Origin of the sequence: Nocardioides eburneus (assembly GCF_040838215.1) — a bacterium.
Taxonomy (GTDB): Bacteria; Actinomycetota; Actinomycetes; order Propionibacteriales; family Nocardioidaceae; genus Nocardioides; species Nocardioides eburneus.
This window is the reverse complement of the sequence record NZ_JBFPJR010000014.1, coordinates 1-55789: the sequence shown is the minus strand read 5'-3', so window position 1 is coordinate 55789 and position 55789 is coordinate 1. Positions and strand designations below refer to the sequence as shown.

Genomic DNA, 55789 nt, shown 5'->3' with positions numbered 1-55789 from the left:
TGGGTCGTGGCGGGCGTCGCCGTCTTCGTGGTCACCTGCGCCTGCGCGCTGCTGGGCGCCGCGCCCGAGGTGCCGTGGGGGCTCCTCCTCGTGGGCTCCGTGCTTGCGGCGCGGTTGGTGCCGTCGTACGCCGTCGACGTCCCGGACGCGACGCTGATCGACCTCGAGCGACTGGCCGTGACCGCCTGGTCGGCGCGGGCGCGCCCGGCGGGGCGTCGCGGGCGCACGATCGTGCCCGTGGCGCTGGTCGCCGAGGTCGCGGCGCGCGGTGCGCGCACGCTGACGGCGGCGGCATGGGCGGTGCTCGCGCTCGCGGGTCTGTCCGCACCGATGCTGCTCGCGACGGCGACCGACCCGGTCGACCGGGTCGGGGCGCGGATCGTCGTGATCGCCGGGGCGTGCGCCCTGCTGCTCGCGGCGCGCAGCCATCGCCACGCCGCGCCGCGAGCGCTCCTGCGGACCGCGGGCGTCCTGACCGGAGCGGTCGGCCTCGCCCAGGTGATCGCCCATGCCGGCGACGGCGTCGTGGTCACGCTCGGGATCGTCGCGGTCGTCATCGGCGTGCTGGTCGTGGTCGCCGCGGTCGCGACCGGGCGTGGCTGGCGTTCGGTCTGGTGGGCTGCCCGCGCCGACCTGGTCGAGGGGCTCGCCGGTGCGGTGACCATCGGCACGCTCGTCGTCGCCGTCGGCCTCTTCCGACACCTGTGGGAATCAGGATTCGGTGTTTAGACGCCGGAACGACGGGCATACGGACCGTCGTCCGGACCTCGCCGAAGCCGATCGGGAGCCGGGCGACGAAGACTGACGCAACCCATCGAATCATCACCGGCCCGAAGCGGTGGCCGGAGGAAAGGCGACGGACATGAGTGGTGCTTACGGACTCTCCCCGGAGAGCGTGAAGAAGGCCCAGGGCATCGTCGAGGACTACAAGGGGCGCTTCAACAACGAGGCCGCCGCGCTCGGCAGCGAGATCGACGCGCTGAAGTCGGGCTGGCAGGGCCAGGGCGCTGACGCGTTCCAGGCGCTCCACACCTACTGGAACGACCAGCAGCGAACGATCGTGCAGATCCTGGACAACTTCAAGGATGGCCTCGGCGAGACGAACACCCGGGCCGCCAACGCCGAGATCAGCGCCGTCGACGGCGTGAAGCGTGCGGAGAAGGCGCTCTCCAACGCCCACCTCAACGGCCGCCTCGGCGGCTGATCCCGACCTCGACGACTCCGACCTGAAAGGCCATCACCATGAACGACTACATCCTCGTCAAGCACAGCTCGATGGACAGCGCGCGCGACGCGATCAAGACCGCTGTCAACAACCTCGAGAACCACCTCAACAACATGGAGAGCGACCTCAAGGTCCTCTCCGACTGGCAGGGCGACGCCCAGCAGGCCTTCGAGACCGTGAAGAAGCAGTGGCACGAGGTCTTCCAGACCATGCGCCTCGCGCTCGCTCAGCACGGCCAGCTCGTCCAGGACGCCCAGGACGGCTACAACGACGCCGACAAGAAGGCGCAGAGCTACTTCGAGGGCATCTGATCCTCCTCCGGGAGGACCTGGGCCGCCGCGCGGCCCAGCCCCAGGGGCCGGTGTGGCACATCGGCCCCTTCAGGCACGGCAGCGGGCTCTGGCATGCTCGCGCCCTGGATGCGGTTCGGGACGGCAATCAAGGAGTGACGCATGACGCAGACGTCCGTCGGGGCTTCGGGTCTGGTTCGGGTGACGGTCGCCTCGGGCAGCCGGCGCGTCGACCTCGTGCTCCCCGGCGCCGTCCCCGTCGCCGAGCTGCTGCCGGAGCTCGCCCGCAGCGTCGGGCTGCTCGACGCGGCCACGGTCTACGGCGGCTACCGCGTCGTGCTCGCCGACGGACGCTCGCTCGCCGGTGACGCGGGGCTGATCCCGCAGGGCGTTGAGGACGGCGGTGTCCTCACCGTCTCGGCGGGCGTGGACGACGAGCCCCCACGGGTCTACGACGACGTCGTCGAGGCGATGACCGACGTCGTCGAGCGCGACCTCACCCCCTGGGAGCCCGAGGCGGGGCGTCGTACGGCGCTCGCCGCCGCCTGCCTGCTGCTGCTCCTCGGTGCCGCGGCGCTCCTGGCCGAGGGCGCCAGCCCCCTCGCCGGCGCGGCGGCCGGGGTCGTCGCGCTCGTCCTCGTCGGCGGCGCGGTCGTCCTGTCCCGGGCCGAGGCCGAGCCCGCCGCCGCGGTGGCGGTCTCCTGGATGGCCGAGGTCTATGCCGCGGTCGCCGGTCTGCTCCTCGGGCTCCAGAGCAGCCACCATCCGTTCGAGATCCCGGTCGCCTGCGCCGGTGGCGGCGCGCTGGTCGCCGCGCTGCTCTGCCTGCTCGGCATCGGACAGGGCCGGATGCTCGTGCTCCCCGGTGCCGTCGTCGGCGCGCTCTATGTCGCCGCCGGGCTCGTGCTGACCGGCGTCGACTGGGACCCCGCCGTCCTGCTCACCATCGTCCTCGTCGTGGTCGTGCTGCTCGGCAGCGTGTTCCCCTGGCTGGCGCTGTCGGTGACCGCGACCGATGTCCAGCGGCTCTACTCTCCGCAGGACATCACGGCCGAGCCGGGCGAGATCGACGCGGGCCGCGTGGCCGCGGACGCGCGCGTCGCCCACGAGATCCTGGTCGCGATCTCGGCCACGGTCGGGCTGCTCCTCATCCTGGTCGCGCCCATGGCGGTCAGTCTCGGCGTCGCCGGCACGCTCCTCGCCGTCGTCGCCTGCCTCGTGGTCATGCTCCGCACCCGGCAGTACCGCACCGGCTCGGAGGTCCTCGTCGGGCTGGTCTCCGGCGTCCTCGGTCTCGCGGCGACCGCCGTCGCCCTGCTCTGGCTCCATCCCGACTGGCGGCCCACGACCGCCGTCGTGCTGGCCGCGGCCGGCGGCGTACTCCTGGCGATGACGCTCGTGCCGGGCTCGGCGTCGGTCCGGCGCGGCCGTCTCGCCGACGTCGCGGAGACGACCGGACTGGTCGTGCTGCTGCCTCTGCTCGTGCTCGCCTGCGGCGTCCTCTCCTCGATCAACGTCTGAGCCACGCTGATGACGACGAAGAAGGACCTGGTCGAGGCCCACGCGTTCAGCCGCCGTCGGCTCGTCACGGCGTTCGTCTCGGGTGCGCCCGGTGGCCGGGAGGTGGAGCCGACGCGTCCGGGCCGCACCATCGTCGGCGGCGTCGCGATCGCGGTGCTCCTCGTGGCCGGCGCGGCCGTCGCCTCCGTCCTCTCCCCGCGGGCCTCCTCGACCTGGGAGGAGCGCGGCCTCGTGGTGACGAAGGCCGGTGAGCGCTACGTCGTGACCAAGGACAAGGAGCCGCTGCGGCCGGTCATCAACCTCACCTCCGCCCAGCTCGTCCTCGGGCTGGACCCGAAGCCATCGGTCGTGTCGGCCGACACGGTGAGGCACCAGACGCCGGGGGCCACCATCGGCATCGCCGGCGCGCCCGAGTCGCTGCCGACCGCCGACGACTTCATCGAGAGCGGCTGGACGGCGTGCACCCAGGCCGGTCTGGGCGGCAACGCCGGCGTCGCGGTGGCGGTCCAGAGCGATCCCGCCGTCCGCAGTGGGGCGCACGCCGCCTTCGTGGTGACGACCGGCGGTGACGAGGAGTGGCTCATCGCCGAGGGCTCGGGCGCCGACGGTCGGCCCCAGGCCCGCAGCTATCGGCTGCCGAACCCCGCGGGGCCCGTCCTGCAGGCGCTCTTCGGGCGCCAGGTCTCGCCGGCGCGGGTGCCGGCGTCGTGGCTCGCGCTCTTCCCGCAGGGCACGCCGATCGGCACGGCCGGGTTCCGCTACGAGACGCCGGCGCCGTCCGCGATCAGCGAGCAGGCCGGTATGCCGGACAACGCCAAGTCCGGCGACCTCGGCGTCTTCGCGGGGCAGGTCTACCTCGTCCTCTCCGACGGTGTCGTACCGCTCAGCCCGTTCCAGGCCGCGGTCTACCAGAACACCACCAACCCGAGGACCCACCAGACGCCGAGCGCGCCGGTGCAGTTCGGACGCACGCCGACCTACTCCCATCAGCAGCTGCCGACGACCGATTGGCCGACCAGCCTGCCCAAGGCCGGTGACGGGGCCGCCTGCGCCGAGCTGGTCACCTCCGGTGACGCCGAGGCCACGGTCAGGCTCGCCGTCCACCCCGGCGCGAGCGCGTGGCCCACGAGCGATCCGCCGTCGCCCGGCGCGGTCGTCCAGCACGTCGAGCCCGGCAAGGGCGCCTTCGTCTACTCCGGCCGTGGCAGCCAGACGAAGGGGCTCCTCGCCTGGATCATCGACTCGCGCGGTGTCGCCAGCCAGCTGGGGACGAACCTGACGATCTCGACGCTCGGCCTCGCCGACTACGACGCCCCGGTCGTCCCCGACACCTGGGTCAAGCTCTTCGGCCAGGGCGTTGCGCTCTCGACCGAGCAGGCGCTCTGCCCGCCCGCCTACACCTCCGTCAAGGACACCGGCTCGTGCGCGCCCCGGTCGTCCTGACGGCGCTCGCGGTCCTCAGCGGCGGACTCGGCGGCGCGCTGCCCGTGGTCACCGGGTCGCCGGCGTACGCCGCCTCGACGCCGGTCGCCTGCCGTGCGGTCGCGACCCCTGACGACATCGGCCGCGAAGCGGAGGAGAGCACGGTCCGCTACCCCGACCCGTTCGCGGAGATGGGCATCGCCGAGGCCGCCACCGCCGTGCGCGGACGACGCCCGGGCGCGGGGGTGACCGTCGCGGTCGTCGACTCCGGGATCGATCCCCGCGGCTTCGTCGTCGCGCCCCGGCGGATCACCTTCGGCGGCAGCCAGGCGGCGGGGAAGTACTTCCACGGCACCACCGTCGCCGGTCTCATCGCCGGGCGGAAGGGCGGCGGCTCGCCGGGCGGGATCGCTCCCGGCGTCACGCTCCTGGACATGCCGGTCTACCGCGCGCCCAGTGAGGAGGACGGTGACGGCGAGGTCGTGCCGTCGGCGGTCGTCGGGGCGCTCACCTACCTGAACGACCATCTCCACGACTACCCCCTGCTGATCGTCAACCTCTCCCTCGAGCTCGACCGCGGCAGTCCCGAGCTGCGCCGGCAGGTCGAGCGACTGGTCAAGCGTGGCGCCGTCGTCGTCGCCGCCAGCGGCAACCGGCCGAGCGACGACGGCAGCCCGGCGCCCTACGTCGGCGACGAGGATGCCCGGGCCCGCGTCTATCCGGCGGCCTACCCCGGTGTCGTCGCGGTCGGGGCGGTCGTCACGGAGGGGTCGCCCGGCGACGCCACGGCGTACGTCGTGGCGAACAGCCGCACCGACGTCGTCGCACCGACGTACGGCGCCCGCTCGGTGACCCTCGGCGGCCGCTCCTGCGTCGTCGACGAGGTCGCCACCTCGTGGTCGACCGCCGAGGTCAGCGGAGCCCTGGCGCTGCTCGCGTCCGCCGACCCGCACGCCACCGGCCGTGAGCTCGTCGACCGGCTGGTCCGCACGGCCAGCGGCCGCCCCGACGTCCGGGGCGTGTTCACCGGGGCGGGTGTCGTCCAGGCGTACGACGCCGTCACGCGGCCCCTCGACAAGGCCGGCGTCGCCTCGCCGGGTCCCGTCGCCGAGGCGCACGTCGTGCCGCCGGAGCGCGACGTCCTCCACGGCACCCGCCACGCGACGATCTGGTGGGGCCTGATCGGCGGCGGCGCCCTTCTGCTCGGCCTCGTCCTGCGCCCGTTGCTCAGCCGGCGCCGCTGAGCGCGGCGCGCGCCGACTCGGGAGACAGAGAACCCGGACCCCAACCGGGGTCCGGGTCGTCCGGCATCTCCGCAGAGATCACAGTGGCGGAGGTAGGGGGATTCGAACCCCCGAGGGCGTTAACCCAACCCGCTTTCCAAGCGAGCGCCATAGGCCACTAGGCGATACCTCCGCGGAGGAGATTACTGGTGGCCCTGGGTCGGCGCGAAATCGCCTGCCGAGAGGCGGTCGGCTTTGGCGGTGGCGGGCCGGTCACCTAGACTCCGGGGCAACCCCCCGCGTGGCGGCATCTTGCCGAATCCCCCAGGGCCGGAAGGCAGCAAGGGTAGGTGAGCTCTGTCGGGTGCGCGGGGGGCCTTTTTTCTTGAGGTTCTGAGGGCAGCGAGTGTTGGTGAGGCTGTGCTCGATGTGCGCGGGGGCCCTTTTTCGGTCGGTCAGGCTGCCCGCTACCGGGTGTCGGTGGGGGTGGTTAGGGTTTCTGACGTGGACTCACCGCTCGCCCTCTACCGCCGCTACCGGCCCGAGACGTTCGCCGAGGTCATCGGCCAGGATCACGTCACGACGCCGCTGCGCAACGCGCTGGCGAACAACCGCGTGAACCACGCCTATCTCTTCTCAGGCCCCCGCGGCTGTGGCAAGACGACCAGCGCGCGCATCCTCGCGCGGGCGCTCAACTGTGAGAAGGCGCCGATCGCCGACCCGTGCGGCGAGTGCGAGAGCTGCCGCGACCTGGCGCGCGGCGGGCCGGGGTCGATCGACGTCATCGAGATCGACGCCGCGTCGCACGGCGGCGTCGAGGACGCCCGCGACCTGCGCGAGAAGGCCTACTTCGCGCCGGTGAGGAGCCGCTACAAGGTCTACATCATCGACGAGGCCCACATGGTCTCCCCGCAGGGCTTCAACGCCCTGCTCAAGCTCGTCGAGGAGCCCCCAGAGCATCTTCGCTTCATCTTCGCCACGACCGAACCCGACAAGGTCATCCCGACGATCCGGTCGCGGACCCATCACTACCCGTTCCGACTGATCCCCCCGAAGCTGCTGTCGAGCTATCTCTCCGAGATCTGCGCCCAGGAGCGCGTCGCCATCGAGCCGGCCGCGCTGCCGCTCGTGGTGCGCGCCGGCGGCGGCTCCGCCCGCGACACGCTGTCGGTGATGGACCAGCTGCTCGGCGGCGCCGGTGACGACGGGGTCACCTACGACCTCGCCGCGGGACTGCTCGGCTACACCCCCGACAACCTGCTCGACGAGGTGGTCGACGCGTTCGCCGCCCGCGATGGGTCGGCGGTCTTCGGTGTCGTCGACAAGGTGATCGAGACCGGCCAGGACCCGCGGCGCTTCACCGAGGACCTGCTGCGCCGTCTGCGCGATCTGGTCATCGTCGCGGCCGTCCCGGACGCGCCGGCCAGCGGTCTGGTCGAGGTCTCCGAGGACGCCGGCGAGCGGCTGGTCTCCCAGGCGGCGCGCTTCGGCGCCCACGAGCTCTCGCGCGCCGCCGACATCGTCGCCACCGGTCTCACCGAGATGCGCGGCGCCACCGCGCCTCGGCTGCTGCTCGAGCTCGTCTGCGCGCGCGTCCTGCTGCCGGGCGCCGACCACGGCACGGAGGGCCTCGCCGCTCGCCTCGACCGTCTCGAGCGCCGCGTCGACGTCAGCGGTACGCCGACGGCGGCCCCCGCCGCCCCGCCGGCCGCGCCTGCGCAGGATCGTCCCGTGCTCAAGCCGTCGGTCGGGATGCCGGGCGGCGAGACGACCCCTCCGCCTGCTGCCGCCGAGCGGCCCGCCGCGCCGGTGACGAGCCCGGCGGGGAACCAGGCTCCGGGCCCGGAGCGCGCTCCCGCGGGAGCGCAGGCGTCCGAGCCGTCGACGCCCCCGCCAGCCCAGACGGCGCCAGCCCAGACGGCGCCAGCCCAGACGGCGCCAGCCCAGACCCCGCCGGCCCAGACCCCGTCGGCGCCCGCGGCTCCCGCGGCCGCGAGCGGCCACCTCAACCAGGTCGACCTGCGGCGCCTGTGGCCCGACGTGGTGCAGGCGATGGCTTCGCTCCGCCGGGCCACCTGGACGCTGGTCGGTCAGAACGCCCAGGTCGTCGGGTTCGACGGCGATGTGCTCACCCTCGGCTTCACCTCGCCGGGGCTGCGCGACCAGTTCGCCAACGGTGGTCACCAGCCGGTCCTCACCCAGGCGCTCGTCAACGTGATGGGGATCCAGCCGCGGATCGAGGCGATCGTGGATCCGGGCGCCCAGCCCGGCGGACCCGCGCCCGCGTCGGCCCGTGGGGGAGCGCCCGCGGCTCCCGAGCCGCCCGCTGTCCGCACACCTGAGCTCCCGGCGGAGCCGCCGATGCCCGACGGGCCTCCGCCGGGACACGAGTCCGACCGGGGCGCCGGGGCGCCGCGACCGGAGGCGGGACAGCAGCCGGAGCCGCCGCAGGCCCAGGAGTCGGCCCAGCAGCCCAAGATCTCCGACCCGGCGGCGATCGCGAAGGCGCGCGAGGCGATCCGACCGACCCGCTCGACCGATGGCCCGCCGCCGGAGGACGACCGGGCCGCCCGTCTGGCCGCCGCCGACGCCGCCGTCCACCCGGACGACCTCGACGCCGACTTCGAGGTCCTGGGCGGTGCCGAGTTGCTCCAGCGCGAGCTCGGCGCCCAGATGATCGAAGAGATCCGCCACCAGTAGGAGAGAGCCATGACGCAGAACCCCTTCGAGTCCCTGGGAGCGGGCGGCCTCGACCTCAACGCCCTCATGGAGCAGGCGCAGAAGATGCAGGAGCAGCTCGCCTCCGCTCAGGACCAGCTCGCCGAGACGATCGTCGAGGGCACCGTCGCCGGCGGTGCCGTGACCGTCCGGGTCAACGGCATCGGCGAGCTGGTCGGCGTCGACATCAAGCAGGGCGAGTTCGACGGCAGCGACCCCGACGATCTCGAGGACCTCTCCGCGGTGATCGTCGCGGCCTACCGCGAGGCGAAGGGCCAGGCCGACGCGCTGGCCGCGCAGACGATGGGTCCGCTGGCGGGCGGTCTCGGGGGCGGCGGTCTGCCCGGTCAGGGCGGCGAGACGCCCAAGCTCGGTTTCTGAGGGCGGGACGCGTTGTACGAAGGTGTCGTCCAGGACCTGATCGACGAGCTCGGCAGGCTGCCTGGCGTGGGCCCGAAGAGTGCCCAACGGATCGCGTTCCATCTGCTGCAGGCCGACCCGGCCGACGTGCGCCGCCTCGCGGACGTGCTGATCGAGGTCAAGGCCAAGGTGAAGTTCTGCTCGATCTGTTTCAACGTCTCCGAGGAGGAGACGTGCCGGATCTGCCGCGACCCGCGCCGCGACCCGAGCGTGCTGTGCGTCGTGGAGGAGTACAAAGACGTCGTGGCGATCGAGCGGACCCGAGAGTTCCGCGGGCGCTACCACGTCCTCGGCGGGGCGATCAGTCCGATCGACGGCATCGGCCCCGACCAGCTCCGCATCCGCGAGCTGATGAGCCGGCTCAGCGACGCGACGATCGCGGAGATCATCCTCGCGACCGACCCCAACCTCGAGGGTGAGGCCACCGCGACCTACCTCACCCGGCAGCTCTCGCCGCTCGGCCTGCGTGTGACGAGGCTGGCCAGTGGGCTACCTGTAGGCGGAGACTTGGAATACGCCGACGAGGTCACTCTCGGGCGAGCGTTCGCAGGAAGGCGGGCAGCCGAATGACCACATCCCGATCCATCGAGCCCACGCCGGGGGCGGAGACCGACACGTTCGCGACGCAGATCGCGGACTCCGTCGAGAGCTTCCTGCTCGCCGTCCGGGCGGTCGCGGCCGAGGGCGATCCCGGCAGCGCCGTACCCCTGCTCCTGCTCGAGGTCAGCCAGGTGCTGCTCACCGGTGCGCGGCTCGGCGCCCATCAGGACTTCCTGCCGCGGCAGGAGTACCAGCCCGACGTCGGGCCCGAGGCCGACGTGGACGAGCTCCGGCTCCGGCTGGCGGAGACGCTCGGCCAGGTCGACACCTACAGCTTCGTCTTCGACCCCTACGAGCCCGAGGTCGTCGTCAGCCAGATCTCCGACGATCTCTGCAGCGTCGTGGCCGACCTGGAGAACGGCCTGCGTCACTACAAGCGCGGTGACGTCGCCGAGGCGCTGTGGTGGTGGCAGTTCAGCTATGTCTCCGACTGGGGCAACCTCGCCGGCGCCGTGCTCAACGCGCTGGTGACGGTCGTGTCGCACGACCGTCTCGACGCGGAGTTCAGCGGCGAGGAGGAGGACGTCGCCGCGGCGAATGAGATGCTGGACGAGGACGCCACGGTGCAGCCGTAGAATCAGACGTACCGCACGCACCGAACCCCGAGGATCAGCAGTGGGCATTGTCGTCCAGAAGTACGGCGGCAGCTCCGTCGCCGATGCTGCCGGTATCAAGCGGGTCGCGCAACGCATCGTCAACACCAAGAAGCAGGGCCACGACGTCGTCGTCGTGGTCTCCGCGATGGGTGACACCACCGACGAGCTGCGCGACCTGGCCGAGCAGGTCACCCCGCTACCACCGCCGCGCGAGCTCGACATGCTCCTGACGGCCGGCGAGCGCATCTCCATGGCCCTGGTCGCCATGGCCATCGCCCAGCTCGGCCACGAGGCCCGCTCCTACACCGGCTCGCAGGCCGGCGTGATCACCGACTCGGTGCACGGCAAGGCGAAGATCATCGACATCCGCCCGGGCCGGATCGAGGAGGCCCTCAAGGACGGCGCGATCGCGATCGTCGCGGGCTTCCAGGGCGTCTCGCAGGACACGAAGGAGGTCACCACGCTGGGGCGTGGCGCCTCCGACACGACCGCCGTGGCGCTCGCCGCCGCGCTGGGTGCCGAGGTCTGCGAGATCTACAGCGACGTGGACGGGGTCTTCACCGCCGACCCGCGGATCGTCCACACCGCGCGCAAGCTGGAGAAGGTCTCCACCGAGGAGATGCTCGAGCTGGCCGCCTCGGGGGCGAAGATCCTCCACCTGCGGTGTGTGGAGTACGCCCGCCGCTACGACATGCCGATCCACGTCCGGTCCTCCTTCTCCAGCAAGGAGGGGACCTGGATCATCCCCGACAACTCACCAGGAGCAGCAGAGATGGAGCAGGCGATCATCGCCGGCGTGGCCCACGACCGGTCGGAGGCCAAGATCACCGTCGTCGGCGTGCCCGACAAGGTCGGCGAGGCGGCCCGCATCTTCGAGACCCTGGCCAACAGCGAGGTCAACATCGACATGGTCGTGCAGAACGTCTCGGCCGCCGCGACCGGCCTCACCGACATCTCGTTCACGCTGCCGCGCACCGACGGCCAGCACGCCATGGGCGCCCTCGCCCGGCTGCAGTCGGAGATCGGCTACGACAAGCTCCTCTACGACGACCAGATCGGCAAGGTCTCCCTCATCGGCGCCGGCATGCGCTCCCACCCGGGGATCACCGCCAAGTTCTTCTCCGCGCTGGCCTCGGCGGGCGTCAATATCGAGATGATCTCGACCTCCGAGATCCGGATCTCGGTCATCGTCGACGAGGCACAGGTCGACACCGCCGTCCAGGCGGCCCACTCGGCGTTCGACCTTGACGCCGACGAGGTCGAGGCGGTCGTCTACGGCGGGACCGGTCGATGAGCGAGAAGCGGGTCAACATCGGGATCGTCGGCGCCACCGGCCAGGTGGGCGTCGCCATGCGTCAGATCCTCGAGGAGCGGAAGTTCCCGGTCGGCGACATCCGGTTCTTCTCCTCGGCCCGCTCGGCCGGGAAGGTGCTGGAGTTCCAGGCGCCCGACGGTCGCCGCAGTGTCACCGTCGAGGACGCCGAGACGGCGGACCCGACCGGGCTCGACATCGCGCTCTTCTCCGCGGGTGCGACGGCGTCGCGCGCGCTGGCGCCGAAGTTCGCCGCGGCCGGCGTGATCGTCATCGACAACTCCTCGGCCTTCCGCAAGGACCCGTCGATCCCGCTCGTCGTCGCGGAGGTCAACGCCGACGCCATGACGCCGGTGATCGAGGCCGGCCAGGGCATCATCGCCAACCCCAACTGCACCACGATGGCCGCGATGCCGGTCCTCAAGCCGCTGCACGACGCGGCGAGGCTGACCCGCCTCATCGTGTCGTCCTACCAGGCCGTCTCCGGCTCCGGCATCGCCGGCGTGGACGAGCTCGCCGGTCAGGTCACGGCGGCGGGGGAGAAGGCCCGTGAGCTCGCCTACGACGGCGAGGCGGTCGCCTTCCCGGAGCCGAACAAGTACGTCGCGACCATCGCCTACAACGTGCTGCCGTTCGCCGGCGCGCTCGTCGATGACGGTCTGAACGAGACCGACGAGGAGCAGAAGCTCCGCAACGAGTCGCGCAAGATCCTCGACATCCCCGAGCTCGCGGTCTCCGGCATCTGCGTGCGCGTCCCGGTCTTCACCGGCCACTCGCTCTCGGTGAACGCCGAGTTCGCCGACGAGATGACCCCGGACAGGGCGCGCGAGCTGCTCGCCGACGCGCCCGGGGTCGAGCTCCGCGAGGTGCCGACGCCGCTCGGTGCGGCCGGCAAGGACCCGTCGTACGTCGGGCGCTTCCGGCAGGACCCGGGCGTGCCCGGCAACCGCGGGCTGGCGCTCTTCATCTCCAACGACAACCTGCGCAAGGGGGCGGCGCTCAACACCGTCCAGCTGGCGGAGATCGTCGCCGCGGCCCGCTGAGCCGGTCTCAGGCGTCCAGGTAGCGCACGCTGACCCAGCGGGCGAGCACGTAGGACACGGCTGCGAGCACGACCACGATCGCCGATCCGCCGACGCTGTCGATGTGGTCGGTCAGGAAGAGCAGCGAGAGCACCGCCACCAGGCCGGCGCCGAGGAAGCTGGTGCTGCCCGGGGACGGCGTCCTGAAACGCCGGAGCAGCAGCATCCCGATCACCACCGCGAGGATGAAGATCGCGAGCAGCAGCGGGAAGCCGGCCCGGCCCAGCGACGTCGTGCCTCTGGTGGACTGGCTCACCTGCTCGCAGGCCCACACCGCGAGGACCATGAACAGCCCGACGACGAGGCCCGCCACCGCGCCGGCGGGGTGACCGGTGAGCGCGACCGCCGGGAGACGCGGCGTGCGCGGCTCCCTCGTGGGCGTGGGGTCCGGCTCGGGCTCGATGACCTGGGTCGGCTCGGGCTCGATGTCCTGGGTCGGCTCGGGCTCGGCCGGCGCCGGCGTGGACGCCTTGACCGGCGAGGCCGTCTCGTCGGCCGTCGCCAGCGGCTGCGTGGCCTCGGAGCCGGTCTCCTGAGGCTGACGCTCACGGGTGGCCTTCTTGCGCCGCAGGCCCAGCCGCGGTGGCTCGAGCTTGTTGCCGAGTTCGTTCCCCATGGGGTCAGTGTTCCACGACCGAGGCCGGCGCAGCGGCGTCGTGGACCCGGTCGGACCTCCTCTCCGCCTCGGGTACGACGACGCGCGCGTGCTCCACGAGGGCGCGGGCCACTCGGCTGAGCGGCCGGTTCCGGCGCCAGGCGAGGACCACCACCTCGGGCGGCGCGTCGCCTCTCAGGACGCGCGTCACGACGGGAAGGCCCTCGTAGGTGCGGTTGGGGGCGGGTCGCTGGAGGATGAGCGTCCAGCCCAGCCCGCGCCCGACGAGGGAGCGGACCGTCTCGATGTTGGTGGAGCGGTAGCGCACCTCCGGCTCGACGCCGAGCGTGCCGAGGACCTTCAGCGCATGCTGTTCGGTGACCGGGGTCGCGAGCAGGATGTAGGGCTCCGCGGCCAGCAGGGTGACATCGAGAGGCGTGTCGAGGTCGCACGCGGCCCAGTGGCCGCCGGGGAGCAGGACGGCCGGGTCGCGGGTCCCGAGACGGGCCCGCTCGGACCCGGCGGGCAGCGTGAAGTCATAGCAGACGAGCACGTCGATGGTGCCCTGCTCGAGGGCCTGGCTGAGCTCGTCCTGGCTGCCCTCCACGAAGGAGATCTCGACCGCCGGATGACGCTCGGTGAAGGTCGAGAGGAGGATCGGCAGCACTGTCGGGCCCAGGCTCTGGAAGCAGCCGATCGTGACGGCGCCGGTGAGCCGGTCCGGGCCGACGCGGGTGTCCTGGAGGAACTCGTCGGCGGTGTGGAGGACCGCCCGGGCCCGGTCGAGCACGAACCGGCCGGTGGAGGTGAGCGCGACGCCACGGGAGCGTTGCCGGGTGAAGAGCGTCTCGCCGAGGGCCTTCTCGAGGTGGCCGATCGCGAGCGAGACGGCGGTCGGTGACAGCAGCAGCTGATCCGCGGCGCCGGTCAGGCTCCCGGCCTCGGCGACGGCGACGAAGAGCTGCAGCTGACGCAGCGTGAAGGGCAGCTCGCTGCTGCGGGAGGTGACGGCGCTCACGGGGGCTTCCTCAGTCAAACGGTGGAACTAGCCACGATTTCTGTTCTTGCAGTGAGTATGACGCACGCCACATGCTCGTGTGACTCGCCCGACAGAAAGGACCTACGCCATGGATGCTCCTGTGGCCTTCACCTCCGAGCATGAGGAGTTCGCCTCCTGGGTGCGGGAATTCGCCGCCGAGTTCAGCGACGGCTACAACGACCGGGCCCACAGCGACGAGTTCCCCTGGGAGCTCGCCCGGGCGATGGGCAAGCAGGGCCTGCTCGGGCTCGGGACCTCTGAGGAGCGCGGCGGCCAGGGGCTGCTCGGCGAGGAGCTGACCAAGACCCACCTCGGCATCGCGCACGAAGAGCTGGCGTACGCCGACTTCTACCTCAGCCAGCTCGCCTACACCTGCAACCTGACCGCGCCGCTGCTGGAGCGCTTCCTGCCGGCGCACCGCGCCGACGAGTACGTCCCCGGGATCGTGAACGGTGACCACATCGTCGCGCTCGGACTGACCGAGCCGGGCAGCGGCTCCGACGCCGCGGCGATGCGGATGAAGGCGACGAAGGTCGACGGCGGCTGGCGGCTGAACGGTGAGAAGACCTCGATCACCTTCGCCCCGCACGCGACCGCGATGATCACCTTCGCCAAGGCCGACGACGGCCAGGGCGGTGGCGGGATCACCGCCTTCCTCGTGCCGCTGCAGCAGGAGGGCGTGACGATCCAGCGCTTCGCCGACCCGGGGTGGCGCCCGCTCGGTCGTGCCGCCGTCTTCCTCGACGACGTGGTCGTCCCCGACGACCTGCTCATCGGCGGTGTCGGCAACGGCTTCAAGCTCGTCATGAAGGAGTTCGACTACACCCGGTCCGTCATCGGCCTGATGTCGTCCGGCGTGGCCCGCAAGGCGCTCGACCTGGGCATCGCCTACGCCCGCGACCGGACAGCGTTCGGCCGGCCGATCGGCGCCAACCAGGGCGTCAGCTTCCCGATCGCGGAGCAGGCCACCAAGCTCGAGGCCGCCCGCTGGCTGTGCTATCGCGCGCTCTCGCTCGCCGACCTCGGCCGGCCCTTCACCAAGGAGGCCGCGATGGTGAAGTGGTGGGTCACCGACGTCGCGCTCGAGACGATCCGACAGGTCGTCATCCTGCACGGCCACACCGGCTTCGCCGAGGAGATGCCGCTGCAGGCCATGTTGCGCGACGTCTCCGGCCTCGAGATCGGCGAGGGCACACCGCAGATCCAGAAGCTCGTCATCGCACGCAGCCTGATCGGGCGGGAGACCGTCGGATGAGCACCGGGGCCGTGACCGGGCCGCTGGCCGGCGTACGCGTCATCGACCTCACCCAGGCGCTCTCGGGCCCCTACGCGACCTCGATGCTCGCCGACCTCGGCGCCGACGTCATCAAGATCGAGCCGCCGCGCGGTGACATGCTGCGCAACGTCGGCCCGTTCCACCCGGCCGACGAGCAGCGTCCCTACGGCGGCGTGTTCGGCAACGCGAACCGCAACAAGCGCTCGGTCGTGCTGGATCTCAAGACCGAGGAGGGCGTCCGCACGGTGCGTGACCTGGTCGCCGACGCCGACGCGGTGGTGGAGAACTTCTCCCTCGGCGTCATGGACCGCCTCGGGCTGTCCTACGAGTCGCTCGCCGAGCTCAACCCGCGGCTGGTCTACACCTCGATCCGCGGCTTCGGCGACACGCGTGGCGGCGAGAGCCCCTACGCCGACTGGCCGGCCTTCGACATCGTCGCCCAGGCAATGGGCGGGATCATGTCGATCACCGGTCCCGACCGGGACCAGCGGGTCCGTGTCGGCTCCGGGCTGGGCGACACCGCCGCATCGCTCTTCGCGGTCCAGGGCACCCTCGCGGCGCTCTTCGAGGCGCAGCGCTCCGGCCGGGGCCAGTACGTCGACGTCGCGATGGTCGATGCCGTCCTGGCGCTCTCCGAGGTGGTCGTCAACAACTACGCCTACACCGGGGTCAGCCCCGAGCCGATCGGCAACCAGCTCCACGGCTTCGCGCCCTTCGACGTCGTCCCGACGAAGGACGGCGAGGTCGCGCTCGGCGCCCCCCACCGTGCCCAGTGGGCGAAGCTGTGCGCCGCGATGGAGCGCGAGGACCTGGTCGAGGACCCCCGGTTCGCCACCGACCACGCCCGCTGGCTCCACCGCGAGCAGGTCTACGAGATCGTCCACGAGTGGACCTCGCGCCACTCCACCGAGGAGCTGGTCGACCTGCTCGGCGGCGTCGTGCCGCTCGGCCCGATCAACACCGGCGACGACATCTTCCGTGACCCGCACTTCGCCGTCCGGCAGATGCTGCCGACGGTCGAGGTCCCCGGCACCGAGGACCGCGTCTCGGTCACCGGTGTCGTCCCCAAGCTCTCGCGCACCGCCGGCGCCGTCCGGCACCGCGCGCCCCTGCTCGGCGAGCACACCGACGAGGTGCTGAGCGAGCTCGCTGCACGTCGTACCACCACCGAAGGAGCCCCCCGATGAAGATCACCAAGGTCGACCTGATCCCGGTCTCGACGCCGCTGGTCAAGGCGTTCAAGATGCCGGGCACGAACATCACCCACATCCACAGCCTGGTGCTCCGCATCGAGACCGACGAGGGCGTCGTCGGCGTCGGCGACTCGGGCGACACCTCGAGCTGGTATCGCGGCGAGACCCAGGACTCGATGGCCGCGATGATCCGCGACCACATCGCGCCCCGCTTCCTGCTCGGCCAGGACCCGTTCGCGATCGAGAAGATCGTCGGCCAGATGGACACCTTCGTCCGCGACAACAACCAGGCCAAGGCGCTCGTCGACTTCGCGCTCCACGACCTCAAGGGCAAGGCCTTCGGCCTGCCGGTCTATGAGCTCCTCGGGGGCAGGACAACGGACGGCTCCGTTCAGGGCTGGGTCGCCGGCGCCGGGTCGGCGGAGCAGCTCGCCGCCGAGGCGCGTCGGGCGCTCGACGCCGGCTTCGCCCTGGTGAAGATCAAGAGCGGTGGCGACCAGGCCGCCGACGTACGCAACGTGGCCGCCGTGCGCGCCGAGATCGGCGACGACGTACGCCTGGTGCTCGACGTCAACGGCTTCTGGAACTACGACCAGGCGCTCACCACGATCCGCAAGCTCGACGCCTACGGGCTCTACTGCATCGAGCAGCCGCTGCCGCACCACGACATCGAGGGCCTCGCCCGGCTCCGTGAGCGCGTCGGCACGCCGATCTTCGCCGACGAGTCGGCGCAGGAGCTGCACCACCTCAAGGAGATCATCGACCGCCGTGCGGCCGACGGCCTCTTCATCAAGCTGCAGAAGGCCGGCGGTCTCGTCAAGGCGCAGCGCTGGCTGACGATGGCGCGCCTGGCCGGCCTGCCGGTGATGAGCGGCTGCATGATCGGCTCCGGTCTCGAGGCCAGCCCGTCGGCGCACCTGATGATGTCGAACCAGTGGGCGTCGCAGTTCACGCACGAGAACCTCGGCCCGCTCATCATCAACAACCAGATGGAGAACGCCGAGCAGGTCATCACCGAGGACATCGCCGACAACGTGCCGGTCTTCCGCGACGGCGTGCTCTACCCGAACGAGGGCCCCGGCTTCGGCATCGAGCTGAACCAGGCGTTCATCGACGCCAACCGGACCCCCGGCAAGGAGACGGTCTCGCTCAGCGCCGACAGCAGCTCCACGGTCCTGGCATGACCACGGCGTCGCGTACGACGGCGTCCGGCCGCGGCCCGCTGACGGGTCTGCGCGTGGTGGAGCTGGGCGGGCTCGGTCCCGCGCCGTTCGCCGCGATGTACCTCGCGGACCTGGGCGCCGACGTCGTCCGCATCGACCGCGCCGGTGCGGGCTTCGAGATGCCGATCGACCCGCGGCTCGACACGCTGCAGCGCGGCAAGACCCGGGTGCTGCTCGACCTGAAGCAGGACGCCGACCGGACGGTCGCGCTCGCGCTGGTCGACGCGGCCGACGTGCTGATCGAGTCCTACCGGCCCGGTGCCGCCGACCGCCTGGGGCTGGGCGCCGAGGAGTGTCGGGCCCGCAACCCGCGGCTGGTCTACGCCCACATGACCGGGTGGGGCCAGGACGGGCCGCTCGCGCAGCGGGCCGGCCACGACCCGACGTACCTCGCCCTCACCGGCGCGCTGCATGCGATCGGCCGGGCGGGCGGTCCGCCGCAGCTGCCGCTCAGCCTGGTCGGCGACTTCGGCGGCGGGGCGATGTACCTCGTCGCCGGCATCCTCGCCGCCCTCGTCGAGCGGTCGGTCTCGGGGGAGGGGCAGGTCGTCGACGCCGCGATCGTCGACGGCGTCTCCCACCTCATGGCCAACCCCTACAGCCTGCTCGCCGGCGGCGCCTGGCGCGACGAGCGCGGCACCAACCTGATCGACTCCGGGGCGCCGTTCATCGACGTCTACGAGTGCCGCGACGGCCGCCACGTGGCCGTCGCCGCGCTCGAGCCGCCGTTCTACGCCGCACTGGTCGACGGCCTCGCCGCGAGCGCGGGGCTCGAGGTCGACGCGCTCCCGGACCAATGGGACAGCGCGCGTTGGCCCGAGCTGCGCAAGCACCTCGCCGAGGCGTTCGCCGCCCGCGACCGCGACGAGTGGGCCACCCACTTCGCCGACACGGACGCGTGCGTCAGCCCGGTCCTCGCGATGGGCGAGGCTCCTGCCCACGCGCACCTCCGCGCGCGCGGGACCTTCCTCGATCGGGACGGCCATCCCGAGCCCGCGCCCGCGCCCCGCTTCGACCGTACGCCGGCCGGCGTCCCCGCCGCGCCGCAGTCTCCCGGCTCGGCCGACGCCGCCGCCGTCCTGCGCGCCTGGACCGGCTCCGCCGCCCCGGTCGCCTCCACCCCCACAGCCTGACCGTCGGGACACCCGACAGATCGAAGGTGAGACCCATGACCACCACCATTGCCGCCGTCACCGAGCAGACCGGGGCGACCACCCGCCCCGGCTCGGAGCTCCGGCGTGTGGTGCTGTCGAGCTACCTCGGCAGCACCATCGAGATGTATGACTTCATCCTCTATGCGACGGCGTCGACCGTCGTCTTCGGCCCGGTGTTCTTCGCGGGGCTGCCCGCCCTGTGGGGCACGGTGGCGTCGTACGCGCTCTTCGCCATCGGGTATGTCGCCCGCCCGCTCGGCGGGGTCGTGTTCGGACACTTCGGTGACCGGATCGGCCGGAAGCGGATGCTGCTCCTCGCGATGCTCGTCATGGGGCTGGCCTCGTTCGCGGTCGGCCTGGTGCCGGCGGTGCCGACCTGGGGTGCCCTGATGCTGGTCGTCCTCCGGGCGGTGCAGGGCATCGCGATCGGTGGGGAGTGGGGCGGCGCCGCGCTGATGTCGCTGGAGCACTCCCCGGTCAAGAGCCGCGGGCTCGCCGCGTCCTTCGCCAACGCGGGTGGCCCGGCCGGCGCCTTCCTCGGCACCGTCGCCCTCGCGCTCGTCGCGCTGCTGCCCAAGGACGACTTCCTCTCCTGGGGTTGGCGAGTCCCGTTCCTCGCCTCGATCCTGCTGCTCGCGGTCGGCCTCTACGTGCGTTCCTCGGTCTCGGAGAGCCCGGTGTTCCAGGAGGCGATGGCCCGCGCCGAGCGCGCCAAGGCCGAGAAGCAGAAGCTGGAGCTGCCGATCCTGGAGGTGCTCAAGCGCCCCGGCACGCTCGTCGCCGTCGCGCTCGTCGGCATGGGCGCCTTCGTCATCCAAGCGCTCTTCTCCACGATGGGCATCACGATCGCGGTCAAGAGCGGCGTCTCCGAGTCGCAGGGCCTGTGGGCCTTCGCGATCTCCCAGGCGGTTGCCGCCTTCACGATCCCGCTCTTCGCTGCGATCTCCGACCGGGTCGGCCGGCGGCCGGTGATGCTGACCGGTCTGGTCGCCACCGCCGTCCTCGGCTTCCCCGTCTTCCACCTGATGGCGTCGGGCTCCTGGCCGCAGGTCATCCTCGGCTTCCTCATCGCCTGCCCTGTCCTGCAGTCGCTCACCTACGGGCCGCTCGCCGCCTTCCTCACCGAGAATTTCTCGACCACGTCGCGCTACACCGGCGCCTCGCTGGGCTACCAGCTGGCGAGCCTCCTCGGGGCCGGCTTCACGCCGCTCATCACCTCCTCGATCTTCGCCGCCCAGCACGGGTCGTACGCCGGCGTCGGGCTGTTCCTCGTCGGCGGTGTCCTGGTGAGCGCGGCGGTCGTCGCCTTCGCCCGGGAGACCCGCGGCGCGGACATCGTCTGCTGACTCGTCCGCTAGATCCACTCCGGCGCCGTCCACGTCAACGGCAGCACGGTCGCCGAAGCCTTCGCGCGTGGTTCGATCGCTCAGGTCGCTCCGCGCAGCGGGGACACCGAACAATTCAGGCGTGGAGACCGCGGTCTCCACGCCTGAATCTTTGTGGTCGGGCTGACAGGATTTGAACCTGCGGCCTCTTCGTCCCGAACGAAGCGCGCTACCAAACTGCGCCACAGCCCGATCGTCTCGCCTCCGCACAGCGGGGGCCAACGGCACGTGAGCATAGCCCAGCGGAGCCTGGGACCCGTAATCGCCGATCGGCATCGCCGGATCAGCGCCGGGACGACTCCGCCGGCACGAGCGTCAGCAGCGTGGCCTCGGGGCGGCACGCGATCCGCACGCGGGTGTAGGGCGACGTGCCCAGCCCGGCCGAGACGTGGAGCCATGACTCTCGCCCGCCGGCGCGATGATGGTGCAGCCCGCGGGCGCGGGCAGGGTCGAGGTCGCAGTTCGTCGTGAGCGCACGTCCGCCCGGCAGACAGACCTGGCCGCCGTGGGTGTGGCCGGCCAGGATCGCGTCGTACCCGTCGGCGGTGAACTGGTCGAGCACCCGCAGGTACGGCGCGTGCGCGATCCCCAGGCGTACGTCGGCGGTCGGGTCCGCGGGGCCGGCGACGCTCTCGAGCCGGTCGTATTCGAGGTGGGGGTCGTCGACGCCCGCGAAGGCGATCCGGACACCCTTCACCTCGAGCGAGGCCCGGGTGTTGGTGAGGTCGAGCCAGCCGGCGCTGGTGAAGCCGGCGGTCAGGTCACGCCAGGGGAGCTGCGGCACGTCGGTGCGCCGGCGGCCGTCGTCGGGGAGGAGGTAGCGGAAGGGGTTCCGCAGCCGCGGCTCGAAGTAGTCGTTGGAACCGTGCACGAACACGCCCGGGATCCGCAGCAGCCCACCGAGGGCGCCCAGGACCGTCGGAACGGCCGCGCGATGGGCGAGGTTGTCGCCGGTGTCGACGACGAGGTCGGGGTGGAGGTGGGCGAGGTCGGTGAGCCAGCGGACCTTGCGACGCTGGGACGGCACCATGTGCAGGTCGGAGAGGTGGAGGAGGCGGAGCTCCGGAGCGCCCGCGGGGAGCACCGGCAGCGTGACCCGGCGCAGCGTGTATTGCCGCGCCTCCCAGGCGGCGTACGCCGTCAGCGCGGTGCCGGCGAGGAGGCCACCGCCCACCGTGGTGCCGAGAGCCAGCGTGGGGGCGGCAAAGGGGCGGAGCGGCATGCGGCAAGGCTGCCACAATGGGTCACATGAGCTCATTGAAGGACCGTCTGCGCGCCGACCTGACCACCGCCATGAAGGCGCGGGACGAGGTGCGCTCCTCGACCCTGCGGATGATCCTCACCGCGATCACGAACGCGGAGGTCGCCGGCAAGACGGCGAAGGAGCTGAGCGACGACGACATCATCGGCGTGCTGTCGACCGAGGCCAAGAAGCGCCGCGAGGCGGCGGCCGCGTTCCGCGAGGGCGGCCGCGATGAGATGGCCGCGAAGGAGTCCGCCGAGGCGGCGGTCATCGCCGACTACCTTCCCGCCCAGCTCTCCGAGGGCGAGATCACCGAGCTCGTCACGGCGGCGATCGCCCAGGTCGGTGCCGCCGGCGAGGGGATGCGGGCGATGGGCAAGGTGATGGGCGTCGTCACGCCCCAGACCAAGGGCCGCGCCGACGGGGCGGCCGTCGCTGCGGAGGTACGCCGCCAGCTCGGCGCCTGAGGCAGGCTGCTGTTCCGGAGCTGTTCCGGAGCTGTGCCGGGGCGCTCGAGGACGCGCCGTCGGCTGACGCCCGGCGGCTTCCACAACGCAACGGCGCCCGAACGGATTTCCGTTCGGGCGCCGTTGCGTCTGGGTAGCGCCGTGCGCCGTGGGACGTCAGTGGTGCGGGCCGTGGCCACCACCGGGCAGGTGGTCGTGGCTCCCGCCGTTGCCGCCGTTTCCGCTGTTGTTGCCGCCCTTGCTCTTCTTGGGCTTCGACGGCTTCGTCGGCGCCGGCCCCTTTGAGGTGACGAGGGCGATCGTGCTCCCGCTGCCGGCCTGGCCCGACGGTGAGGTGTAGTCGACCGTGCCGACCGGGCAGCTCGACCAGTCCGTGCCGCCCCGGCTGACCTTGAACCCCGCCTGCTCGAGTTTGGCCGTCGCCGCCGACACCGACTCGCAGCCGACCGACGGGATGTCGATCAGCAGCCCCTTGATGTCGTGCGGGTCGGGCTTCGTGAAGTTGATCGCCTTGAGGTAGTCCTCGACCGGATGCATCGCGTCGGCCCACATGGGTCCGGCGAAGCCGGAGCCGGAGGGCGAGTGGTAGGCGCCGGCGACCTCGACGCCGCCGAGACCGATCGGCGTACCGGCCTCGTTGGCCCCCGCGATCATCGCGGCCGTCGCGACCTGCGGGGTGTAGCCCATGAACCAGACCGACTTGCCGTCCTGGGTCGTGCCGGTCTTGCCGGCCGAGGGGATGACCTGGCCGGTCTTGGTGTCGGTCAGGTTGGTGTGGCCGAGGTCATAGCCGAAACCGCCCGGCTCCTGGACGCCGCGCAGGACGTCGTTCACCGCGTCGGCAGTGGCCTGGGGCATGACCTGGCTGCACTTCTTGGCGTAGGTGCGGACGACGTGGCCGGCCGAGTCCAGGATCTTGCTGACCGGGTGGGGCTCGCAGAACTTCCCGCGGGCGCCGAAGGTGGCGTAGGCACCGGCCATCTCGAGCGGGCTCACGTTGACGACGCCGAGGGTGAAGGACGGGACTCGCTCCGCGCCGTTGCCGTGGGCGTCACCGGTCGGGTTGGTGAGGTAGAGGCCCATCGACTTGGCCAGATTGAACGGCGCGCAGACCCCGGTCTTCTGCTCGAGCTGGGCGTAGAACGTGTTCACCGACTCGCGGGTGCCGCGGTAGACGTTCATGACCCCGCTCGATGTGGAGTTCCCCACCGGCCAGGTGCCGACGAAGTTCCCAGCCCCGGGACAGTTGGCGAAGGAGCTCTGCGGGAAGACCATGTGGGGCTTGGCGTCGAACGTCGTCGTCAGCGGGATGCCCTGGGTGATCGCGGTGGCGAGGACGAACGCCTTGAAGGTCGACCCGGCCTGGAAGCCCGGCGCGTTGCCGATCTCCTTCGGGATCGTGTAGTCGATGTAGGTCTCGCCCTTCTTGGCGTTCGCGCCCATCGGCCGCGACTGGGCGAGCGCGAGGACGTTGCCGGTGCCCGGCTCGACCTCGGCGAGGCCGCCGATCGCCTGGTCGGTCGCCCACACGTGGTTCTTCACCGACGTCGAGGCGGCCTTCTGGAAGGCCGGCTTCATCGTCGTCTGGATGGTGAGGCCGCCGGAGTAGAGCAGCTTCTTGCGGGCCTCGACCGTGTCGCCCAGCGCCTTGTCCTGGAGCAGGTAGTTGACCGTGTAGTCGCAGAACCACGGGGCGCTGGAGTTCACGCAGCCGTTGCGGCTGGACGTCACGTGGAGGCCGAGCTTCTGCTTCTTCAGCTTCTCCGCCTGGGCCTGGGGGATGACGTGGAGCTGGGCCATCCGGTCGAGCACGACGTTGCGTCGGGTGATCGCCGCGTCGGGGTAGTTCGTCGGGTCATAGCCGGTCGGGTTCTTCACCAGGCCCGCGAGGGTCGCCGACTGCTTCCAGTTGAGCTGGTCGGCGTTGACGCCGAAGTAGTGCTTCGCGGCCGACTGGATGCCGTAGGCGCCGTCCCCGAAGTAGGCCGCGTTGAGGTAGTGCTCGAGGATCCAGTCCTTGGTGTGCGCCTGCTCCAGGGCCACGGCGTACCGCAGCTCACGGAGCTTGCGGGCGTAGCTGTCGTCGGTCGCCGCCTCCTGCTGCGCCTTGGTCTTGGCGTTGTAGAGCAGCGTCATCTTCACCAGCTGCTGGGTGATCGAGGAGCCGCCCTGGACGGTGCCGTTGTTGGCCTCGTTGGTGACGAAGGCACGCATCGTGCCCTTCACGTCCAACGCGCCGTGCTGGTAGAACCGGTAGTCCTCGATCGAGACGATCGCGCTCGTCATCTTCCGCGAGATCTGGCTCAGCGGACGGTAGACGCGGTTCTGGTCGTAGAGCGTCGTGATCACGTCGCCCTTGGCGTCCAGGATCTTCGTCGTCTGGGCCAGGTTGCCGACCTCGAAGTCGGCGGGCAGCTTGTTCATCGTCTTCGCCGCGTCCTTGGCGCCCATGCCGAGCAGGCCGGCGAACGGGATCGCGAGACCCGCGACGACGACGCCGAGCACGGCGGCGACAGCGCACATCACGGCGAGGTGCTTGAGCACCTTCGAGGCAGGGACAACCGGCTCTGACATGCACGCCAGAGTACCGGGACCGGTGTGGTAAGGCTCGTTCGCGCGATCCGGTCACCCGGAGCCCCGGCGGTCGGCGGCCGTCGCGGACTAGTCATTTCGGACTATTCAACTTGGGTCGTAAGGGTCTGTCGTGGCCCGGCCTGGAGTCCTTAACTTTGCTACCGCAGGTGGACCCGTCGTCGTGGGGACGGGCGGGACGCCTGGCGCACGAGTGGGGACACACACAATGTGGGTTGAAGACTGGACACCCAAGGCTGCCTGCCGCACCCAGGAGCCTGACAAGCTTTTCGTCCGTGGTGCGGAGCAGAACAAGGCCAAGCAGGTGTGCACCGGCTGCCCGGTCCGCACCGAGTGCCTCGCCGAGGCCCTCGACAACCAGATCGAGTGGGGCGTCTGGGGAGGCATGACGGAGCGGGAGCGTCGCGCCCTGCTCAAGCGCCGGCCGAGCTCGTCGTGGCGCACCGTCCTGGAGACGGCCATGACCAAGGAGACGGCCCAGGCCTGAGCCGGGTCGGAGCAAGGGCGAGTACGCCGGCGGCGTACGCGTCCTTGCGCTGACGTGCTCGTCGGGTCAGTGCCCGGCGAGCAGCGTGCCGATCTCCCGGAGCCCGTCGAGGTCGTGCACGTCGCCCGGCAGCGCCGGGACCACTGCCGTCGCCACCTCGGGGTGGGCGGCGGCGAACCGCGCCCGCAACTGGCCCTGCCGCTCGACCAGGAGCGCCCGGTCGGCGTGGAGGCGCAGCATGCCGGCGGTGAGGGCGCCGTCGTCGTCGAGCCGTTCGGCGGCCGCTTCCGCCGCGGCGGCCGAGAACGACTCGTCCTCGGAGAGCGTCGAGCGGTTGACGATGAGTCCGCGCAACGGCATCCGGTCGCCGCTGAGCCGCTCGACGAAGTAGGCCGCCTCCCGCATCGCGTCCGGCTCGGGCGCGGCGACGACGAGGAAGGCCGTCTCGCGTGCCTGGAGCAGCGCGTAGGTCTGCTGGGCACGCTGCCGGAACCCGCCGAAGACCGTGTCGAGTGCGGCGACGAAGGTCTGCAGGTCCTTGAGGAACGCTCCGCCGAGGATCTTGCTGAGGGCGCTGGTGACGAGCCCGAACCCAGCCGACATCAGCCGCGCCGGGCCGCGCGCGGGCGCGAGCATCAGCCGGATGAACCGTCCGTCGAGGAAGCTCGAGAGCCGCTCGGGGGCGTCGAGGAAGTCCAGCGCCGAGCGGGATGGCGGGGTGTCGACGACGATCAGGTCGTAGGTCCCGTGGCGTCGCGCGTCGCGGTAGAGCTGGCCGAGCTTCTCCATCGCCATGTATTCCTGCGTGCCCGCGAACGAGCTCGACAGTGCGATGTAGAAGGGGTTCTGCAGGATCTGGCGTGCCTTCTCGGGGCTGGCCTGGGACTCCACGACCTCGTCGAAGGTCCGCTTCATGTCGAGCATCATCGCGTCGAGCGAGCCGCCGGCGCCCGCGCCGGTCGCCACCCCACGGACGGGACGCGGGGTGTTGTCGAGCTCCTCGATGCCCATCGACTGGGCGAGCCGGCGCGCCGGGTCGATGGTGAGGACGACGACGCGGCGGCCTCGCTCGGCCGCACGCAGGGCGAGCGCCGCGCTGGTCGTGGTCTTGCCGACCCCACCGGAGCCGCAGCAGACGATGATGTGGGTCGACCGGTCGTCGAGCAGCGCGTCCACGTCCAGCACGGGCGCGCCGGAGGCCTTCGCCGCCAATGGGCCGACTCTCGGATGCGCCCTCATGCCAGTCCCTGTTCCTTGAGATCCGCCGCGAGCTCGTACAGCCCGCCCATGTCGACGCCCGCGGCAAGGCGCTCCAGCTCGTAGGTGGGGACAGCGAGGTGCGCGAGCGCCTCGCGCTGCCGATCCTCGAGGGCGCGCCGCTCGGCGTACTCCTTGGCCTCCTCGAGGAGCGTGTCGACGAAGCCGTTGCCGCCCTCGATGCCGGCGCGCTTGAGGTCGTCGGCGACGGTCGCGGCGTCGAGGCGGCCGGTCCGGGCCGCTTCGAGGGCGTCGTCGGGCAGGTCGCGCGGGCGGACCTGGTTGATGATGACGCCACCGACGGGGAGCCGGGCGGCATGCAGCTCGGCGATGCCGTCCGCGGTCTCCTGGACGGGCATCTCCTCGAGCAGCGTGACGAGGTGGACAGCGGTCCGCGGCGACCGGAAGAGCGTCATCATCGTGTCCGCCTGATGCTTGATCGGGCCGACCTTGGCCAGGCCGGCCACCGACTCGGACACGTTGAGGAAGCTCGTGATGCGGCCTGTCGGGGGCGCGTCGAGCACGACGGCGTCGTACTGGCGCGCGCCGCGGTTCCTGCTGTTGCGCTGGACCGCCTCGAAGACCTTGCCCGTCAGCAGGACGTCGCGGACGCCGGGCGCGACCGTGGTCGCGAACTCGACCACGCCGAACCGGTCGAGCGCACGGCCGGCGGGGCCGAGCTTGTAATACATCCGGAGGTACTCCAACAGCGCCTGCTCGGCGTCGATGTGGAGGGCGTAGACGCTCCCGGGCGGGTGGTGGCCGCCGTCCTCCGACCAGCGCAGGCCGGTCGCGATCCGGGTCTCGGCGTAGGGGAGCGGGTCCACGTCGAACATCCGCGCCACGCCCTGGCGGCCCTCCACCTCGCAGAGCAGGACGTTGTTGCCGTGCGAGGCGAGACCGAGGGCGAGGGCCGCCGCCACCGTCGACTTCCCGGTGCCGCCCTTGCCGGTGACCACATGCAGCTGTACGCGCGGCCAGTCCGAGGTCATGGGGGCGACTCTAGTGCGGAGTGTCGGCGGGCGGGGCTACGGTCGAATCATGGCTACCCGGAGTCCGCTCGCGACCTTCAAGGACCTCTGCATCGACGCCGTCGACGCCGGGCAGCTGGCGGCGTTCTGGGGTGCGGTCCTGGGGCTGCGGGTCGAGGAGCGCCCGGACGGGATGACTCTCCTGGTCGGCCCGACGCCGCAGCACACCGTGTGGATCAACCAGGTGCCGGAGCCGGTGTCGACCAAGCAGCGCGCCCACCTCGACGTCCACGCCGCGTCGGTCGAGGATGTCCTCGACCTGGGCGCGTCGCCGTACGACCTGGAGAGCTTCCGCTGGAAGGTGCTCCGCGACCCGGAGGGCGGTGAGCTCTGTGTCTTCGAGCGGGAGCAGGTGCCGGACTACCGGCTCTATGAGCTGAACGTCGACTGCGCCGACCCGGAGCCGATCGCGACCTGGTGGGCCCGCGTGCTCGGTGGGAAGCTCGGTCACGAGGACGGCGTGCCGTGGTGGTGGGTCGAGGACGTCCCCGGAATGCCGTTCGAGGGGATCGTCTTCGCGCCCGTGCCGGAGCCGAAGATCGTGAAGAATCGCATCCACTGGGACGTCGACACCCCCGATCTGGCGGCTCTCGTGGCCGCGGGGGCGAGCGTCGTGCGCGAGCGCGACGACGAGATCGCCTGGACCGTCCTGGCCGACCCGGACGGCAACGAGTTCTGCGCGTTCGTGGGGGAGTGATGGTGCTCTGATGGTGCTCGCGGGCGAGGAGCTGCTCGTCGCCGACGGCGCGGCGTGGCGGGCCTGGCTCGAGGCGCACCATGCGACTGTGCCGGCGGTCTGGCTCGTGCTCACGAAGAAGGGCGGGACCGTCACCGCGCTCACCTACGCCGACGCCCTCGACGAGGCGCTCTGCTTCGGGTGGATCGACGGGCAGGTCCGCCGGCGCGACGAGGAGTCGACCTTCCAGCGCTGGACCCCGCGCGGGCCTCGCAGCCGGTGGTCGGCGGCCAACGTCGCGCATGTGGCGCGGCTCGAGCAGGAGGGCCGGATGGCCCCTGCCGGGCGGGCCGCCGTGGAGGCGGCCCGCGCCGACGGGCGGTGGGAGGCGGCGTACTCCGGGCCGGCCAACGCGGAGACGCCCGGCGATCTGATGGCGGCGATCGCAGCGGTGCCCGAGGCGCAGGCGATGTATGACGTCCTCACCTCGCAGAACCGCTACGCCCTCTACCACCGGCTCTCGGCGATCAAGGGGGCCGAGACGCGGGCCCGCCGGATCGAGGAGTACGTCGCGATGCTGGCCCGCCACGAGGCGATCCATCCGCAGAAGCGGCGGCCCTGAGCCTCTGATGGCGCGGCCGCACCGACCTGGCCGCACCGACCTGGCCGCACCGACGTAGTGGTTCCGAGGTGGACCTCGGCCGGTTCCCGCGTGGATCGGCGGCTCCGAACAGTCATCGCTCGACAATCGCCCCGACGCATGCGGTACTGACGACGCGCGGAACCTCAGGAGTCGCCCGAGCCGCGACGCAGCCCGAGGCTGTCGCGCACACCCCGAAGGTGGGCGCGTACGCCGGCGCGGGCACGGGCGAGCGCGCCGCGCGCGGCGCGGAAGGGCCGGCCGACCCGGTCGCGCAACAGCGCGAGTCCCGCCCTGGCCGGGTGCCCGACGTGCCGACCGAACCAATGGCGGACCCGCCGACCCAGCCCGGTGAACAACCGCCACAGCGTGGTCAGCGGGGAGACGGCGATCCGGACCACCGCGACCACACGGCGCCAGAAGCGCCGGAGCAGCCGCTCCGCCGTCCGCCACGAGGCCACCCAGCCGGCCTTGAGGAACCGGACGAGAGCCCGAAGCGGTGCCAGCAGCACGGCGGAGAACGCGGCCAGGATTCGCTGAACGGCCTGGATCGGAGCGGCGAGAACGGCCAGCGCCAGCGCCGCCAGCCGGCTGAGCCCCCGGAGAGAAGCAGCGAGCAGACGGCGTGCGACGGACGCGACCGCCGTGAGGATCCGCAACGGCCATGCCACGACGCGGTCGAGCAGACTGAGGACGGTCCGCAGCGCCGCGGCCATCCAGGACACGAGCCTGCCGAAAAGCCTTCGGGCGAGGCGGCGTACGCCGGCGACGGCGGCCCGCACGCCGTCGTACGCCACCACGAAGGGCAGGAGTACGACGACGAGCACCGGACGGGGTCGCTCGGTCTCGGCGGGCCGTGAGTCGGGCCCGGAGCCGGCCTGTGCGGAATGGTCCGGCGGCGAGATCGGGTCCGACATGGGCGTCAGCGTACGGCCAAGGCGGGAGGGACCCGCCGCGCAGTAGGGTGCGGGCATGACCAAGTGGGAGTACCAGGTGGCGCCCGTCCTCAACCACGCCGCCACGCAGATCCTCAACAACTTCGGCGTCGACGGCTGGGAGCTGGTGACGATCACCGACAACGGGTCCGGCAACCTCGTGGCCTACTTCAAGCGCCCGGTCGCGGAGTGACCGCGGTGCCGACCCCGGAGGAGAACCTCGCCGCGCTCGGGCTGGCCGTCCCGGAGGTCGTGCCGCCGGTGGCCGTCTATGTGCCGGCCGTGCGCAGCGGCAACCACGTCTTCACCTCGGGCCAGCTCCCGATGCGGGACGGTGCCCTCATCACGACGGGCAAGGTCGGCGGCGAGGTGAGCCCCGAGGAGGCCGTCGAGTGTGCGCAGCAGTGCGCCCTCAACGCGATCGCCGCGGTCAAGGCGGAGATCGGCGACCTCAGCCTGGTGAAGCGGGTCGTGAAGGTCGTCGCCTTCGTCTCCTCGACGCCGGACTTCACCGGCCAGCCCGGAGTCGCCAACGGCGCCTCCGAGCTGCTCGGGAAGGCGTTCGGCGACGCCGGCGTCCACGCTCGCTCGGCCGTCGGCGTGCCGGCGCTGCCGCTCGATGCGCCGGTCGAGGTCGAGATCGTCGTCGAGATCTGAGCCGGGGCCGAGGACGGATGAGGCCGCCACTGCCGCGGAAGCTGATCGAGACCGCCCAGGAGTACGCCGCCGGCGACCGCACCCCGGCCGAGCCCCGCGACGCCGCGACCGTCGTCCTCGTCCGCCCCGGAGCACCGGGCCCGGAGCCGGAGGTCTACCTCCTCGTGCGGCAGCGCTCGATGGCATTCGCAGCGGGCGCCGCGGTCTTCCCCGGCGGCGGTGTCGACCCGCGTGACTACGACGCCCAGGTCGGCTGGGCGGGACCGTCGCCGGCAGAGTGGGCCGCGCGTCTCGGGGTGAGCGAGGAGCGTGCCCGCGCGCTGGTCTGCGCCGCCGTGCGCGAGACCTTCGAGGAGTCCGGGGTCCTGCTGGCCGGACCGTCGGCGGAGGAGGGCGGCGACTCGGTCGTCGCCGACGTCAGCGGTGACGACTGGGAGGCGGACCGGATGGCGCTCGAGTCGCGCGAGGTGTCGCTGACCGCGCTGCTGGAGCGTCGCGGGCTCGTCCTGCGCACCGACCTCCTCGGCGTGTGGTCGGGCTGGCTGACGCCGGAGTTCGAGCCGCGCCGCTACCGCACCTGGTTCTTCGTCGCCGTCCTCCCCGACGGGCAGGTGACCCGGGACGTCTCGTCCGAGTCGTCGTCGGTGACCTGGCTGCCGCTCCTGGAGGCGTGTGCGCGCGTCGAGCGCGGCGAGCTGACGATGCTGCCGCCGACCTACGCCACCTGTCTCGAGATCGGTCAGCACGCCTCGCCGGCCGACGTCCTGGCCACGGCCGCCGGCCGGGAGGTCGAGATGTTCATGCCGACGCTGACCCAGGTCGACGGCGAGTGGACGCTCAGCTCGCCCGACCGGCTCGGCCCGCTGCTCGCGGCCCGGGCCGCGCAGTGAGCGACAGCAGCGGGACCGACCGAGGCTGGACCGGCGGCGCCTTCGGTGACCGGGGCCGCTGCCTGCTCGCGCCCAACGCGGGGATCATGACGCTCGACGGCACCAACACCTGGGTGCTCCGCGAGCCGGGTGCCCGACGCTCCGTCGTGGTCGATCCCGGTCCGTCGATCCTGGCCCACCTCGATGCGGTCCAGGAGGCGGCCGGCGAGGTCGGCGCCGTCCTCCTCACCCACCACCACGCCGATCACTCCGAGGCCGCCCGCGAGTTCGCGGAGCGGGTCGGGGCCGGCGTACGCGCGCTCGACCCGGCCTACCGGCTCGGCTCCGAGGGCCTCGCCGACGGCGACGTCGTCGACGTGGACGGGCTCGAGATCCGGGTCGTCGGGACGCCCGGCCACACCGGCGACTCGCTCTCCTTCTGGCTGCCGGGCGACGGCGCGGTGCTCACCGGCGACACCGTCCTGGGCCGGGGTACGACGGTGGTCGCCCACCCCGACGGCGAGCTCGGTGCCTACCTCGACTCGCTCGACCGGCTCCACGCCCTCGCCTCCGAGCACGGCATCACCTCGGTCTGGCCCGGGCACGGCCCGGTCATCGAGGACGCGCTCGGCGCGCTCGACTTCTACCTCGCCCACCGGCGCGAGCGGCTCGCGCAGGTCGAGGCCGCCCTCCCGCAGGTCCCGGCGGGCGCCGACGCCGACGAGCTGCCGCGGCGGGTCGTCGAGATCGTGTACGCCGACGTCGACCCCGTCCTGTGGGGCGCCGCCGAGCTCAGCGTCCGCGCGCAGCTCGCCTATCTCGCCGAGCGGCGGTAGACGCGGCTGGCCCGATTCAAGCGAAGCGGGCCGTCGAGGGACGACAACGCCGCGCAGTGCGTGCTCTCGGTGCGCTCAGCGAGCGCGGCGGGCCATGCGCTCGATATCCATGATGACGACGGAGCGCGGCTCGAGGCGGAGCCAGCCGCGCGAGGCGAAGTCGGCGAGCGCCTTGTTGACCGTTTCGCGGGAGGCGCCGACGAGCTGGGCGAGCTCCTCCTGGGTGAGGTCGTGGTGGACGTGGACGCCGTCGTCCGCCGTGCGACCGAAGCGGTCGGCGAGGTCGAGCAGCGCCTTGGCCACGCGGCCGGGGACGTCGGAGAAGACCAGGTCGGCGACGACGTCGTTGGCCTTGCGCAGACGGCCGGCGAGCTGGGCGAGCAGTCCACGGGCGACGACCGGGCGGCCCTCGAGCCACTTGAGGAGGTCTTCGTGGGAGAGCGAGGCGAACGTCGCGTCGGTGACCGCGGTGACGGTCGCGGAGCGCGGGCCCGGGTCGAAGAGCGACAGCTCGCCGAACATCTGGCCGGGGCCCATGATCGCCAGGAGGTTCTCCCGCCCGTCGGACGAGGTGCGGCCGAGCTTCACCTTGCCCTCCATGACGACGTAGAGCTTGTCGCCGGAGTCCCCCTCGTGGAAGAGCACCTCGCCGCGGCGGAGCTTGGTCTCCGACATCGAGGCGTGCAGGGCCGTCATCGACTCGTCGTCGAGCGCGCTGAAGAGGGGCGCCTGACGAAGTACGTCGTTGTCCATGCCGTTCATTCCTCCCTGGGTCCCCCCGCACCCGAGCGGGTTACGTCAGGTGAATCCTATCCGTGGAATTTCTCACAGGCCGCATCGACCCCGATACGGCACGCCGGAATCATGCCTGAGGGGCGGTCGACGGCCGTGTCGGACCGGCTCGTTCGCACCCGCGCGCCGCTGCCGTGGGCCGCTGATCCGAGGCCTGTCGGCGGCCGCACGTACGCTAGGCGCGTGCCTGATCGCGTGACTGCCGCCGAGACCCGCCTCGGTCTGGTCCGCCGTGCCCGCAGGATCGACCGGATCCTGGGCGAGACCTATCCCGACGCCAAGGCGGAGCTCGACTTCACCAACCCGTTCGAGTGCCTCGTCGTCACGGTGCTCTCCGCGCAGACCACCGACAAGCGGGTCAACCTCGCCAGCCCGGCGATCTTCGCCGCCTATCCCGACGCCAAGGCGATGGCCGCGGCCGACCGCGACGTGCTGGAGAAGCTGGTCGGGCCGCTCGGCTTCTTCCGCGCCAAGACCGACGCGCTGCTGCGGCTCAGCGCCGCCCTCGTGGAGGAGTACGACGGCGAGGTGCCCGCGAAGCTCGAGGCGCTCGTGAAGCTGCCGGGCGTGGGGCGCAAGACCGCCAACGTCGTCCTCGGCAACGCCTTCGGGCTGCCCGGGATCACCGTCGACACCCACTTCGGCCGGCTCGCCCGCCGCTTCGGCTGGACCGAGCAGACCGATCCGGTCAAGGTCGAGCACGAGGTCGGCGCCCTCTTCCCCAAGCGGGACTGGACCATGCTCAGCCACCACCTGATCTGGCACGGGCGACGCAGGTGCCACGCGCAGAAGCCCGCCTGCGGAGCCTGTCCGGTGGCGCGGTTGTGTCCGTCGTACGGCACCGGTCCGACGGACCCCGAGGTGGCGGCGAAGCTGGTCCGGACGGAGGGCCGCAACTGATGCGTCGTGTGCTCGTCGCCGCCGTGGTCGCGCTCCTGGCGCTCTCCGGCTGCAGTGCGAAGGACGTGGTCAAGGCGCCGTCGGCCGATATCGACGTCGCTACGCCCGACATGGTCGCGATGAAGGCGAAGTCCGACATCGAGCCCTGTCCCGCGCCCGAGACCAAGGATGGCGGCCTGCCGGCGAAGACCGTGCGCTGCCTCGGCGGTGGCCGCTCGGTCGACCTTTCGACGCTCAAGGGCCCGCTGGTCCTCAACTTCTGGAACTCGCCGTGTGTCGAGTGCCAGAAGGAGTCACCGGCGCTGGCGAAGTTCTACCGCGACTACGGCCGGCGCATTCCGGTCCTGGGTGTCGACGCCGTCGACGGCTATCCCGGCATCGCGCTCCGGAAGGCGATCGGCTGGGGGATCACCTACCCGATCGTCGCCGACCCTCTCGGTGACCTCCAGGGGACCAAGCTGAGCGTCCGCGGAGTGCCGACCTTCTTCTTCCTCCATGCGGACGGCAGCCTGACGGCCGAGGCGGGCGGCAAGAAGAACGAGGCGCAGATCGTCGCGATGGTCGAGAAGCAGTTCGGGATCCAGCTGTGACGTCGTCGGACGGGCCGGGCGCGCCGGAGCCGCCCGAGGACCTGCCCGCGTGGCTGCGGCCGGTCGTGGCGGCGGCCGCGACCATCCAGGGCGAGGACCTCACGGCCTTCCTTCCGCCGGACGACGGCAGCGTGCGCGAGTCCGCCGTCCTCATGCTGTTCGGCGAGGGGCCCGACGGGCCCGATCTGCTGCTCACCGAGCGGTCCCACACGATGCGCTCCCACCCCGGCCAGGTCTCCTTCCCCGGTGGGTCGCTCGACCCGGGCGAGACGCCCGTGCAGGCGGCGCTCCGCGAGGCGCAGGAGGAGACCGGTCTCGATCCGGCGGGCGTCGCCGTCATCGGCCAGCTGCCGCAGCTCCATCTCCCGGCCAGCAACTTCGCGGTCACGCCCGTCCTCGGCTGGTGGCGTGACACCAGCCCGGTGTCGGTCGCGTCGCTCGAGGAGGTCCACGCGGTCTACCGCGCGCCGATCGCCGAGCTCCTCGACCCGGCCCACCGGATCCGGGTGAGATCGCCCCGGACGTCGTGGCTGATGCCAGGATTCCTCATCGGACCCGACAAGGACGTCATCCTGTGGGGCTTCACCGGCGGCATCGTGGCACGCTTCTTCGGTTACCTCGGGTGGCTTCAGGAGGTGCCGGACGCTCCTGTGACCGAGCTGCCCGACTACATGCTGCAGGGACGAGAGAGGAGAGCCCACCCGGAGTGAGCCTCAACCTCCTCGACTGGATCCTGGTCGTCCTCGTCCTCGCCTATGCGCTCTCGGGCTACTGGCAGGGCTTCGTCACCGGGGCGTTCGCCACCGCCGGGTTGCTGCTCGGCGGTCTTCTCGGTGTGTGGGTCGCGCCGAAGGCGCTCGGCAACGCGACGCCGTCGGTCTGGGTCTCGCTCGGGGCGCTCTTCATCGTCATCCTGGCCGCCTCGCTGGGGCAGGCCCTGATGCAGTACGCCGGCGCCCGGGTGCGCGACAAGATCACCTGGCAACCGGCGCGGGTGCTCGACGCACTCGGGGGCGCCGTGCTGAGCGCCGCCGCGGTGCTGATCGTGGCGTGGGCGCTCGGTGTCGCCGTGTCCGGCTCCAACATCTCCGGGCTGACGCAGGTGGTGCGTGGCTCGACCGTGCTCGCGAAGGTCAACCAGGTGCTGCCCGCCCGGGCGGGCAGCACCCTCTCGGCGTTCAACAACGTCGTGGGCGCGAGCTTCTTCCCGCGCTATCTTGAGCCCTTCGCGCCCGAGCGCATCGTCCAGGTCGCGCCGGGCCCGGCGGGCCTGCGGACCGACCCCGACGTCGTACGCGCCGGGCAGAGCGTGGTCAAGGTCCGCGGCGCCAACGCGTGCGGGCGGGGCGTCGAGGGCAGCGGGTTCGTCATCGCCGACCACTACCTCATGACCAACGCCCACGTCGTCGCTGGAGTGAGCCACCCCAGCGTGATCGTCGGCGACGACGAGCGCAGCGCGACGGTGGTCTACTACGACCCCGACACCGACATCGCCGTGCTCTCCTTCGACAGCCAGGGTCTGACACCGCTCCGCTTCGACACGCACGCGAAGGCGCGCCAGGCGATCGCGATCCTCGGCTACCCCGAGGACGGCCCCTACGACGTCCAGTCGGGCCGCATCCGCTCGTCCCAGCGGCTCCGGTCGCCCGACATCTATGGCGACGGGACGGTCATCCGCGAGGTCTACTCCCTGCGCGGCCTCATCCGACCCGGCAACTCCGGCGGTCCGATCGTCGACGCGGACGGCGAGGTCGCCGGCGTCGTCTTCGCCGCCTCCGTCACCGACGCCGACACCGGCTACGCCCTCACCGCCGACCAGGTCGACGACATCGCGCACACCGCCGTCGGCCGCACCACCGCCGTCTCCACCGAGGGCTGCGCCGCCTGACGGCCGCTGCGGGGTGGGTCAGGCCTTGCCCTTGAGCGCCTTGGGGATCTCGCGACCCTGGGCGATCGCGCGCTCGGGGGCCTTGACCTTCTTGACCTTCTTGATGCCGACGAAGGCGAGCAGGCCCGCGAGGACGACGTAGAGGCCGAAGACGATCAGGAAGCACCACCACAGCTCGAGGCCGGCCCAGTGGATGAAGTAGGCGATCGAGACGGACAGCATGATGACGGCCAGGACCAGCAGGAAGCCGGCGGCGGCGAAGAGCGCCGCGCCGATGCCGCCGTTGGTGACGCTGACCTTCAGCTCGCGCTTGGCGAGCTGGATCTCCTTCGAGATCAGGGTGGAGATGTCCCGGCTCGCGTCGGCGACGAGGCGACCGATGGTCGGATCGGTGTCCTGCGGGGCCTTCACGGGTTCGGTGGCCATGGGCGTCCTTCGTCGTCGGGTACGTCGGTCATGTGGGGGGTCCGGTGCAGACCTTACCGATCCCAGTCGTTCTCGAAGACGTCCGGAACCCCGTCCCGGTCGACATCGAGGGTCTCCAGCGCCTCGATCCGGCGGTAGACCCGGTTGCGGGCGCGGAGCACGATGGCGGCCACGGTGGCGGCGAGCACCGACCCGAGCAGTACCCCGACCTTGACGTGCGCATCCCGCGCCGACCCGGTGCCGAAGGCGAGCTCGCCGATCAACAGGGAGACGGTGAAGCCGACGCCGGCGAGCATCGCCATGCCGAGGACGTCCCACCAGGAGAGCTCGTCGTCGAGGTCCGCGCGCGTGAACGTGGCCAGCAGCCAGGTCGATCCGGCGATCCCGCTCGTCTTGCCGACGACGAGCCCGAGGACGACACCGATCGTGACGGGGTCCTGCAGCGCCCGGCCGATGCCGTGCCAGCCGCCGAGCGTCACCCCGGCGGCGAAGAACGCGAAGACCGGCACCGCGACGCCGGCCGACAGCGGTCGGACGAGATGCTCGAGGTGCTCAGCGAGCCCGCGGCCGGGGCCGCCGTCGCGCCGCAGGACGGGCACGGTGAACCCGAGTACGACGCCGGCGACCGTCGCGTGGACACCGCTCGCGTGCACGAGGGCCCACGCGGCCAGCGCGAGCGGCACGAGCAGCCAGGGAGAGTAGACGCGGCGCTGGACGAGGGTGCCGAACACGGCGATGGGCACGAGGGCCAGCAGCAGCCACCCCAGGTGGAGCCGGTCGGTGTAGAAGAGCGCGATGATGGTGATCGCGAGGAGGTCGTCGACGACCGCGAGGGTGAGGAGGAAGGTCCGCAACCCGGTCGGCAGGTGGGTGCTGATGACGGCCAGGATGGCCACCGCGAAGGCGATGTCGGTGGCGGTCGGGATGGCCCAGCCGCCCGGTGCCCCGTCGGCCGCCAGCGTGTTGACGAGCGCGTAGAGCACGGCCGGCATCGCCATCCCTCCGACGGCGGCCGCCACGGGGAGCGCCGCCCGGCGCGGGTCGCGCAGGTCGCCGGCGACGAACTCCCGCTTCAGCTCCAGACCGGCGACGAAGAAGAAGATCGCGAGCAGGCCGTCGGAGGCCCAGCCGGCCAGCGAGAGGTGGAGGTCGAGCGAGGCCGGCCCAAGCTGCCAGTCGCGCAGGTGGTCGTAGGCCGAGCTCCACGGCGTGTTCGCCCAGACGACGGCGACGACGGCGCCGGCGATGAGCAGCAGGCCGCCGGTCGTCTCGGCCCGGAGCGCCTCGGCGATGCGGGCCGCCTCCGGCCAGGAGCCGCGCGAGAACAGCCGTCCGCGGGCCGAGCGGGTGGGGGTCGTCATCACCGGGAGCCTCCAAGGGTCGTCGTACATCTCGCCGACCAGACTTCCCGGCACACCACAGGCAACCCTACCGACCGGCCTGATGCCGAGTCGCGCTAGTGCGCCCCGAACAACCGCCGAGTCGGCGCACAAGGTGACCATGTGCGCCGACTCGGCGGTCTCTGCGGATCGAGTCGGCGTCCATGGACGCCGACTCGCCTCTCAGTCTTCGGTGGACTGCGCCTTGCCGGCCGAGATGAGCTCCATGATGGAGCTGTCGGCCAGGGTGGTGGTGTCACCGACGGCGCGGTGCTCGGCGACGTCGCGCAGCAGCCGGCGCATGATCTTGCCCGAGCGGGTCTTGGGCAGCTCGGGGACGATCATGATCTGGCGCGGCTTCGCGATCGGGCCGATCTCCTTGCGGACGTGGTCGGAGAGGACCTTCGCGATGTCCTCGCCCCCGTCCGCCCCGAGATCCTGGACGGCGTCCTCCCGCAGGATGACGTAGGCGACGACCGCCTGGCCGGTGTCGGCGTCGGTGGCACCCACCACGGCTGCCTCGGCGACGTAGGGGTGGGAGACCAGGGCCGACTCGATCTCGGTCGTGGACAGGCGGTGTCCGGAGACGTTCATGACGTCGTCGACGCGGCCCAGGACCCACAGGTCGCCGTCCTCGTCCTTCTTCGCCCCGTCGCCGGCGAAGTAGTAGCCCTGATCCTTGAACCGGGCCCAGTAGGTGTCGACGTAGCGCTGGTCGTCGCCCCAGATGGTGCGCAGCATCGCGGGCCAGGGCTGGGTGAGGACGAGATAGCCACCGGAGCCCTTCGGCACCGCCGCCCCCTCGTCGTTGACGACCTCGGCGCCGATCGCGGGCAGCGGCGTCATCGCCGAGCCGGGCTTGCCGGCGGTCACGCCGGGCAGCGGACTGATCATGATCATCCCGGTCTCGGTCTGCCACCAGGTGTCGACGACCGGGGTGCGGCCGCCGCCGACGACCTCGCGGTACCACACGTAGGCCTCGGGGTTGATCGGCTCACCGACCGACCCGAGCAGACGCAGCGAGGACAGGTCGCGGGCGTCGGGGATCTCGCGGCCCTGCTTCATGAAGGAGCGGATCGCGGTCGGGGCGGTGTAGAAGATCGTCACCTTGTGCTGCTCGATGACGTCCCACCAGCGGCCGCGCTCGGGGAAGTCCGGGGTGCCCTCGTAGAGCACCTGGGTGGCGCCGTTGGCCAGCGGTCCGTAGACGATGTAGCTGTGGCCGGTGATCCAGCCGATATCGGCCGAGCACCAGTAGACGTCGGTCTCCGGCTTGAGGTCGAAGACCTCCCAGTGCGTGTAGGACGTCCCGACGAGGTAGCCGCCGGTGGTGTGCAGGATGCCCTTCGGCTTGCCCGTCGTGCCGGAGGTGTACATCACGAAGAGCGGATGCTCGGCGTCGAAGGCCTCCGGGGTGTGCTCGGGCGAGGCCGACGCCACCACGTCGTGCCACCACACGTCGACGGCGTCGTCCCAGTCGACCTCCTGCCCGGTCCGGCGTACGACGAGCACCTTCTCCACCTGGTGGCCGTTCTTGGCCGCGATGGAGCGGGCCTCGTCGACCGCGGGCTTGAGCGAGGAGGGTGCGCCGCGCCGGTAGCCGCCGTCGGAGGTGATGACCACCATGGCGCCACAGTCCTCGATGCGGGAGGCCAGCGCCTCGGCGGAGAAGCCGCCGAAGACGACGGTGTGGGGCGCGCCGATGCGGGCGCAGGCGAGCATCGCGATGACCGCCTCGGGGATCATCGGCATGTAGATCGCGACCCGGTCACCGGTCTCGACCCCGAGATCGGTGAGCGCGTTGGCGGCCCGGCTGACCTCGTCCTTGAGGTCGGCGTAGGTCAGGTCGCGGGTGTCCTCGAGCGGCTCGCCGACCCAGTGGATCGCGATCCGGTCGCCGTGGCCGGCCTCGACGTGCCGGTCGACGCAGTTGTAGGCCGCGTTGAGCCGGCCGCCGACGAACCACTTGGCGAACGGCGGGTTGTCCCAGTCGAGGACGCGGTCCCACTTCTGGGACCAGGTGAGCCGCTCGGCGGCCTTGGCCCAGAAGGCGTCGCGGTCGGCCTCGGCCTCGGCGTAGGCCTCGGCCGTCACGTTGGCATGCGCGGCCAGCTCGGCCGGGGGCTCGAACCTACGGTTCTCGTGGAGCAGGTTCGAGAGGGTCCCAGAGGATGGGTCAGTACTCACGTGCGATCACTTCCCGTGCAGTCTCGATGCAGGTTGACGGTGGATACCGTGGCCTACGCCACACTAGGGCCGTCGGGCCCAGTGTGGCGCAGGCGGGGTTGGGCAGCGGTTGAGGCGGCTCAGGCGCGCGGTCCGACCGGCAGCACCTGGCGCTTGAACGTGAACGCGGTGACGCCGGCGAACGACGTGTACCAGGCCGCCAGTGCGGTCAGGATGCCGAGATAGCCGCCGACCTTGATCCAGTTCGACGACTCCTTGTCGAACCAGCCGATGGCCAGGACCAGGAAGGTGATCGTCAGGAGGACGAAGACCGACAGGACGGCGCCCGAGACCCGGGTTGCGGCGACCGTCATGTAGGCCGTGAAGATGGTCCAGCCGAGGAGATAGACCCCGACGACCTTGTAGCCCTCGGGACCGAGGTTGCCCAGGTCCTTCTCGGCCAGCCACCAGAACGACACCCAGAACCCGCCGTAGGAGCAGAACGCGGTGGCGCCGAAGGTGTTGCCCTTGGCGAACTCCCACAGTCCGGCGGCGAACTGGCCGATGCCGCCGTAGGCGAGAGCGAGGCCGAGGGCGCCGCCGACGAGGCTCTGCGGGACGAAGTCCGCGTTGACGGTGCTGAGGACGAAGGTGGTCAGCGCGAAGGCCGCGAGGCCGAGCGGGGCCGGATCGGCGATGTGCGCCCCGGGAAGGGGCCGGGACATGGGCGCCTCGCGGGGCGCTGTCTCATGGGTGGTCATGTTTGCTCCTTCTCAACGCAGGACGACATGGCTCCGGTGGTCCGGGGCATCACGACGCTACGGACGTCACATCAGCCCCACCAGAGCCGGCGGCGGCGCCGTCGCCGGGCGGCGTACGCCGTGCGATGTGTGCTACGTCACATGCGACGAGCGGTCGTTCTACTGCGACGAACGCGTGACGCGCGTCACGTCGCGCAGCGGATGATCCGCCGTCGCTCAGGTCTGGTCCAGCGCGCCCCGGGCGCGGAAGCCGCTCCGGTCGACCTGCACGGCCTCGGGGGCGTGCAGCCTGACCATGGTGCGGGCCAGCCGCGGCGGCCGGTGCCCGCGGGTGGCGAGCGAGACGCCCACCATGGCCACGAAGGCGAGCGGCACGGTCACCATCGCGGGCTGGGCGAGCACCGCGCCGGCCAGCCCGTCTCCGTCGGCCCCGGCCATGACCGCGAGCACGGCCGCGGTGGAGAGACCGCCGCCCACGACCATGCCGCACACCGCGCCGACGGCGGTGAGGCCCCGCCACCAGATGCCGAGCAGGAGCAGCGGGCAGAACGTCGAGGCCGCGACCGCGAACGCGAGCTCGACGGCGTGCGCCACGGCCAGACCGGTGGTGAGCAGGGTGAGCACCAGTGTGCCGAGCGCGGCGGCGACCGCGGCCAGCCGGAAGGCGGTCACGGGCGGGAAGCGCCGCCCGAGGATGTCCTGGCCGAGCACGCCGGCGATCGAGAGGACGAGCCCGGAGGACGTCGAGAGGAACGCCGCGAACGCGCCCGCGCCGAGGACGGCCGTGAGGAGGTCGGCGGTCATGCCACCGAGCAGGCGGTGGGGGAGGTCGAGGACCACCAGGTCGGTGGTGTCGGTGCTGTCGCTCGCCGAGAGTCCGGGCAGGTGGCGGTGGCCGAGGGCGCCGTACACCGGCGGGAGGAGGTAGAAGAGGCTCAGCAGCATGAGGACCGACACCGTCGTACGCCGGGCGGCGTGGCCGTCGCGGTTGGTGTAGAAGCGCACGGCCACGTGGGGCAGCCCCATGGTGCCGAGGAACGTCGCGAGCATCAGCGAGTAGGTGAGGTAGAGGCTGTACGGGCCCTGCATGGGCTCCAGCCAGTCGCTGCGGGCGAGGCGGGCGTGGGCGCCGGCGGCGCCGCCGTGCAGGTGCACGAGCAGGAAGGCGAGCGGCATGAGGAGGCAGGCCAGCTTGATCCAGTACTGCACGGCCTGCACGAGCGTGATGCTGCGCATCCCGCCGGCGGCGACGCCGAGCAGCACGAGGACCGCGACCATGCCCGAGCCGAGCCAGTCCGGGGCGCCGGTGAGCGTGCGCAGCGTGAGGCCGGCGCCACGGAACTGCGGCAGCAGGTAGAGCACGCAGATCAGGACGACGAGCCCGCTGGCGACTCCGCGCGCGGCCTGCGACTCGAGCCGGAACTCGGCGAAGTCGGGCAACGTGTAGGCGCGCGAACGACGCAGCGGCGCGGCCACGAAGAGGAGCAGCAGGAGATAGCCGGCGGTGTAGCCGACCGGGTACCACAGCATGTCGGGGCCGCGGGTCGCCACGAGCCCTGCGACGCCGAGGAAGGAGGCGGCGGAGAGGTACTCGCCACTGATCGCCGCCGCGTTGGTCGCCGGTCGCACGGTTCGGCTGGCGACGTAGAAGTCGCTCGTCGTGCGCGAGAACCGCAGCCCGAACGCCCCGACCGCGAGCGTCAGCATCGCGACCAGGCACACCGCGGTCACCGCGAGCGCGGCCCCGGCGCTCATCGGCCCGGCCTCATCGCGGCCCGACGAGGTCGTGGAAGTTGCGCTCGTTGCGCTCCGCGCGGCGGACGTAGGCGACGGCGAGCGCGATCAGCACGGGGTAGCAGCCGGCGCCGAGCAGGATCCAGACCACGGGCACGCCCCAGACCTCGACCCGGCGCAGCCACGGGATCGTCGCGAGCAGGACCGGCAGCAGCCCGATGGTGAGCACGAGCAGTGTCGTGATGCCGAGCGCGAGCCGCAGCTGGCTGCGCATGAGCGACCGCATGTAGACGGCGCCCACCTCGGTCTGCGCGTCGATCTCCGAGACGACGGTCGTACGCCGGCTGCGGGCTGTCGCGGGCGCGGTGACCCGCACCCGGACCGGTGGCGCCTGGCCGGCCGGCGGCGCCTGGCCCGGGAGCTCGCCGGGATGATCCGCCGGTGGGCGGGTGGTGCTCACGGCTCGGCCCGCCGGGTGCGCCGCAGCTGCTCGCGCAGCGCGGGGGTGTGCCGTCGGCTCACCTGCAGCTCGCGGCCGGCGACGACCACCGCGACCCGGCCGTCGTCCTCGCGGATCTCCTCGACGTGGGGGAGCGCGACGAGGAGTGAGCGGTGGATGCGCAGGAAGCCGGCGTCGCGCCAGCGGTCCTCCAGGGAGCTGATCGGCAGCCGCACGAGATGGCTGCCCTGCGCGGTGTGCAGTCGGGAGTAGTCGCCCTGCGCCTCGACGTACTGAACCTCGGAGCGGGCGACGAGGCGCGTCACGCCGCCGAGCTCGACGGCGATGGTGTCGTCCCCGGCCGGGCGCTGCTCCGCGCCGGTCTCGCTGATCCGGCGGACCGCCTCGCGCAGCCGCTCCTCGCGGACCGGCTTGAGGAGGTAGTCCACGGCGTTGAGGTCGAACGCGTCGACGGCGTGCTCCGCGTGGGCGGTGACGAAGACGATCGCGGGTGCGCGGGCGAACCGGGCGAGGACGGCGGCGAGGTCGAGGCCGGTCAGCCCGGGCATCGCGATGTCGAGGAAGACGGCGTCCACGTCGACCTCGCGCAGGATCCGGAGCGCCTCCGTGGAGGAGTCGGAGGTGAGGATCTCGCCGACTCGGCCGTCGCTGCGCAGCAGGAACGCGAGCTCGTCGAGCGCGGGACGCTCGTCGTCGACGACGAGGAGGCGCAGCGGCTCGTGGCCGGTCCGGCGCGGCGGGGCGCCGGCGGAGGCCGGGATCGGCTGGCTGGTCGGCTGGCCGCCGGTCGCCGGCTGGCCGGTCTGGCTCGTCATGGTCGCACCCCCGCGGCATACTTCGGCACCCGGACCGTCACCTTCGTGCCGGCCCCGGGCGCGGTGTCCACGACGAGACCGTAGTCGTCCCCGAACGTCGAGCGGAGCCGCTCATCGACGTTGGCGAGTCCGACCGAGTCCATCGAGGTGTCCCCGGCGAGGGCGCGCCGGATCCGCTCCGGGGACTCGCCGACGCCGTCGTCCTCGATCGTGATGAGCGCATCCCGGTCGAGGTCGCGCGCGACGATCGTGACGGTGCCGCCCTCGGACTTGGCGGAGAGTCCGTGGCGGACGGCGTTCTCCACCAGCGGCTGGAGGCTGAGCACCGGGATCGTCACGGGGAGCACCTCGGGCGCGATCCGCAGGGTGACGCCCAGCCGGTCGCCGAACCGGGCCTGCTCGAGCACGAGGTAGCGCTGGATCGAGCGGAGCTCCTCCTCGAGGGTGGTGTAGTCCCCGAGCCGGCGGAAGGAGTAGCGGGTGAAGTCGGCGAAGTCGAGCAGCAGCTCGCGGGCGCGGGTGGGGTCGGTGCGCACGAAGCTGGCGATCGCGGTCAGGCTGTTGTAGATGAAGTGTGGGCTGATCTGGGCGCGCAGCGCGCGGACCTCCGCCTCCATGAGCCGGGAGCGGGAGCTCTCGAGCTCGCTCAGCTCGAGCTGACCCGACACCCAGCGGGCGAGCTCCGTCGTCGCCCGGACCAGCACCGCTGAGGCGCCCGGCGTCAGCACGAGGAGGGTCCCGACCACCCGGTCCTCGATCGTCAGCGGGGACACGACCGCCTGCCGGATGCCGCAGCGCGGGTCGCTGCAGCTGAAGTCGTCGTGGTCGACCACCGTCGTCGTCCCCTCCGCGACGCCGCGCTTGGCCAGGTCGGGTACGTCGCGCTGGTGCTGGGCCTCGCCGCCGTCCCACGCGAGCAGCGACTCGGGGTCGGTGAGCGCCACCGCCGGGGCCGCGACCAGCGAGCGCAGGTGTCTCACCGACTGCTCGGCGGACGCCAGGCTCAGCCCGTTGCGCAGCGCGCCGGTCATGAGCGAGGCCGTGTGGAGCGTCCGGAAGGTCACCCGGTCCGCTTCCGTGCCCAGGTGACTGCGGCGCCAGGGTCGGATCATCGGCTCCTCTTCGGGGCGAGACGTGCGCCAGGCCACTTTATCGGCTCGGGCGCGCTCGAGGCGGTGCGCGCGCGGACGTGACCATCAACGCTGCATTCATAGCCGAACTACGGGTCAACGTCCCTTCCTCCGCGGGTCGGCGAGCCGTCACGTGCGCGGGTACCCGGTGTTCGGCCGGCACCGATTGGCTGGCGCTCCCGAGATCCCCCGACTCCCAGGAGCCCATCCCTCATGACTGCCACTCGTCGATCGCTCATCGCCGGCGGTGCCGCCGGTGTCGGTCTCGCCGTCGCCGGCGCCGTACCCTCGCTGGCCGAGGCCAGCCCCGCCGGCCGGTTCCGTCCCGGCGCGGCCGCACGGCCGAACACGTCGTCCAACCCGATGTTCCCGCCCCTGGTCGACGACCCGAAGGGCCTTCTCGCCCTGCCGGCCGGCTTCCGCTACGCCATCGTCACCAGCGCCGGTGAGACGACGCTGAAGGAGGGTCCCAAGACGCCGTCCAACCACGACGGCACGGCGGTCTTCAGCGACGGCCGCGGACGCTACAAGCTGATCCAGAACCACGAGCTGGGCGCCGGCTCCGCGCTCGGCGTGCCGCACGTGCACGGCACCGTCTATGACCCCGGCGCCCTCGACGCCGGCGGCTGCACGGTCATCACCACCGACGCGCAGGGCCGCAACCTCGGCGAGTTCGTCGGCATCTCCGGTACGTCGACCAACTGCGCCGGTGGCCCGACGCCGTGGGGCACGTGGCTCACCTGCGAGGAGACCGAGGACAAGGCCGGCAAGGCGTGGAGCGGCAACGGCAGGAGCGGCACCTACGAGAAGGACCACGGCTACGTCTTCGAGGTCTTCCACGACGGCCGGAAGCTACCGAAGCCGATCAAGGCGCTCGGCCGGTTCGCGCACGAGGCACTCGCGATCGACCACCGCCAGCAGCACGTCTTCCTCTCCGAGGACGCCTCCGGCCCGAACGGCCTCTTCTATCGCTGGACCGCGCCGCGCGGGTTCACGATGGGGCCGGGCCTCGCCAGCCGCCTGGGTGATGACGACGGCACCCTCGCGGCGATGCAGATCCTCATGCCCGACGGCTCGGTGCTGCCCGACGTCGCCTACCTCACCTCCGCGCAGCTCGGCCGGCCGTTCCCGGTGCGGTGGAAGGCCGTCCCCGACCGCCTCGCCACCACGACCTCCACCCGCAAGCAGTTCGCCGACGGCGAGGTCACCCGCGGGAAGAAGTTCGAGGGCGTCTGGGGGACCGACAAGGGCGTGTACGTCGTCAACTCCTTCGCCTTCGCGGAGTCCGACCTCCCGGCGGACGCGGTGCCGCACGACGGGATGGTCTGGTTCTACGACTACGCCGACGAGACGATCCGGCTGGTCGCCTACTTCCCGCACCAGGAGAGCGCCGAGACCGGCGCCGCCGCGAGGTATGACGATCTCGTCTTCGACGGTCCCGACAACGTGACCGTCACCCCGTGGGGCTCGCTCGTCCTCGCCGAGGACGGCAAGGGTGCCTCGCACGTGCTCGCCGCCACGCCGTACGGGCCGACCCAGGCGATCGCCCGCAACCAGCTCAACGACTCCGAGTTCACCGGCCCGACGTTCTCCGCCGACGGCAAGGTGCTCTTCGTCAACATGCAGACGCCCGGCTACACCTTCGCCATCACCGGGCCGTGGGAGAAGTATCTCGGCTGACCCGGCCCGACGTACGACGGCCGGCGACGGTGAACCCGTCGCCGGCCGTCGCCGTTCGGAGGCGTCCCCACGAGCCTCCGTGGGGCGGTGGGCGTCCGGTGCCCACGCCCCGAGCTCATCACCAGCTCGGCAACGCAGCCTGGTCAGGTCCGCTTCGCGAGCCGGTAGATGCCGTAGATGACCGCCAGCAGGAAGTCGACGACGCACCAGAAGACCACGATCAGCACGACGCCGATCCCGGTGCCGACGTCCTGGGCGTCGGCGCACTGCTGGTGGGTGAGCGACCCGCAGTCGGAGTAGTCGTGGCCGCCGGTGGCGCCGGTGATGATCCAGATCACGAAGAGCGCCTGGACGGCGAGGAAGAACCAGAGGAAGACGCGGCGCTTCTTGCGGGGCTGGGTGGTGTCGGTCATGGGAGATTCCTTCGTTCGGTCGGTCGGTCGTGTCGAAGACGTGGGGGCGAGGTCAGCTCTGCGAGCCCGCGCCGGGCTCGTCGGCGAGTCCGCCGGCGAGCATCGCGGCGTACGCCTCGTCGAGGTCGTCGCTCGCGTCGGCCCAGCCGGAGAAGTCGACGTCGGTGTCGGCGTCGCAGTCCCAGTCGCTGTAGAGGCACTCGTTCCAGTCGGACTCGATGCCGGCATAGATGGTCAGCGCCCGGTCGGCGAGGTCGTACGCCGAGTCGCACTCGCTGCTCAACTCGGAGGTGACGACGTCGTTCCCCTCGGCGCTGGCCTCGCGGACCGCGTCGCCGTAGTCGGCCTCGTTCATGCCGACGTCGAGCTTGGCGTCGATGTCGCGGAGGTCCGCGACGAAGTCGCCGATCTGACGGCGGCAGGTGGTGATGGCGCGCTTGTGCGCGGCCTCGGCGTCGGCGGCGGCCTGCTCGCGGTGCTGGTGCCGGACGGCGGTGGTGACGCCCCACCCGGCTCCCGCGAGGATGAGTACGCCGCCGGCGACGGCCGCAACAAGGACGGTCCGCCGACGTCGGGACCTGCGCGGCGGCGCTGGTGGCGGCGGGAAGAGCGGTCGAGGGTGCTGATACCAGCTCATGGGCGCGTCGGGGGCGCTCTCCTTCCCGGGTTCGGGAGGTGGTGTGGTCATGGGGACTCCTTCGTCGACACCGGTCTTCCGGTGACTCGCAACGCCGTCTGCGTCGGTGAAGGAAGCCTGACCCCGCGGCGGCGCATGGCTGAAGCGAGGACGCTGTTAAGCAGGCTTAACAGCGAAACGAGCGGCATGCGCTGCTTGTGCTCACTACAGTGACGGGCACAGGAGCGAGGTGAGAGGAGAGCGCGGTGGCCCAGGCGGCGACGCTGACCATGCAGGACATCGCTGCGCTCGCTCACGTCACCCGGCCGGCGGTCTCGATGTGGCGCCGTCGCTCCCGTGTCCGGGGACGTGAGATCCCCTTCCCGCCGCCGGTCTCGGTGGTCGACCGCATCGAGCGCTTCGACCGGGATGCGGTCGTCCGGTGGCTCGAGGAGACCGGGCGTGGCAACAACGCGGAGCACGCCATGGACGCGCCCGCGCTCTCGGCTCCGCTCGACGCCGATCGCGACGTCCTCCTCACCCTGCTCGCGCTCCAGGTGCTCAGCGGCGAGCAGCTCGAGGGGCAGACGAGCGACGGACTCGTCGCGCTCGCCGAGCGGGTCGACCCCGACGATCGGCTCCTGCTGCGCGAGATCCGGGCGTGGGAGGCAAGGCCGGCGCTGCTCGCTTACGTCGACGAGCTGGTCGAGGCGTCGTACGGTCCGCGCGACGCCCTGTCCAGGCTCGACTCCGGCCGGCTGCGGCGCGACGCACAGACGCGCGGCCTCGCCGACGAGGCGGCCAGGACCGTGGCGGCCGTGCTGGAAGGCTGCCGCGTCCACCTCGGTGACGGGCTCGGGCTCGCGGTGAGCGGAACCCACCGTGAGCTGGCGGACGCGCTTCCCGACTACGCCTGGGTGCTTCCGGACGGCGACGACGCCGAGGCCCGGCGCCTGCGTCGCCGTGCGCTGCTGACGGAGCGCGAGGTGGCCGAGCCCGGCGCTGTCGCGGGGGTCCTCCGGCTGGCCTCCGTCGTCGGGCTCGATGACGGGGAGGACCTGCGGCTGGTCGACGAGACGGCCCTCGAGCTCGGTCCGCCAGACGCCGCGGTCGTCCTCGGGCCGGCCTCCCTGCTCTGTGACCGCCTCACCGGCGACGCGGAGCGCGACCGCGCCCAGACCCTGCGGTCGGCCCGGCTGGTGTTCGCCGCGCGGCTCCCTCGTGGCCTGTGGAAGGCCGCGCCCCGCCAGAGCCTGGCGGTGTGGGTGATGTCGGGCGGGGTCACCACCCAGCGGTTCAAGGTCGCCGACCTCGCCGGGGTCGAGCTTGACCGGAGCGATCTCACCTCCGACGTCGTCGGCGCCCTGGAGCTCAGCGAGAGCCGGGCTTTCCGCTATGCGCGCAACGCCGACCTCGCCCCGGTCCTCGCCGGCGGGGTCGTCGTGCCCCGGGGTGTGCGGGCGCCGCAGCTGGGCACCGCCAGGACCACCGACCACGTCGACCGCGTCCGGGCGGCGACCCTGGCGACGAGCAGTCCGCTCGATGGCTACGACGTCCTCGTCGAGGAGGCGCCCGGGGCCGTCGTACTCTCCCGGCGCTCGCTCGGCGAGCTCCGGTCAGCCGGGCAGCTCGAGCTCAAGCGCGGCAGCCGGATCGATGCCGAGCATGCCGATCCGGCCGGCACGGTGCGGGTCGTCTCCGCCGCCGACCCGGCCGGTGACGGCGGGTTGCGGCTCGACCCGTTCGATGCCGAGCGGCACTACGGTCGGGCGATGCGCACCGAGCCGGGGGACGTCGTCTTCGCCGAGCGTCCGCATCCGTGCGCGCACGTCGACGAGATCGGCGGCGCGATCGTCGCCTCACCGTCGCGGATCCTCCGGCTCACCCGCACCGCGCCGATCGGGCCGCACGCGCTCGCGGCGGTCATCAACCAGCAGGAGTCGGGCGAGTGGGCGACCTGGGCGGTGCCCGTCCTTCCGGCCGGCGAGACCGGTCCACTGGATGCCGCGCTGGCCGGGATCGACGTCTATCTCGCCGAGCTGGAGCGCCGCGTCGCCGCCGCTCGTGAGCTCCGCGCGGCCCTCCTCGACGGCGTCGCGAACGGCACCGTCACACTCGACCTCACCGACCCGACCGGCAGCCCGACCGGCAGCCCGACCGGCAGCCCGACCAGCCGCCCGACCCGACACCCGACCAGCGACCAGAGAGCAGGCTGACATGCCCCCGCGGAAGAAGAGCACGGCGCCCGACGCGCCCTCGACGATGAAGGAGCTCAAGGACACGCTGTGGAAGGCGGCCGACAAGCTCCGCGGCTCGCTCTCGGCGAGTCAATACAAGGACGTCATCCTCGGGCTGGTCTTCCTCAAGTACGTCTCCGACGCCTACGACGAGCGCCGTACGGCGATCCGCGCCGACCTGCTCGCCGAGGGGTACGACGACGAGCAGATCGCCGACCTCATCGACGATCCGGAGGAATACCAGGGCTACGGCGTCTTCGTCGTCCCGCCGCAGGCGCGCTGGACCTTCCTCGCCGAGAACGCCAAGGGCAGGCCGGCCGTCGGGGAGGAGCCGGCGCGGACGATCGGGTCGCTGGTCGACGAGGCGATGGACGCGGTCATGAAGGAGAACCCGTCGCTCTCCGGCACCCTGCCGCGGCTCTACAACCGTGACAACATCGACCAGCGCCGCCTCGGCGAGCTGATCGACCTCTTCAACAGCGCGCGCTTCTCCCGTCAGGGCGAGCATCGGGCGCGGGACCTGATGGGGGAGGTCTATGAATACTTCCTCGGCGCCTTCGCCCGTGCCGAGGGCAAGCGGGGCGGCGAGTTCTTCACGCCGCCGTCGGTGGTCCGGGTGATCGTCGAGGTGCTCGAGCCGGACCACGGCCGGGTCTACGACCCGTGCTGCGGGTCGGGCGGCATGTTCGTCCAGGCGGAGAAGTTCATCGAGTCCCACGACGGTGACCCGACCAAGATCGCGGTCTACGGCCAGGAGGCCAACGAGGAGACCTGGCGGATGGCGAAGATGAACCTCGCCATCCACGGGATCGACAACAAGGGGCTCGGCGCCCGCTGGGGCGACACGTTCGCGCGCGACATCCACCCCGACGTGCAGGTGGACTTCGTGATGGCGAACCCGCCGTTCAACATCAAGGACTGGGCCCGCAACACCGAGGACCCGCGCTGGAAGTACGGCGTACCTCCCGCCACCAACGCCAACTACGCCTGGATCCAGCACATCATCTCCAAGCTGGCCCCGGGCGGCCAGGCCGGCGTCGTCATGGCGAACGGCTCGATGTCGTCGAACTCCAACGGCGAGGGCGATATCCGCGCCCAGATCGTCGAGGCCGACCTCGTCTCCTGCATGGTCGCGCTGCCCACCCAGCTCTTCCGCTCGACCGGCATCCCGGTCTGCCTCTGGTTCTTCGCCAAGGACAAGGGGTCGCGCGCCGGCGAGGTCCTCTTCGTGGATGCGCGGGACCTGGGCTACATGGTCGACCGCGCCGAGCGCGCACTCTCGGACGAGGACATCGCCCGGATCGGCTCGACCTATCACGCCTGGTTCGGCGGTGGGGAGGAGTACGCCGACGTGCCCGGCTTCTGCAAGTCGGCGACTCTGGCGGAGATCAAGGCCGCGGACTATGCGTTGACGCCGGGGCGATACGTCGGCGCGCCCGAAGTCGAGGACGACGGCGAGCCGATCGATCAGAAGATCGCCCGGCTGCGCGGGGAGTTGCTGGCTGCCTTCGATGAGTCCGCGCGGCTGGAGAAGGTTGTGCGGCAGCAGTTGGAGCGGCTCGATGGGTGAGTGGACCACTGCGTCGGTTGAGGACGTCGCAGCTCGTGACCCGCGTGCGATTGCTATTGGACCGTTCGGGTCCGCAATGAAGGCTGACGTCTATACGCCTACCGGTATGCCTGTCGTGCGGGGCCAAGACATTCGCGAGGGGAAGGCTCTCGACACAAGTGATCGCGTCTTCGTTCCGGATTCGATAGTCAACAAGTTCGCGGCCTGCGTGGTGCGCAAGGGTGACCTCGTCTTTCCGCACCGCGGTGCTATCGGACGCGTGGGCATCGTTGGTGACGAGGAACTCATGCTGTCGTCCAGCATGATGAAACTCAGTGTCGATCGAAGTCGTATGGATCCCCTGTTTGTGTTCTACTACTTCCGCGGCCCGGGCAAGCCGGAGTTGCTGGCCCGCACGTCGACGGTGGGGACTCCAGGCATCGCACAGCCCCTATCCTCGCTGCGCAGTATCCCAATCCGCTTTCCTTCGCTTGAGGAACAGCGAGCCATCGCCGAGGCCCTGGGCGCCCTCGACGACAAGATCGCGGCCAACGACCGCGTGATCACGGCCGCGGACGAGATGATGGTGGTGCTTGCGTCGTCGTCGCCGCGGACAGTTTCGGTGCTGGAACTCGCCGACCATCGGACGAAGTCGGTCAAACCAGAGACCTTCGACGCCGAGGTGGCGCACTTCAGCCTGCCCGCGTTCGACGATGGGCAGATTCCTGCGACCGACGACGCTGGCTCGATCAAGAGCAACAAGTTCGCTCTAACTGATCCGTGCGTTCTGATCTCGAAGCTCAACCCGAGGATCCCCCGCATCTGGGACGTGCCAGTCGTGCCGAGGCAGATGGCCGTGGCCTCGACGGAGTTCGTCATGCTGGTGCCACGGACCACCTCGACGAGCGCGCTTTGGGCAGCCCTCAAGACGCCAGCGGTCTCAGCTGCGCTCCAAGGTCTCGTTGCTGGCACATCGGGTAGCCACCAGCGGGTCAAGCCGGCCGAGCTCCTCGCGCTTTCGGTTCCGGACCCGCGTGCGCTGCCGGCCGACGTCCAGGACCAACTCGCGAATCTCGGCAGTGCGGTCAACGCACTTCGTAGCGAGAAGGTCCGCCTCGCGGCGACCCGCGACGAGCTCCTGCCGCTGCTGATGTCGGGCAAGCTCCGCGTGAAGGATGCCGAGCAGGTCGCGGGCGAGGTGAGCTGACGTGGCGTACAACCTCGACGACCGATTGGTCATCGGCGTCGCTTCGAGTGCCTTGTTCGACCTGGCGGAGTCCGACGCGTACTTCCGGGAGCATGGTGAAGAGGCCTATCGCCGCTACCAGGAAGAGCGCATTGATGACGCCCTTCGTCCGGGCGTCGCGTTTCCTTTCACCAGGCGTCTGCTTGGGCTCAACGACTTGCGCCCGGATGATCCTTTGGTCGAGGTGATCGTGCTGTCGCGCAACGACCCGAACACCGGCCTGAGGGTGATGCGTTCGATCGAACGACACAAGTTGCCGATGACACGAGCCGTCTTCACGCAAGGACGCTCGCCACACAAGTTCATCGGGGCTTTGTCGATGTCCCTCTTCCTGTCGGGGAATGGCGCAGACGTCGTGGAGGCCATTCGGGCGGGATTCCCGGCAGGTCACGTTCTGAGGTCAGCGGCCGAGTATGACGAGGATGATCCGTCGCTGGTTGTTGCGTTCGACTTCGACGGAGTGCTCTCGGACGACGGCTCCGAGCGGGTCTATGAGGAGTCCGGTATTGAGAAGTACATGGAGCACGAAGCGAGTCATAAGGACGAGCCGCTCGCTCCCGGCCCGCTCCAGCCGCTGCTCAAGGACTTGAACAGGATCCAGAAGCTGGAGGAGCGCCGAAAGCTCGACGACGCGTCGTACGAGCCTCGGCTGCGCATCGCGTTGGTCACCGCCAGGAACGCCCCCGCCCACGAGCGCGCGATCCATTCGATGCGCGAGTGGGATGTGAACGTCAACGACGCGTTCTTCCTCGGCGGCATCGAGAAGGCGAAGGTGCTCGAGGTGCTGCGGCCGCACATCTTCTTCGACGACCAGACCAGTCACCTCGACACTGCCGTGGAATCGATCGCCGGCGTGCATATCCCGTACGGGGTGGCGTACGAGGTGGCGGCGAAGGAGCGGGTGGATATTGCGGTGCCCGCGGCGGTCGCGATCGAGTTGGCAGATGAGGAGAGGGCCGGAGTTGGGGAAGTCGAAGATCCAGAACGAGCGTGAGGTGCTCCGCTGGTTCGAGGAAGGGCGGACCTACGAGTGGATGGTTCGGACCTACCGGCAGAAGTACAACATCGAGACCACGATCTCGATGTGGGGCAACTTCCGTCGGCGTCGGGGACTCGACCGCCGGATCACCTGGGACGACGAGTTGATCCCGTGGAAGATCAAGCCCGAGCACAACCATGACTATCCGATCCTGATGCTCCGGAAGGAGGCGCGCCGGCGGGCTGGGTTCCCCCTGCCGGACGGCGTGGACGGCGAGGTGGACGCCTGGCTCCGAGGGATGCAACGTGACGGGACGGTCCTGCACTACGACCCCACGGCCAAGAAGGGCTGGTGCTATGTCCCGCGCCGGAGCGGCGTGGACACTGACATCATCCGGAAGCCGACCCGACCGACGGGCAAGCGCAAGTCGACGTGACAGTGCGCAGGTGAAGGACGCCGGGGCAGCCGCGGGGCTGACCACGTCGCGGTCGCCACGGTCGTCGGCCGGCGTGTCGAGGCCGGTGATGATCGCCAGCGCGGGCAGTTCACGCCCGGAGGAAGGTCAGGTCCTTCGTTGGCTGCCCGGTGACTGATCGGCGTCACCGGCGTATGCCGGAACCGGCTGCTGAGTGGCGTCGGTCACGCCATACTTCCGCCAGAGCGGAAGGGGATGACCAGATGTTCAACCGGACGGACAGAGGCGCCGCGGCGACCGGGCTCGTGGAGTTCTCGCTGTGGGGGCAGAAGTGGCCGAGCGTCGAGGTGGCGGGGGAGAGTCATCACTCCGCCGAGATCGGCGCGCTGTTCGCGCAGCCGGTGCCGGAGACGGGCACCGAGGCGACGTACGTCGCGCACCTCGTGCCCGAGCCGACCAACCGGTATGACCCCAACGCCGTCCAGGTCGTCATCAAGGGCAACCTCGTCGGCTACCTGCCGAAGGAGAGCGCCGGCCGCTACCAGCAAGCACTCCTCGCGCTTCGGGGGCGCGGGCTCGTGGCGACGGTCGAGGCGCGGGTCTGGGCTCGTCCAGAAGTCGAATACGGCTATGACCGGCGTGGGAATCCTGTCGAGCGGCGTACCGGACACCTCCACGCCCGCGTCACGCTGGCGCTTGCCGAGCCGCACTTGATCCTGCCGCTGAACGCTGCGCCGAGCGGGGTCGAGATCCCTGTCGGGCGCGCCGTCAAGCTGGCAGCGACCGCATCGGGGCCAGAGGCGTGCGCGCCCTGGCTTCGGCCCGAGGGCGAAGGCTGGGTCCACGTGACCCTGCATCGGATCGAGGAGGCGCTGGCACGGTCGACCAGACAGCTCGTCGAGGTCTGCATCGACGGTGTGGCCGCTGGACGGATGACGCCCGCGATGAGTGAGCACTTCCTGCCCTTGATCGACCAGCTCGAGGAGCGCGGCCTCGGCTGCGTGGCCCGGGCGGTCGTCAAGGGCAACCGGGTGAAGGCGGAGGTGTCCGTCCATGCGGCGAAGGCAAGTGAGCTCTCGGCGGCCTGGTTGGAGGAGCATGTCTACGCCGTCCCGGTACGCCGGGTGGTGGCTGCGCCGCCTCTGGAGCCGACGCCGCATGCAGATGACGCATCAGCCGTACCCGCCGACGGGCGTCCGGCAGGGTGGTACGACGACCCCGAGGGCATGGCGCCGCTGAGGTACTGGGACGGGTCGAGCTGGACGGCGCGGATCAAGATGCGGTGACGCCGGCGCTCCGGGTCGTGAGGCGGACTGTCCGGCGCTGGCAGTGCTCGGTAGCAGGTCTTGCCATGATCGGGGCGCGATGGCATCCCGGGCGAGCGCGGCAGCGGCGGGGCTGACCAGGTCGCGGTCACGACGGTCGTCGGCCGGCGTGGCGAGGCCGGCGAGGATCGCCAGCACGGGATGAGGCGTGACAAAGCGGTGGAAAGGGCCTGGACCGCTGGTTCGAACGCGTGTACGGTTGTGGTACGGCCATCAGGTGATGAGGCGGTCCGGCCCCTGTGGGGTTGGGTAGCCGTCGAAGCCCGGCCGAGACGGAACGGTTTCGTGATAGTCCGGGGATACCGGGCCTCCCTACGTCGCATC

Annotated in this window: 54 protein-coding genes, 2 tRNA genes and 1 other RNA gene (1 of these 57 cut by a window edge); 37 read left to right on the top strand and 20 right to left on the bottom strand. The window is 71.3% G+C overall.

Annotation, left to right across the window (positions count from 1 at the left end; genetic code table 11):
• The 6 genes from AB3X52_RS09940 to AB3X52_RS09915 form a co-directional block, all read left to right on the top strand.
• Positions 1-729 carry the 3' portion of a hypothetical protein gene (locus AB3X52_RS09940; protein WP_367993791.1) on the top strand. It extends 639 nt beyond the left edge of the window, so the window shows 729 of its 1368 coding nt (coding positions 640-1368); its start codon lies off the left edge, out of view; it ends in the stop codon at positions 727-729.
• Positions 730-862: 133 nt separating this feature from the next.
• Positions 863-1204 (top strand): WXG100 family type VII secretion target, encoded by a 342-nt coding sequence (locus AB3X52_RS09935; protein ID WP_367993789.1) that lies wholly within the window; start codon positions 863-865, stop codon positions 1202-1204.
• A gap of 38 nt (positions 1205-1242) precedes the next feature.
• On the top strand, positions 1243-1536 hold the full coding sequence (locus AB3X52_RS09930; RefSeq protein WP_367993787.1) for a WXG100 family type VII secretion target: 294 nt from the start codon (positions 1243-1245) through the stop codon (positions 1534-1536).
• Positions 1537-1677: 141 nt separating this feature from the next.
• Entirely contained in the window at positions 1678-3036 is a 1359-nt protein-coding gene (eccD, locus tag AB3X52_RS09925) for a type VII secretion integral membrane protein EccD (protein WP_367993785.1), read from the top strand.
• 9 nt (positions 3037-3045) lie between these two features.
• Positions 3046-4479, top strand: coding sequence for a type VII secretion protein EccB (eccB, locus tag AB3X52_RS09920; RefSeq protein ID WP_367993783.1), 1434 nt, complete (start codon positions 3046-3048; stop codon positions 4477-4479).
• Positions 4458-5702 carry a S8 family peptidase gene (locus AB3X52_RS09915; RefSeq protein ID WP_367993780.1) on the top strand — a complete coding sequence of 415 codons (1245 nt, stop codon included), beginning with the start codon at positions 4458-4460 and terminating at the stop codon, positions 5700-5702. The genes eccB and AB3X52_RS09915 overlap by 22 nt, the downstream gene beginning before the upstream one ends.
• Positions 5703-5786: 84 nt before the next feature.
• Here the strand turns inward: AB3X52_RS09915 and AB3X52_RS09910 are convergent.
• A tRNA-Ser gene (locus AB3X52_RS09910) sits at positions 5787-5874 on the bottom strand.
• Between the two features lie 95 nt (positions 5875-5969).
• Here AB3X52_RS09910 and ffs point away from each other — a divergent pair.
• The 7 genes from ffs to AB3X52_RS09875 all read left to right on the top strand — a co-directional run bounded on the left by ffs (position 5970) and on the right by AB3X52_RS09875 (position 12370).
• Positions 5970-6065, top strand: an RNA gene (gene ffs, locus AB3X52_RS09905) — signal recognition particle sRNA small type.
• Positions 6066-6185: 120 nt separating this feature from the next.
• Positions 6186-8381, top strand: coding sequence for a DNA polymerase III subunit gamma and tau (locus AB3X52_RS09900; RefSeq protein ID WP_367993779.1), 2196 nt, complete (start codon positions 6186-6188; stop codon positions 8379-8381).
• A gap of 9 nt (positions 8382-8390) precedes the next feature.
• Entirely contained in the window at positions 8391-8780 is a 390-nt protein-coding gene (locus AB3X52_RS09895; protein ID WP_367993777.1) for a YbaB/EbfC family nucleoid-associated protein, read from the top strand.
• A 12-nt stretch (positions 8781-8792) separates the two neighbouring features.
• The gene (gene recR / locus AB3X52_RS09890) at positions 8793-9389 is read left to right on the top strand and encodes a recombination mediator RecR (RefSeq protein ID WP_367993775.1); all 597 of its coding nucleotides are present in this window, start codon (positions 8793-8795) and stop codon (positions 9387-9389) included.
• Entirely contained in the window at positions 9386-9994 is a 609-nt protein-coding gene (locus tag AB3X52_RS09885) for a DUF5063 domain-containing protein (protein ID WP_367993773.1), read from the top strand. The genes recR and AB3X52_RS09885 overlap by 4 nt, the downstream gene beginning before the upstream one ends.
• 40 nt (positions 9995-10034) lie before the next feature.
• Positions 10035-11309 (top strand): aspartate kinase, encoded by a 1275-nt coding sequence (locus AB3X52_RS09880; RefSeq protein WP_367993771.1) that lies wholly within the window; start codon positions 10035-10037, stop codon positions 11307-11309.
• Positions 11306-12370 (top strand): aspartate-semialdehyde dehydrogenase, encoded by a 1065-nt coding sequence (locus tag AB3X52_RS09875; RefSeq protein WP_367993770.1) that lies wholly within the window; start codon positions 11306-11308, stop codon positions 12368-12370. The genes AB3X52_RS09880 and AB3X52_RS09875 overlap by 4 nt, the downstream gene beginning before the upstream one ends.
• Before the next feature lie 7 nt (positions 12371-12377).
• Here AB3X52_RS09875 and AB3X52_RS09870 read toward each other — a convergent pair whose 3' ends face one another.
• A complete protein-coding gene (locus AB3X52_RS09870; RefSeq protein WP_367993768.1) occupies positions 12378-13025 on the bottom strand; it encodes a hypothetical protein in 648 nt (215 codons plus the stop codon).
• A gap of 4 nt (positions 13026-13029) precedes the next feature.
• On the bottom strand, positions 13030-14022 hold the full coding sequence (locus AB3X52_RS09865; protein ID WP_367993766.1) for a LysR substrate-binding domain-containing protein: 993 nt from the start codon (positions 14020-14022) through the stop codon (positions 13030-13032).
• A 109-nt stretch (positions 14023-14131) separates the two neighbouring features.
• On the opposite strand from AB3X52_RS09865, the gene AB3X52_RS09860 reads away from it, so the two are divergent.
• From AB3X52_RS09860 to AB3X52_RS09840, 5 genes are read left to right on the top strand one after another with little or no spacing between them, the layout of a single operon-like run.
• Positions 14132-15298 (top strand): acyl-CoA dehydrogenase family protein, encoded by a 1167-nt coding sequence (locus AB3X52_RS09860; protein WP_367993764.1) that lies wholly within the window; start codon positions 14132-14134, stop codon positions 15296-15298.
• Entirely contained in the window at positions 15295-16506 is a 1212-nt protein-coding gene (locus tag AB3X52_RS09855) for a CaiB/BaiF CoA transferase family protein (RefSeq protein ID WP_367993762.1), read from the top strand. The genes AB3X52_RS09860 and AB3X52_RS09855 overlap by 4 nt, the downstream gene beginning before the upstream one ends.
• Positions 16503-17696, top strand: coding sequence for a mandelate racemase/muconate lactonizing enzyme family protein (locus tag AB3X52_RS09850; RefSeq protein ID WP_367993761.1), 1194 nt, complete (start codon positions 16503-16505; stop codon positions 17694-17696). Before AB3X52_RS09855 ends, AB3X52_RS09850 begins: the two co-directional genes overlap by 4 nt.
• A complete protein-coding gene (locus AB3X52_RS09845; protein WP_367993759.1) occupies positions 17693-18868 on the top strand; it encodes a CaiB/BaiF CoA transferase family protein in 1176 nt (391 codons plus the stop codon). Before AB3X52_RS09850 ends, AB3X52_RS09845 begins: the two co-directional genes overlap by 4 nt.
• A gap of 35 nt (positions 18869-18903) precedes the next feature.
• On the top strand, positions 18904-20235 hold the full coding sequence (locus tag AB3X52_RS09840; RefSeq protein WP_367993758.1) for an MFS transporter: 1332 nt from the start codon (positions 18904-18906) through the stop codon (positions 20233-20235).
• A gap of 154 nt (positions 20236-20389) precedes the next feature.
• Here AB3X52_RS09840 and AB3X52_RS09835 read toward each other — a convergent pair.
• Both AB3X52_RS09835 and AB3X52_RS09830 read right to left on the bottom strand, forming a co-directional pair.
• Positions 20390-20466 (bottom strand) — tRNA-Pro (locus tag AB3X52_RS09835).
• 91 nt (positions 20467-20557) lie between these two features.
• Positions 20558-21496, bottom strand: coding sequence for a metallophosphoesterase (locus AB3X52_RS09830; protein WP_367993756.1), 939 nt, complete (start codon positions 21494-21496; stop codon positions 20558-20560).
• A 26-nt stretch (positions 21497-21522) separates the two neighbouring features.
• Here AB3X52_RS09830 and AB3X52_RS09825 point away from each other — a divergent pair, with 26 nt between their 5' ends.
• Positions 21523-21984 (top strand): GatB/YqeY domain-containing protein, encoded by a 462-nt coding sequence (locus AB3X52_RS09825; protein WP_367993754.1) that lies wholly within the window; start codon positions 21523-21525, stop codon positions 21982-21984.
• 156 nt (positions 21985-22140) lie between these two features.
• Here AB3X52_RS09825 and AB3X52_RS09820 read toward each other — a convergent pair whose 3' ends face one another.
• Positions 22141-24558: a transglycosylase domain-containing protein gene (locus AB3X52_RS09820; protein WP_367993752.1), complete on the bottom strand. Its 2418-nt coding sequence runs from the start codon at positions 24556-24558 to the stop codon at positions 22141-22143.
• Between the two features lie 226 nt (positions 24559-24784).
• Between AB3X52_RS09820 and AB3X52_RS09815 the strand changes: the two genes are divergently transcribed.
• Positions 24785-25063: a WhiB family transcriptional regulator gene (locus AB3X52_RS09815; RefSeq protein ID WP_367993750.1), complete on the top strand. Its 279-nt coding sequence runs from the start codon at positions 24785-24787 to the stop codon at positions 25061-25063.
• A gap of 66 nt (positions 25064-25129) precedes the next feature.
• On the opposite strand, the gene bagB is transcribed toward AB3X52_RS09815, so the two are convergent.
• Together bagB and bagA are read right to left on the bottom strand one after the other, a co-directional pair.
• Positions 25130-26302 carry an ArsA family ATPase gene (bagB, locus tag AB3X52_RS09810; protein WP_367993749.1) on the bottom strand — a complete coding sequence of 391 codons (1173 nt, stop codon included), beginning with the start codon at positions 26300-26302 and terminating at the stop codon, positions 25130-25132.
• The gene (gene bagA, locus AB3X52_RS09805; RefSeq protein WP_367993747.1) at positions 26299-27312 is read right to left on the bottom strand and encodes an ATPase BagA; all 1014 of its coding nucleotides are present in this window, start codon (positions 27310-27312) and stop codon (positions 26299-26301) included. The genes bagB and bagA overlap by 4 nt, the downstream gene beginning before the upstream one ends.
• 49 nt (positions 27313-27361) lie before the next feature.
• On the opposite strand from bagA, the gene AB3X52_RS09800 reads away from it, so the two are divergent.
• Together AB3X52_RS09800 and AB3X52_RS09795 are read left to right on the top strand one after the other, a co-directional pair.
• The gene (locus tag AB3X52_RS09800) at positions 27362-28048 is read left to right on the top strand and encodes a VOC family protein (RefSeq protein ID WP_367993745.1); all 687 of its coding nucleotides are present in this window, start codon (positions 27362-27364) and stop codon (positions 28046-28048) included.
• 10 nt (positions 28049-28058) lie between these two features.
• The gene (locus tag AB3X52_RS09795) at positions 28059-28649 is read left to right on the top strand and encodes a YdeI/OmpD-associated family protein (RefSeq protein WP_367993743.1); all 591 of its coding nucleotides are present in this window, start codon (positions 28059-28061) and stop codon (positions 28647-28649) included.
• A gap of 164 nt (positions 28650-28813) precedes the next feature.
• Here the strand turns inward: AB3X52_RS09795 and AB3X52_RS09790 are convergent, their stop codons facing one another.
• A complete protein-coding gene (locus AB3X52_RS09790) occupies positions 28814-29584 on the bottom strand; it encodes a hypothetical protein (protein WP_367993741.1) in 771 nt (256 codons plus the stop codon).
• A gap of 55 nt (positions 29585-29639) precedes the next feature.
• On the opposite strand from AB3X52_RS09790, the gene sp36 reads away from it, so the two are divergent.
• From sp36 to AB3X52_RS09770, 4 genes are all read left to right on the top strand, one after another.
• Positions 29640-29795 (top strand): Sp36 family protein, encoded by a 156-nt coding sequence (gene sp36, locus AB3X52_RS09785; protein WP_367993739.1) that lies wholly within the window; start codon positions 29640-29642, stop codon positions 29793-29795.
• A 5-nt stretch (positions 29796-29800) separates the two neighbouring features.
• A complete protein-coding gene (locus AB3X52_RS09780; RefSeq protein ID WP_367993737.1) occupies positions 29801-30259 on the top strand; it encodes a RidA family protein in 459 nt (152 codons plus the stop codon).
• A 17-nt stretch (positions 30260-30276) separates the two neighbouring features.
• Positions 30277-31149, top strand: coding sequence for an NUDIX hydrolase (locus AB3X52_RS09775; RefSeq protein WP_367993735.1), 873 nt, complete (start codon positions 30277-30279; stop codon positions 31147-31149).
• An 86-nt stretch (positions 31150-31235) separates the two neighbouring features.
• Entirely contained in the window at positions 31236-31964 is a 729-nt protein-coding gene (locus AB3X52_RS09770; protein ID WP_367993879.1) for an MBL fold metallo-hydrolase, read from the top strand.
• A 75-nt stretch (positions 31965-32039) separates the two neighbouring features.
• Here AB3X52_RS09770 and AB3X52_RS09765 read toward each other — a convergent pair whose 3' ends face one another.
• Positions 32040-32717, bottom strand: coding sequence for a Crp/Fnr family transcriptional regulator (locus AB3X52_RS09765; protein ID WP_367993733.1), 678 nt, complete (start codon positions 32715-32717; stop codon positions 32040-32042).
• Between the two features lie 222 nt (positions 32718-32939).
• Here AB3X52_RS09765 and nth point away from each other — a divergent pair, with 222 nt between their 5' ends.
• The 4 genes from nth to AB3X52_RS09745 are packed head-to-tail and all read left to right on the top strand — an operon-like array spanning position 32940 to position 36134.
• Positions 32940-33656 (top strand): endonuclease III, encoded by a 717-nt coding sequence (gene nth, locus AB3X52_RS09760; protein WP_367993731.1) that lies wholly within the window; start codon positions 32940-32942, stop codon positions 33654-33656.
• Positions 33656-34246, top strand: coding sequence for a TlpA family protein disulfide reductase (locus tag AB3X52_RS09755; protein WP_367993729.1), 591 nt, complete (start codon positions 33656-33658; stop codon positions 34244-34246). The genes nth and AB3X52_RS09755 overlap by 1 nt, the downstream gene beginning before the upstream one ends.
• Complete coding sequence (locus tag AB3X52_RS09750) at positions 34243-34956, top strand: NUDIX hydrolase (RefSeq protein WP_367993727.1); 714 nt, start codon at positions 34243-34245, stop codon at positions 34954-34956. The genes AB3X52_RS09755 and AB3X52_RS09750 overlap by 4 nt, the downstream gene beginning before the upstream one ends.
• Entirely contained in the window at positions 34953-36134 is a 1182-nt protein-coding gene (locus tag AB3X52_RS09745) for a MarP family serine protease (RefSeq protein WP_367993725.1), read from the top strand. Before AB3X52_RS09750 ends, AB3X52_RS09745 begins: the two co-directional genes overlap by 4 nt.
• Before the next feature lie 18 nt (positions 36135-36152).
• Here the strand turns inward: AB3X52_RS09745 and AB3X52_RS09740 are convergent, their stop codons facing one another.
• The 8 genes from AB3X52_RS09740 to AB3X52_RS09705 form a co-directional block, all read right to left on the bottom strand.
• Positions 36153-36560, bottom strand: a complete 408-nt coding sequence (locus tag AB3X52_RS09740) for a phage holin family protein (RefSeq protein WP_367993723.1) — start codon at positions 36558-36560, stop codon at positions 36153-36155.
• Between the two features lie 53 nt (positions 36561-36613).
• Positions 36614-37921 carry a Na+/H+ antiporter NhaA gene (gene nhaA / locus AB3X52_RS09735; RefSeq protein WP_367993721.1) on the bottom strand — a complete coding sequence of 436 codons (1308 nt, stop codon included), beginning with the start codon at positions 37919-37921 and terminating at the stop codon, positions 36614-36616.
• A gap of 201 nt (positions 37922-38122) precedes the next feature.
• The gene (gene acs, locus AB3X52_RS09730; protein WP_367993719.1) at positions 38123-40126 is read right to left on the bottom strand and encodes an acetate--CoA ligase; all 2004 of its coding nucleotides are present in this window, start codon (positions 40124-40126) and stop codon (positions 38123-38125) included.
• A 119-nt stretch (positions 40127-40245) separates the two neighbouring features.
• Positions 40246-40866, bottom strand: coding sequence for an acetate uptake transporter (locus AB3X52_RS09725; protein WP_367993717.1), 621 nt, complete (start codon positions 40864-40866; stop codon positions 40246-40248).
• Between the two features lie 216 nt (positions 40867-41082).
• Positions 41083-42621 carry a sodium/solute symporter gene (locus AB3X52_RS09720; protein WP_367993716.1) on the bottom strand — a complete coding sequence of 513 codons (1539 nt, stop codon included), beginning with the start codon at positions 42619-42621 and terminating at the stop codon, positions 41083-41085.
• 10 nt (positions 42622-42631) lie between these two features.
• On the bottom strand, positions 42632-43060 hold the full coding sequence (locus AB3X52_RS09715; protein ID WP_367993714.1) for a DUF485 domain-containing protein: 429 nt from the start codon (positions 43058-43060) through the stop codon (positions 42632-42634).
• Entirely contained in the window at positions 43057-43875 is an 819-nt protein-coding gene (locus AB3X52_RS09710; RefSeq protein WP_367993712.1) for a LytR/AlgR family response regulator transcription factor, read from the bottom strand. The genes AB3X52_RS09715 and AB3X52_RS09710 overlap by 4 nt, the downstream gene beginning before the upstream one ends.
• Positions 43872-44987 carry a sensor histidine kinase gene (locus AB3X52_RS09705; RefSeq protein WP_367993710.1) on the bottom strand — a complete coding sequence of 372 codons (1116 nt, stop codon included), beginning with the start codon at positions 44985-44987 and terminating at the stop codon, positions 43872-43874. Before AB3X52_RS09705 ends, AB3X52_RS09710 begins: the two co-directional genes overlap by 4 nt.
• A gap of 231 nt (positions 44988-45218) precedes the next feature.
• On the opposite strand from AB3X52_RS09705, the gene AB3X52_RS09700 reads away from it, so the two are divergent.
• Positions 45219-46685 carry an alkaline phosphatase PhoX gene (locus AB3X52_RS09700; RefSeq protein ID WP_367993708.1) on the top strand — a complete coding sequence of 489 codons (1467 nt, stop codon included), beginning with the start codon at positions 45219-45221 and terminating at the stop codon, positions 46683-46685.
• A gap of 143 nt (positions 46686-46828) precedes the next feature.
• Here AB3X52_RS09700 and AB3X52_RS09695 read toward each other — a convergent pair whose 3' ends face one another.
• Both AB3X52_RS09695 and AB3X52_RS09690 read right to left on the bottom strand, forming a co-directional pair.
• Positions 46829-47098, bottom strand: coding sequence for a hypothetical protein (locus AB3X52_RS09695; protein ID WP_367993706.1), 270 nt, complete (start codon positions 47096-47098; stop codon positions 46829-46831).
• Positions 47099-47150: 52 nt separating this feature from the next.
• Entirely contained in the window at positions 47151-47786 is a 636-nt protein-coding gene (locus tag AB3X52_RS09690; RefSeq protein WP_367993704.1) for a hypothetical protein, read from the bottom strand.
• A 194-nt stretch (positions 47787-47980) separates the two neighbouring features.
• On the opposite strand from AB3X52_RS09690, the gene AB3X52_RS09685 reads away from it, so the two are divergent.
• From AB3X52_RS09685 to AB3X52_RS09660, 6 genes are all read left to right on the top strand, one after another.
• On the top strand, positions 47981-49930 hold the full coding sequence (locus AB3X52_RS09685) for a hypothetical protein (protein ID WP_367993702.1): 1950 nt from the start codon (positions 47981-47983) through the stop codon (positions 49928-49930).
• A gap of 1 nt (position 49931) precedes the next feature.
• Complete coding sequence (locus AB3X52_RS09680; RefSeq protein WP_367993700.1) at positions 49932-51521, top strand: class I SAM-dependent DNA methyltransferase; 1590 nt, start codon at positions 49932-49934, stop codon at positions 51519-51521.
• Entirely contained in the window at positions 51514-52707 is a 1194-nt protein-coding gene (locus AB3X52_RS09675; RefSeq protein WP_367993698.1) for a restriction endonuclease subunit S, read from the top strand. The genes AB3X52_RS09680 and AB3X52_RS09675 overlap by 8 nt, the downstream gene beginning before the upstream one ends.
• A 1-nt stretch (position 52708) precedes the next feature.
• A complete protein-coding gene (locus AB3X52_RS09670; protein ID WP_367993696.1) occupies positions 52709-53740 on the top strand; it encodes a 5'-nucleotidase in 1032 nt (343 codons plus the stop codon).
• Positions 53709-54161, top strand: coding sequence for a hypothetical protein (locus AB3X52_RS09665; RefSeq protein WP_367993694.1), 453 nt, complete (start codon positions 53709-53711; stop codon positions 54159-54161). Before AB3X52_RS09670 ends, AB3X52_RS09665 begins: the two co-directional genes overlap by 32 nt.
• Before the next feature lie 242 nt (positions 54162-54403).
• Complete coding sequence (locus AB3X52_RS09660) at positions 54404-55426, top strand: DUF2510 domain-containing protein (RefSeq protein ID WP_367993692.1); 1023 nt, start codon at positions 54404-54406, stop codon at positions 55424-55426.
• Positions 55427-55789 lie beyond the last annotated feature (363 nt).

Excerpts from the sequence above, each read along its gene's own strand:
- AB3X52_RS09935 (WP_367993789.1), top strand. The coding sequence starts at position 863 with ATGAGTGGTGCTTACGGACTCTCCCCGGAGAGCGTGAAGAAGGCCCAG.
- AB3X52_RS09930 (WP_367993787.1), top strand. The coding sequence starts at position 1,243 with ATGAACGACTACATCCTCGTCAAGCACAGCTCGATGGACAGCGCGCGC.
- eccD (WP_367993785.1), top strand. The coding sequence starts at position 1,678 with ATGACGCAGACGTCCGTCGGGGCTTCGGGTCTGGTTCGGGTGACGGTC.
- eccB (WP_367993783.1), top strand. The coding sequence starts at position 3,046 with ATGACGACGAAGAAGGACCTGGTCGAGGCCCACGCGTTCAGCCGCCGT.
- AB3X52_RS09895 (WP_367993777.1), top strand. The coding sequence starts at position 8,391 with ATGACGCAGAACCCCTTCGAGTCCCTGGGAGCGGGCGGCCTCGACCTC.
- AB3X52_RS09885 (WP_367993773.1), top strand. The coding sequence starts at position 9,386 with ATGACCACATCCCGATCCATCGAGCCCACGCCGGGGGCGGAGACCGAC.
- AB3X52_RS09875 (WP_367993770.1), top strand. The coding sequence starts at position 11,306 with ATGAGCGAGAAGCGGGTCAACATCGGGATCGTCGGCGCCACCGGCCAG.
- AB3X52_RS09870 (WP_367993768.1), bottom strand. The coding sequence starts at position 13,025 with ATGGGGAACGAACTCGGCAACAAGCTCGAGCCACCGCGGCTGGGCCTG.
- AB3X52_RS09860 (WP_367993764.1), top strand. The coding sequence starts at position 14,132 with ATGGATGCTCCTGTGGCCTTCACCTCCGAGCATGAGGAGTTCGCCTCC.
- AB3X52_RS09855 (WP_367993762.1), top strand. The coding sequence starts at position 15,295 with ATGAGCACCGGGGCCGTGACCGGGCCGCTGGCCGGCGTACGCGTCATC.
- AB3X52_RS09850 (WP_367993761.1), top strand. The coding sequence starts at position 16,503 with ATGAAGATCACCAAGGTCGACCTGATCCCGGTCTCGACGCCGCTGGTC.
- AB3X52_RS09845 (WP_367993759.1), top strand. The coding sequence starts at position 17,693 with ATGACCACGGCGTCGCGTACGACGGCGTCCGGCCGCGGCCCGCTGACG.
- AB3X52_RS09840 (WP_367993758.1), top strand. The coding sequence starts at position 18,904 with ATGACCACCACCATTGCCGCCGTCACCGAGCAGACCGGGGCGACCACC.
- AB3X52_RS09830 (WP_367993756.1), bottom strand. The coding sequence starts at position 21,496 with ATGCCGCTCCGCCCCTTTGCCGCCCCCACGCTGGCTCTCGGCACCACG.
- AB3X52_RS09825 (WP_367993754.1), top strand. The coding sequence starts at position 21,523 with ATGAGCTCATTGAAGGACCGTCTGCGCGCCGACCTGACCACCGCCATG.
- AB3X52_RS09820 (WP_367993752.1), bottom strand. The coding sequence starts at position 24,558 with ATGTCAGAGCCGGTTGTCCCTGCCTCGAAGGTGCTCAAGCACCTCGCC.
- AB3X52_RS09815 (WP_367993750.1), top strand. The coding sequence starts at position 24,785 with ATGTGGGTTGAAGACTGGACACCCAAGGCTGCCTGCCGCACCCAGGAG.
- bagB (WP_367993749.1), bottom strand. The coding sequence starts at position 26,302 with ATGAGGGCGCATCCGAGAGTCGGCCCATTGGCGGCGAAGGCCTCCGGC.
- bagA (WP_367993747.1), bottom strand. The coding sequence starts at position 27,312 with ATGACCTCGGACTGGCCGCGCGTACAGCTGCATGTGGTCACCGGCAAG.
- AB3X52_RS09800 (WP_367993745.1), top strand. The coding sequence starts at position 27,362 with ATGGCTACCCGGAGTCCGCTCGCGACCTTCAAGGACCTCTGCATCGAC.
- AB3X52_RS09795 (WP_367993743.1), top strand. The coding sequence starts at position 28,059 with ATGGTGCTCGCGGGCGAGGAGCTGCTCGTCGCCGACGGCGCGGCGTGG.
- AB3X52_RS09790 (WP_367993741.1), bottom strand. The coding sequence starts at position 29,584 with ATGTCGGACCCGATCTCGCCGCCGGACCATTCCGCACAGGCCGGCTCC.
- sp36 (WP_367993739.1), top strand. The coding sequence starts at position 29,640 with ATGACCAAGTGGGAGTACCAGGTGGCGCCCGTCCTCAACCACGCCGCC.
- AB3X52_RS09775 (WP_367993735.1), top strand. The coding sequence starts at position 30,277 with ATGAGGCCGCCACTGCCGCGGAAGCTGATCGAGACCGCCCAGGAGTAC.
- AB3X52_RS09770 (WP_367993879.1), top strand. The coding sequence starts at position 31,236 with ATGACGCTCGACGGCACCAACACCTGGGTGCTCCGCGAGCCGGGTGCC.
- AB3X52_RS09765 (WP_367993733.1), bottom strand. The coding sequence starts at position 32,717 with ATGGACAACGACGTACTTCGTCAGGCGCCCCTCTTCAGCGCGCTCGAC.
- AB3X52_RS09755 (WP_367993729.1), top strand. The coding sequence starts at position 33,656 with ATGCGTCGTGTGCTCGTCGCCGCCGTGGTCGCGCTCCTGGCGCTCTCC.
- AB3X52_RS09740 (WP_367993723.1), bottom strand. The coding sequence starts at position 36,560 with ATGGCCACCGAACCCGTGAAGGCCCCGCAGGACACCGATCCGACCATC.
- nhaA (WP_367993721.1), bottom strand. The coding sequence starts at position 37,921 with ATGACGACCCCCACCCGCTCGGCCCGCGGACGGCTGTTCTCGCGCGGC.
- AB3X52_RS09725 (WP_367993717.1), bottom strand. The coding sequence starts at position 40,866 with ATGACCACCCATGAGACAGCGCCCCGCGAGGCGCCCATGTCCCGGCCC.
- AB3X52_RS09720 (WP_367993716.1), bottom strand. The coding sequence starts at position 42,621 with ATGAGCGCCGGGGCCGCGCTCGCGGTGACCGCGGTGTGCCTGGTCGCG.
- AB3X52_RS09710 (WP_367993712.1), bottom strand. The coding sequence starts at position 43,875 with ATGACGAGCCAGACCGGCCAGCCGGCGACCGGCGGCCAGCCGACCAGC.
- AB3X52_RS09705 (WP_367993710.1), bottom strand. The coding sequence starts at position 44,987 with ATGATCCGACCCTGGCGCCGCAGTCACCTGGGCACGGAAGCGGACCGG.
- AB3X52_RS09700 (WP_367993708.1), top strand. The coding sequence starts at position 45,219 with ATGACTGCCACTCGTCGATCGCTCATCGCCGGCGGTGCCGCCGGTGTC.
- AB3X52_RS09695 (WP_367993706.1), bottom strand. The coding sequence starts at position 47,098 with ATGACCGACACCACCCAGCCCCGCAAGAAGCGCCGCGTCTTCCTCTGG.
- AB3X52_RS09690 (WP_367993704.1), bottom strand. The coding sequence starts at position 47,786 with ATGACCACACCACCTCCCGAACCCGGGAAGGAGAGCGCCCCCGACGCG.
- AB3X52_RS09680 (WP_367993700.1), top strand. The coding sequence starts at position 49,932 with ATGCCCCCGCGGAAGAAGAGCACGGCGCCCGACGCGCCCTCGACGATG.
- AB3X52_RS09675 (WP_367993698.1), top strand. The coding sequence starts at position 51,514 with ATGGGTGAGTGGACCACTGCGTCGGTTGAGGACGTCGCAGCTCGTGAC.
- AB3X52_RS09660 (WP_367993692.1), top strand. The coding sequence starts at position 54,404 with ATGTTCAACCGGACGGACAGAGGCGCCGCGGCGACCGGGCTCGTGGAG.